General features: G+C 40.8%; 58 protein-coding genes and 3 rRNA genes (1 of these 61 running past the window's edge). 42 read left to right on the top strand and 19 right to left on the bottom strand.

Annotation, left to right across the window (positions count from 1 at the left end; genetic code table 11):
• The 11 genes from ATG70_RS00005 to ATG70_RS00055 all read left to right on the top strand — a co-directional run.
• A partial coding sequence (locus ATG70_RS00005) for a potassium transporter TrkG (protein WP_142329522.1) occupies positions 1-474 on the top strand: 474 nt, incomplete at its 5' end.
• 301 nt (positions 475-775) lie between these two features.
• Positions 776-2322 (top strand): 16S ribosomal RNA (locus ATG70_RS00010).
• Positions 2323-2623: 301 nt separating this feature from the next.
• Positions 2624-5552, top strand: a 23S ribosomal RNA gene (locus ATG70_RS00015).
• A 92-nt stretch (positions 5553-5644) separates the two neighbouring features.
• Positions 5645-5761 (top strand): 5S ribosomal RNA (gene rrf, locus ATG70_RS00020).
• Together the 16S, 23S and 5S rRNA genes form the textbook arrangement of a ribosomal RNA operon.
• 319 nt (positions 5762-6080) lie before the next feature.
• The gene (locus ATG70_RS00025) at positions 6081-7493 is read left to right on the top strand and encodes a cryptochrome/photolyase family protein (protein ID WP_098442351.1); all 1413 of its coding nucleotides are present in this window, start codon (positions 6081-6083) and stop codon (positions 7491-7493) included.
• 104 nt (positions 7494-7597) lie between these two features.
• The gene (locus ATG70_RS00030) at positions 7598-9088 is read left to right on the top strand and encodes a spore germination protein (RefSeq protein ID WP_098442352.1); all 1491 of its coding nucleotides are present in this window, start codon (positions 7598-7600) and stop codon (positions 9086-9088) included.
• Positions 9089-9100: 12 nt separating this feature from the next.
• Positions 9101-10189 (top strand): GerAB/ArcD/ProY family transporter, encoded by a 1089-nt coding sequence (locus ATG70_RS00035; protein ID WP_098442353.1) that lies wholly within the window; start codon positions 9101-9103, stop codon positions 10187-10189.
• Positions 10186-11250, top strand: a complete 1065-nt coding sequence (locus ATG70_RS00040; protein WP_098442354.1) for a Ger(x)C family spore germination protein — start codon at positions 10186-10188, stop codon at positions 11248-11250. Before ATG70_RS00035 ends, ATG70_RS00040 begins: the two co-directional genes overlap by 4 nt.
• A gap of 137 nt (positions 11251-11387) precedes the next feature.
• On the top strand, positions 11388-12899 hold the full coding sequence (hutH, locus tag ATG70_RS00045; RefSeq protein ID WP_098442355.1) for a histidine ammonia-lyase: 1512 nt from the start codon (positions 11388-11390) through the stop codon (positions 12897-12899).
• Positions 12900-12971: 72 nt separating this feature from the next.
• Complete coding sequence (locus tag ATG70_RS00050) at positions 12972-13466, top strand: Lrp/AsnC family transcriptional regulator (RefSeq protein WP_098442356.1); 495 nt, start codon at positions 12972-12974, stop codon at positions 13464-13466.
• Positions 13463-14641 carry an aminotransferase gene (locus tag ATG70_RS00055; RefSeq protein ID WP_098442357.1) on the top strand — a complete coding sequence of 393 codons (1179 nt, stop codon included), beginning with the start codon at positions 13463-13465 and terminating at the stop codon, positions 14639-14641. Before ATG70_RS00050 ends, ATG70_RS00055 begins: the two co-directional genes overlap by 4 nt.
• 38 nt (positions 14642-14679) lie before the next feature.
• On the opposite strand, the gene ATG70_RS00060 is transcribed toward ATG70_RS00055, so the two are convergent.
• Positions 14680-14916, bottom strand: coding sequence for a hypothetical protein (locus ATG70_RS00060; RefSeq protein ID WP_098442358.1), 237 nt, complete (start codon positions 14914-14916; stop codon positions 14680-14682).
• 251 nt (positions 14917-15167) lie between these two features.
• On the opposite strand from ATG70_RS00060, the gene queD reads away from it, so the two are divergent.
• Genes queD through queC form a run of 3 tightly spaced genes read left to right on the top strand, consistent with a single transcriptional unit; the run spans position 15168 to position 17041 of the window.
• Complete coding sequence (queD, locus tag ATG70_RS00065; RefSeq protein WP_098442359.1) at positions 15168-15644, top strand: 6-carboxytetrahydropterin synthase QueD; 477 nt, start codon at positions 15168-15170, stop codon at positions 15642-15644.
• Positions 15637-16365 carry a 7-carboxy-7-deazaguanine synthase QueE gene (locus ATG70_RS00070; RefSeq protein ID WP_098442360.1) on the top strand — a complete coding sequence of 243 codons (729 nt, stop codon included), beginning with the start codon at positions 15637-15639 and terminating at the stop codon, positions 16363-16365. Before queD ends, ATG70_RS00070 begins: the two co-directional genes overlap by 8 nt.
• Before the next feature lies 1 nt (position 16366).
• Complete coding sequence (gene queC / locus ATG70_RS00075; protein ID WP_098442361.1) at positions 16367-17041, top strand: 7-cyano-7-deazaguanine synthase QueC; 675 nt, start codon at positions 16367-16369, stop codon at positions 17039-17041.
• Between the two features lie 135 nt (positions 17042-17176).
• On the opposite strand, the gene ATG70_RS00080 is transcribed toward queC, so the two are convergent.
• Positions 17177-18262 (bottom strand): citrate synthase/methylcitrate synthase, encoded by a 1086-nt coding sequence (locus ATG70_RS00080; RefSeq protein WP_098442362.1) that lies wholly within the window; start codon positions 18260-18262, stop codon positions 17177-17179.
• Positions 18263-18378: 116 nt separating this feature from the next.
• Here ATG70_RS00080 and ATG70_RS00085 point away from each other — a divergent pair, with 116 nt between their 5' ends.
• Positions 18379-19257, top strand: coding sequence for a LysR family transcriptional regulator (locus tag ATG70_RS00085; protein WP_098442363.1), 879 nt, complete (start codon positions 18379-18381; stop codon positions 19255-19257).
• A 145-nt stretch (positions 19258-19402) separates the two neighbouring features.
• Here ATG70_RS00085 and ATG70_RS00090 read toward each other — a convergent pair whose 3' ends face one another.
• The gene (locus ATG70_RS00090; RefSeq protein ID WP_098442364.1) at positions 19403-19807 is read right to left on the bottom strand and encodes a hypothetical protein; all 405 of its coding nucleotides are present in this window, start codon (positions 19805-19807) and stop codon (positions 19403-19405) included.
• Positions 19808-19918: 111 nt separating this feature from the next.
• Between ATG70_RS00090 and ATG70_RS00095 the strand changes: the two genes are divergently transcribed.
• Entirely contained in the window at positions 19919-20755 is an 837-nt protein-coding gene (locus tag ATG70_RS00095) for an SPL family radical SAM protein (protein ID WP_098442365.1), read from the top strand.
• A gap of 79 nt (positions 20756-20834) precedes the next feature.
• Here the strand turns inward: ATG70_RS00095 and ATG70_RS00100 are convergent, their stop codons facing one another.
• Entirely contained in the window at positions 20835-21998 is a 1164-nt protein-coding gene (locus ATG70_RS00100; RefSeq protein WP_098442366.1) for a S1C family serine protease, read from the bottom strand.
• Positions 21999-22021: 23 nt separating this feature from the next.
• Positions 22022-23179, bottom strand: a complete 1158-nt coding sequence (locus ATG70_RS22215) for a zinc ribbon domain-containing protein (RefSeq protein WP_098442367.1) — start codon at positions 23177-23179, stop codon at positions 22022-22024.
• Positions 23180-23841: 662 nt separating this feature from the next.
• Between ATG70_RS22215 and ATG70_RS00110 the strand changes: the two genes are divergently transcribed.
• From ATG70_RS00110 to ATG70_RS00140, 7 genes are all read left to right on the top strand, one after another.
• Positions 23842-24426, top strand: a complete 585-nt coding sequence (locus tag ATG70_RS00110; RefSeq protein WP_098442368.1) for a TetR/AcrR family transcriptional regulator — start codon at positions 23842-23844, stop codon at positions 24424-24426.
• 1 nt (position 24427) lies between these two features.
• Positions 24428-24751, top strand: coding sequence for a DMT family transporter (locus ATG70_RS00115; RefSeq protein ID WP_098442369.1), 324 nt, complete (start codon positions 24428-24430; stop codon positions 24749-24751).
• Positions 24752-24763: 12 nt separating this feature from the next.
• Positions 24764-25081, top strand: a complete 318-nt coding sequence (locus ATG70_RS00120) for a DMT family transporter (RefSeq protein WP_098442370.1) — start codon at positions 24764-24766, stop codon at positions 25079-25081.
• A 56-nt stretch (positions 25082-25137) separates the two neighbouring features.
• Positions 25138-25266 carry an RAxF-45 family protein gene (locus ATG70_RS22680; RefSeq protein ID WP_257147564.1) on the top strand — a complete coding sequence of 43 codons (129 nt, stop codon included), beginning with the start codon at positions 25138-25140 and terminating at the stop codon, positions 25264-25266.
• Positions 25267-25451: 185 nt separating this feature from the next.
• Positions 25452-27305: a ribosomal protection-like ABC-F family protein gene (gene abc-f / locus ATG70_RS00130; protein ID WP_098442372.1), complete on the top strand. Its 1854-nt coding sequence runs from the start codon at positions 25452-25454 to the stop codon at positions 27303-27305.
• Entirely contained in the window at positions 27302-28105 is an 804-nt protein-coding gene (locus ATG70_RS00135) for an aminoglycoside N(3)-acetyltransferase (RefSeq protein ID WP_098442373.1), read from the top strand. Before abc-f (ATG70_RS00130) ends, ATG70_RS00135 begins: the two co-directional genes overlap by 4 nt.
• Positions 28106-28368: 263 nt before the next feature.
• On the top strand, positions 28369-30216 hold the full coding sequence (locus tag ATG70_RS00140; RefSeq protein WP_098442374.1) for a PAS domain-containing sensor histidine kinase: 1848 nt from the start codon (positions 28369-28371) through the stop codon (positions 30214-30216).
• 111 nt (positions 30217-30327) lie between these two features.
• Here ATG70_RS00140 and ATG70_RS00145 read toward each other — a convergent pair whose 3' ends face one another.
• Positions 30328-30825, bottom strand: a complete 498-nt coding sequence (locus tag ATG70_RS00145) for a GGDEF domain-containing protein (protein ID WP_098442375.1) — start codon at positions 30823-30825, stop codon at positions 30328-30330.
• Between the two features lie 99 nt (positions 30826-30924).
• Here ATG70_RS00145 and ATG70_RS00150 point away from each other — a divergent pair, with 99 nt between their 5' ends.
• On the top strand, positions 30925-31425 hold the full coding sequence (locus ATG70_RS00150; protein ID WP_098442376.1) for a carboxymuconolactone decarboxylase family protein: 501 nt from the start codon (positions 30925-30927) through the stop codon (positions 31423-31425).
• Between the two features lie 259 nt (positions 31426-31684).
• On the opposite strand, the gene ATG70_RS00155 is transcribed toward ATG70_RS00150, so the two are convergent.
• A complete protein-coding gene (locus ATG70_RS00155) occupies positions 31685-33436 on the bottom strand; it encodes an N-acetylmuramoyl-L-alanine amidase (RefSeq protein ID WP_098442377.1) in 1752 nt (583 codons plus the stop codon).
• A 532-nt stretch (positions 33437-33968) separates the two neighbouring features.
• Between ATG70_RS00155 and abc-f (ATG70_RS00160) the strand changes: the two genes are divergently transcribed.
• Complete coding sequence (gene abc-f, locus ATG70_RS00160) at positions 33969-35639, top strand: ribosomal protection-like ABC-F family protein (protein ID WP_098442378.1); 1671 nt, start codon at positions 33969-33971, stop codon at positions 35637-35639.
• On the opposite strand, the gene ATG70_RS00165 is transcribed toward abc-f (ATG70_RS00160), so the two are convergent.
• Complete coding sequence (locus ATG70_RS00165; RefSeq protein ID WP_098442379.1) at positions 35636-35818, bottom strand: hypothetical protein; 183 nt, start codon at positions 35816-35818, stop codon at positions 35636-35638. The two genes, abc-f (ATG70_RS00160) and ATG70_RS00165, sit on opposite strands and share 4 nt — an antisense overlap.
• A 122-nt stretch (positions 35819-35940) precedes the next feature.
• Here ATG70_RS00165 and ATG70_RS00170 point away from each other — a divergent pair, with 122 nt between their 5' ends.
• Together ATG70_RS00170 and ATG70_RS00175 are read left to right on the top strand one after the other, a co-directional pair.
• Positions 35941-36681, top strand: a complete 741-nt coding sequence (locus tag ATG70_RS00170) for an MOSC domain-containing protein (RefSeq protein WP_306472668.1) — start codon at positions 35941-35943, stop codon at positions 36679-36681.
• 272 nt (positions 36682-36953) lie between these two features.
• Complete coding sequence (locus ATG70_RS00175) at positions 36954-38648, top strand: M3 family oligoendopeptidase (RefSeq protein WP_098442380.1); 1695 nt, start codon at positions 36954-36956, stop codon at positions 38646-38648.
• A 78-nt stretch (positions 38649-38726) separates the two neighbouring features.
• Here ATG70_RS00175 and ATG70_RS00180 read toward each other — a convergent pair whose 3' ends face one another.
• Positions 38727-39008: a hypothetical protein gene (locus ATG70_RS00180; RefSeq protein WP_098442381.1), complete on the bottom strand. Its 282-nt coding sequence runs from the start codon at positions 39006-39008 to the stop codon at positions 38727-38729.
• Between the two features lie 159 nt (positions 39009-39167).
• Here ATG70_RS00180 and ATG70_RS00185 point away from each other — a divergent pair, with 159 nt between their 5' ends.
• The 3 genes from ATG70_RS00185 (at position 39168) to ATG70_RS00195 (ending at position 40958) form a co-directional block, all read left to right on the top strand.
• Positions 39168-39830, top strand: a complete 663-nt coding sequence (locus ATG70_RS00185) for a hypothetical protein (RefSeq protein ID WP_098442382.1) — start codon at positions 39168-39170, stop codon at positions 39828-39830.
• A gap of 222 nt (positions 39831-40052) precedes the next feature.
• Positions 40053-40541, top strand: coding sequence for an NUDIX domain-containing protein (locus ATG70_RS00190; RefSeq protein WP_098442383.1), 489 nt, complete (start codon positions 40053-40055; stop codon positions 40539-40541).
• A gap of 12 nt (positions 40542-40553) precedes the next feature.
• The gene (locus ATG70_RS00195; protein WP_098442384.1) at positions 40554-40958 is read left to right on the top strand and encodes a GNAT family N-acetyltransferase; all 405 of its coding nucleotides are present in this window, start codon (positions 40554-40556) and stop codon (positions 40956-40958) included.
• A 26-nt stretch (positions 40959-40984) separates the two neighbouring features.
• Here the strand turns inward: ATG70_RS00195 and ATG70_RS00200 are convergent, their stop codons facing one another.
• Complete coding sequence (locus ATG70_RS00200) at positions 40985-41575, bottom strand: DedA family protein (RefSeq protein ID WP_098442385.1); 591 nt, start codon at positions 41573-41575, stop codon at positions 40985-40987.
• A 208-nt stretch (positions 41576-41783) separates the two neighbouring features.
• On the opposite strand from ATG70_RS00200, the gene ATG70_RS00205 reads away from it, so the two are divergent.
• The 3 genes from ATG70_RS00205 (at position 41784) to ATG70_RS22220 (ending at position 43352) form a co-directional block, all read left to right on the top strand.
• Positions 41784-42560 carry a hypothetical protein gene (locus tag ATG70_RS00205; RefSeq protein WP_142329524.1) on the top strand — a complete coding sequence of 259 codons (777 nt, stop codon included), beginning with the start codon at positions 41784-41786 and terminating at the stop codon, positions 42558-42560.
• A gap of 88 nt (positions 42561-42648) precedes the next feature.
• The gene (locus ATG70_RS00210; RefSeq protein WP_098442387.1) at positions 42649-43155 is read left to right on the top strand and encodes a GNAT family N-acetyltransferase; all 507 of its coding nucleotides are present in this window, start codon (positions 42649-42651) and stop codon (positions 43153-43155) included.
• A 41-nt stretch (positions 43156-43196) separates the two neighbouring features.
• A complete protein-coding gene (locus ATG70_RS22220; RefSeq protein ID WP_179886118.1) occupies positions 43197-43352 on the top strand; it encodes a hypothetical protein in 156 nt (51 codons plus the stop codon).
• A gap of 29 nt (positions 43353-43381) precedes the next feature.
• On the opposite strand, the gene ATG70_RS00215 is transcribed toward ATG70_RS22220, so the two are convergent.
• Positions 43382-44017, bottom strand: coding sequence for an FMN-dependent NADH-azoreductase (locus ATG70_RS00215; RefSeq protein WP_098442388.1), 636 nt, complete (start codon positions 44015-44017; stop codon positions 43382-43384).
• Positions 44018-44110: 93 nt separating this feature from the next.
• On the opposite strand from ATG70_RS00215, the gene ATG70_RS00220 reads away from it, so the two are divergent.
• On the top strand, positions 44111-44695 hold the full coding sequence (locus ATG70_RS00220; RefSeq protein WP_098442389.1) for a DNA-3-methyladenine glycosylase I: 585 nt from the start codon (positions 44111-44113) through the stop codon (positions 44693-44695).
• 137 nt (positions 44696-44832) lie between these two features.
• Complete coding sequence (locus tag ATG70_RS00225; RefSeq protein WP_098442390.1) at positions 44833-45438, top strand: SGNH/GDSL hydrolase family protein; 606 nt, start codon at positions 44833-44835, stop codon at positions 45436-45438.
• An 80-nt stretch (positions 45439-45518) separates the two neighbouring features.
• Here ATG70_RS00225 and ATG70_RS00230 read toward each other — a convergent pair whose 3' ends face one another.
• Positions 45519-46136, bottom strand: coding sequence for an NUDIX hydrolase (locus ATG70_RS00230; RefSeq protein WP_098442391.1), 618 nt, complete (start codon positions 46134-46136; stop codon positions 45519-45521).
• A 73-nt stretch (positions 46137-46209) separates the two neighbouring features.
• A complete protein-coding gene (locus ATG70_RS00235; protein ID WP_098442392.1) occupies positions 46210-46587 on the bottom strand; it encodes a thiol-disulfide oxidoreductase DCC family protein in 378 nt (125 codons plus the stop codon).
• Between the two features lie 145 nt (positions 46588-46732).
• Between ATG70_RS00235 and fabG the strand changes: the two genes are divergently transcribed.
• From fabG to ATG70_RS00250, 3 genes are all read left to right on the top strand, one after another.
• Positions 46733-47497: a 3-oxoacyl-ACP reductase FabG gene (gene fabG, locus ATG70_RS00240; protein WP_098442393.1), complete on the top strand. Its 765-nt coding sequence runs from the start codon at positions 46733-46735 to the stop codon at positions 47495-47497.
• A gap of 95 nt (positions 47498-47592) precedes the next feature.
• On the top strand, positions 47593-49314 hold the full coding sequence (locus ATG70_RS00245; RefSeq protein ID WP_098442394.1) for a pyruvate oxidase: 1722 nt from the start codon (positions 47593-47595) through the stop codon (positions 49312-49314).
• A gap of 64 nt (positions 49315-49378) precedes the next feature.
• Positions 49379-49765 (top strand): gamma-glutamylcyclotransferase family protein, encoded by a 387-nt coding sequence (locus tag ATG70_RS00250; RefSeq protein ID WP_098442395.1) that lies wholly within the window; start codon positions 49379-49381, stop codon positions 49763-49765.
• Between the two features lie 56 nt (positions 49766-49821).
• Here ATG70_RS00250 and ATG70_RS00255 read toward each other — a convergent pair whose 3' ends face one another.
• A complete protein-coding gene (locus ATG70_RS00255) occupies positions 49822-50421 on the bottom strand; it encodes a hypothetical protein (RefSeq protein ID WP_098442396.1) in 600 nt (199 codons plus the stop codon).
• Positions 50422-50653: 232 nt separating this feature from the next.
• Positions 50654-51541 (bottom strand): DMT family transporter, encoded by an 888-nt coding sequence (locus tag ATG70_RS00260; protein WP_098442397.1) that lies wholly within the window; start codon positions 51539-51541, stop codon positions 50654-50656.
• A 237-nt stretch (positions 51542-51778) separates the two neighbouring features.
• Here ATG70_RS00260 and ATG70_RS00265 point away from each other — a divergent pair, with 237 nt between their 5' ends.
• Entirely contained in the window at positions 51779-52603 is an 825-nt protein-coding gene (locus ATG70_RS00265; protein ID WP_098442398.1) for a DUF368 domain-containing protein, read from the top strand.
• 39 nt (positions 52604-52642) lie between these two features.
• Here ATG70_RS00265 and ATG70_RS00270 read toward each other — a convergent pair whose 3' ends face one another.
• Genes ATG70_RS00270 through ATG70_RS00280 form a run of 3 tightly spaced genes read right to left on the bottom strand, consistent with a single transcriptional unit; the run spans position 52643 to position 55442 of the window.
• On the bottom strand, positions 52643-53098 hold the full coding sequence (locus ATG70_RS00270) for a GtrA family protein (protein WP_098442399.1): 456 nt from the start codon (positions 53096-53098) through the stop codon (positions 52643-52645).
• Positions 53099-53119: 21 nt separating this feature from the next.
• Positions 53120-54262: a glycosyltransferase family 4 protein gene (locus ATG70_RS00275; RefSeq protein WP_098442400.1), complete on the bottom strand. Its 1143-nt coding sequence runs from the start codon at positions 54260-54262 to the stop codon at positions 53120-53122.
• Between the two features lie 31 nt (positions 54263-54293).
• Positions 54294-55442 (bottom strand): NAD-dependent epimerase/dehydratase family protein, encoded by a 1149-nt coding sequence (locus tag ATG70_RS00280; RefSeq protein WP_098442401.1) that lies wholly within the window; start codon positions 55440-55442, stop codon positions 54294-54296.
• Positions 55443-55881: 439 nt separating this feature from the next.
• On the opposite strand from ATG70_RS00280, the gene ATG70_RS00285 reads away from it, so the two are divergent.
• Complete coding sequence (locus tag ATG70_RS00285; protein WP_098442402.1) at positions 55882-57060, top strand: MFS transporter; 1179 nt, start codon at positions 55882-55884, stop codon at positions 57058-57060.
• 48 nt (positions 57061-57108) lie between these two features.
• On the opposite strand, the gene ATG70_RS00290 is transcribed toward ATG70_RS00285, so the two are convergent.
• Entirely contained in the window at positions 57109-57306 is a 198-nt protein-coding gene (locus tag ATG70_RS00290) for a hypothetical protein (RefSeq protein WP_098442403.1), read from the bottom strand.
• Between the two features lie 133 nt (positions 57307-57439).
• On the opposite strand from ATG70_RS00290, the gene ATG70_RS00295 reads away from it, so the two are divergent.
• Together ATG70_RS00295 and ATG70_RS00300 are read left to right on the top strand one after the other, a co-directional pair.
• Positions 57440-57643 (top strand): helix-turn-helix transcriptional regulator, encoded by a 204-nt coding sequence (locus ATG70_RS00295; RefSeq protein WP_098442404.1) that lies wholly within the window; start codon positions 57440-57442, stop codon positions 57641-57643.
• Between the two features lie 2 nt (positions 57644-57645).
• A protein-coding gene (locus ATG70_RS00300; RefSeq protein WP_098442405.1) for a permease crosses the window boundary here: on the top strand, positions 57646-57671 show its 5' end (the start). 349 nt of this gene lie beyond the right edge of the window; only the first 26 of its 375 coding nucleotides appear in the window; it begins with the start codon at positions 57646-57648; its stop codon lies beyond the right edge, outside the window.

The raw sequence follows: 57671 nt of genomic DNA on the forward strand, positions 1-57671 counted from the left end.
CTGACGACGTTTATCGCTATGCTTCTTTCTGTTAACACTTTCTTAAAAGGAAAGAATGAAGTAACGATCTTTCATAAGACGCTAGCCTTTTCGGTCATTATCAAAGCACTTGCTATTACGGTTATCTCGACAGGGGTTGTTCTAGTAGGGGTTTTCATTCTTGAACTTACGCAAGACTCCCCTTTTCTAGCGAATTTGTTTGAAGTTGTATCGGCGTTTGGTACCGTAGGACTATCAATGGGGATAACGGGTAATCTAGATGGCATTGGGAAGCTCACGATTATTGTGATCATGATGGTAGGGAAACTAGGACCCCTCACACTAGCCTTTATCTTTGCTTCTAAGAAAACACCAAAAATCAGATATCCTGAAGAAAGAAGTACTGACAGGTTAAAATGGTTTCTGATTAACTTTTTTATGAATGGGCATCAGATGGTAAAGATAATAGAGATAGCAAAAAGACCGGTTACGTAAATAGGTAAACCGGTCTTTTAAAAAGATAGGAAAATAATTCTCGAAAACTATTGACGACATTATATCACCATGGTAAGATGGTTCTTGTCACTTCGAAACATTAGCAACAACTTACATACGAAAATGTTTTTAAAAAAGACATTGACTAAATGAGAGATTGCTGGTAAGATAGAAGTTGTCACTCGGGAGAAACGAACCGAGATTAATAGAATTAAATCGATCTTTGAAAACTGAACGAAACGCCATGTAAGTAGTTGTTTCTACGGAAACAAAAATTGTTTTAAAAGCTAGATTAAGCTTTCTATCGGAGAGTTTGATCCTGGCTCAGGACGAACGCTGGCGGCGTGCCTAATACATGCAAGTCGAGCGAAGAGATGGGAGCTTGCTCCCTGATCTTAGCGGCGGACGGGTGAGTAACACGTGGGCAACCTGCCCTGCAGACTGGGATAACTCCGGGAAACCGGAGCTAATACCGGGTAATACATCGCACCGCATGGTGCAATGTTGAAAGTTGGCTTTCTGAGCTAACACTGCAGGATGGGCCGCGGCGCATTAGCTAGTTGGTAAGGTAATGGCTTACCAAGGCGACGATGCGTAGCCGACCTGAGAGGGTGATCGGCCACACTGGGACTGAGACACGGCCCAGACTCCTACGGGAGGCAGCAGTAGGGAATCTTCCGCAATGGACGAAAGTCTGACGGAGCAACGCCGCGTGAGTGACGAAGGCCTTCGGGTCGTAAAGCTCTGTTGTTAGGGAAGAACAAGTACCGTTCGAATAGGGCGGTACCTTGACGGTACCTAACCAGAAAGCCACGGCTAACTACGTGCCAGCAGCCGCGGTAATACGTAGGTGGCAAGCGTTGTCCGGAATTATTGGGCGTAAAGCGCGCGCAGGCGGTCTTTTAAGTCTGATGTGAAAGCCCACGGCTCAACCGTGGAGGGTCATTGGAAACTGGAGGACTTGAGTGCAGAAGAGGAGAGTGGAATTCCACGTGTAGCGGTGAAATGCGTAGATATGTGGAGGAACACCAGTGGCGAAGGCGGCTCTCTGGTCTGTAACTGACGCTGAGGCGCGAAAGCGTGGGGAGCAAACAGGATTAGATACCCTGGTAGTCCACGCCGTAAACGATGAGTGCTAGGTGTTGGGGGTTCCACCCTCAGTGCTGAAGTTAACACATTAAGCACTCCGCCTGGGGAGTACGACCGCAAGGTTGAAACTCAAAGGAATTGACGGGGGCCCGCACAAGCAGTGGAGCATGTGTTTAATTCGAAGCAACGCGAAGAACCTTACCAGGTCTTGACATCCTCTGAAAATCCTGGAGACAGGACGTTCCCCTTCGGGGGACAGAGTGACAGGTGGTGCATGGTTGTCGTCAGCTCGTGTCGTGAGATGTTGGGTTAAGTCCCGCAACGAGCGCAACCCTTGATCTTAGTTGCCAGCATTTAGTTGGCACTCTAAGGTGACTGCCGGTGACAAACCGGAGGAAGGTGGGGATGACGTCAAATCATCATGCCCTTATGACCTGGGCTACACACGTGCTACAATGGACGGTACAAAGGGCAGCAACACCGCGAGGTGAAGCAAATCCCATAAAGCCGTTCTCAGTTCGGATTGCAGGCTGCAACTCGCCTGCATGAAGCCGGAATTGCTAGTAATCGCGGATCAGCATGCCGCGGTGAATACGTTCCCGGGCCTTGTACACACCGCCCGTCACACCACGAGAGTTTGTAACACCCGAAGTCGGTGGGTAACCTTTATGGAGCCAGCCGCCGAAGGTGGGACAAATGATTGGGGTGAAGTCGTAACAAGGTAGCCGTATCGGAAGGTGCGGCTGGATCACCTCCTTTCTATGGAGAATTACGAAGGTAACTTACGTTACCAACCTTACATGAGCGTTTCGTTTAGTTTTGAAAGAATGATTACTTCTTTCAAAACGTGGCTTATATGATGAAACAGATGTGCACCTGCGTCTTCGAGTAACGCTAACGATGTTGGCTTCCTCGGTGCAAGGCAGCATAGAAGTGGATTCAAGTAGTAGCCTTGTTCCTTGAAAACTAGATAGCATAAACAACGACATCCAATAATTATTTTTATGCAAGAACTTAGTAATAACTGATGCGTTATGGCAGCAATGCCTAACAAATCGAAGGTTAAGCTACTAAGGGCGCACGGTGGATGCCTTGGCACTAGAAGCCTAAGAAGGACGGGACGAACACCGATATGCTTCGGGGAGCTGTAAGTACGCTTTGATCCGGAGATTTCCGAATGGGGGAACCCACCATCTTTAATAGGATGGTATCCATTTCTGAATACATAGGGAATGGAAGGCAGACCCGGGGAACTGAAACATCTCATTACCCGGAGGAAGAGAAAGCAAATGCGATTTCCTGAGTAGCGGCGAGCGAAACGGAATCAGCCCAAACCAGAGGGCTTGCCCTCTGGGGTTGTAGGACGTCTCTTTGGAGTTACAAAGGCACGGATAGACGAAGCGACCTGGAAAGGTCCATCAGAGAAGGTAACAATCCTGTAGTCAAAATCCGCTGCCCTCCGAGACGGATCCTGAGTACGGCGGGACACGTGAAACCCCGTCGGAATCTGGGAGGACCATCTCCAAGGCTAAATACTCTCTAGTGACCGATAGTGAACCAGTACCGTGAGGGAAAGGTGAAAAGCACCCCGGAAGGGGAGTGAAAGAGAACCTGAAACCGTGTGCCTACAACTAGTTGGAGCCCGTTAATGGGTGACAGCGTGCCTTTTGTAGAATGAACCGGCGAGTTACGATCCCGTGCAAGGTTAAGCTGATAAGGCGGAGCCGCAGCGAAAGCGAGTCTGAATAGGGCGAAATAGTACGTGGTCGTAGACCCGAAACCAGGTGATCTACCCATGTCCAGGGTGAAGTTCAGGTAACACTGAATGGAGGCCCGAACCCACGCATGTTGAAAAATGCGGGGATGAGGTGTGGGTAGCGGTGAAATGCCAATCGAACCTGGAGATAGCTGGTTCTCTCCGAAATAGCTTTAGGGCTAGCCTCGCGGCAAGAATCTTGGAGGTAGAGCACTGATTGGACTAGGGGTCCTTACCGGATTACCGAATCCAGTCAAACTCCGAATGCCAACGATTTATCCGCGGGAGTCAGACTGCGAGTGATAAGATCCGTAGTCGAGAGGGAAACAGCCCAGACCACCAGCTAAGGTCCCAAAGTATACGTTAAGTGGAAAAGGATGTGGCGTTGCTTAGACAACCAGGATGTTGGCTTAGAAGCAGCCATCATTTAAAGAGTGCGTAATAGCTCACTGGTCGAGTGACGCTGCGCCGAAAATGTACCGGGGCTAAACGTATCACCGAAGCTGTGGATTGTCTTACGACAATGGTAGGAGAGCGTTCTAAGGGCTGTGAAGTCAGACCGAAAGGACTGGTGGAGCGCTTAGAAGTGAGAATGCCGGTATGAGTAGCGAAAGACAAGTGAGAATCTTGTCCGTCGAAAGCCCAAGGTTTCCTGAGGAAGGCTCGTCCGCTCAGGGTTAGTCGGGACCTAAGCCGAGGCCGAAAGGCGTAGGCGATGGATAACAGGTTGATATTCCTGTACCACCTCCTTTCCGTTTGAACGACGGGGGGACGCAGAAAGATAGGGAGAGCGCGCCGCTGGAAATGCGCGTCCAAGCGATTAGGCTGGTGAATAGGTAAATCCGTTCACCGTGAAGGCTGAGTCGTGATGGCGAGGGAAATTTAGTACCGAAGTCCTTGATTCTACGCTGCCAAGAAAAGCCTCTAGTGAGGAAAGAGGTGCCCGTACCGCAAACCGACACAGGTAGGCGAGGAGAGAATCCTAAGACGATCGGGAGAACTCTCGTTAAGGAACTCGGCAAAATGACCCCGTAACTTCGGGAGAAGGGGTGCTTCCTCGGGTTAATAGCCCAGGGGAGCCGCAGTGAAAAGATCCAAGCGACTGTTTAGCAAAAACACAGGTCTCTGCAAAGCCGTAAGGCGAAGTATAGGGGCTGACACCTGCCCGGTGCTGGAAGGTTAAGAGGAGGGGTTATCCCTTACGGGAGAAGCTCTGAATCGAAGCCCCAGTAAACGGCGGCCGTAACTATAACGGTCCTAAGGTAGCGAAATTCCTTGTCGGGTAAGTTCCGACCCGCACGAAAGGTGCAACGACTTGGATACTGTCTCAACGAGAGACCCGGTGAAATTATAGTACCTGTGAAGATGCAGGTTACCCGCGACAGGACGGAAAGACCCCATGGAGCTTTACTGTAGCCTGATATTGGATTTTGGTACAGCTTGTACAGGATAGGTAGGAGCCATAGAAGTCGGACCGCCAGGTTCGATGGAGGCGTCGGTGGGATACTACCCTGGCTGTACTGACATTCTAACCCAGCACCGTGATCCGGTGCGGAGACAGTGTCAGGTGGGCAGTTTGACTGGGGCGGTCGCCTCCTAAAGTGTAACGGAGGCGCCCAAAGGTTCCCTCAGAATGGTTGGAAATCATTCGCAGAGTGTAAAGGCACAAGGGAGCTTGACTGCGAGACCTACAAGTCGAGCAGGGACGAAAGTCGGGCTTAGTGATCCGGTGGTTCCGCATGGAAGGGCCATCGCTCAACGGATAAAAGCTACCCTGGGGATAACAGGCTTATCTCCCCCAAGAGTCCACATCGACGGGGAGGTTTGGCACCTCGATGTCGGCTCATCGCATCCTGGGGCTGAAGTAGGTCCCAAGGGTTGGGCTGTTCGCCCATTAAAGCGGTACGCGAGCTGGGTTCAGAACGTCGTGAGACAGTTCGGTCCCTATCCGTCGCGGGCGCAGGAAATTTGAGAGGAGCTGTCCTTAGTACGAGAGGACCGGGATGGACACACCGCTGGTGTACCAGTTGTTCCGCCAGGAGCATAGCTGGGTAGCTACGTGTGGAAGGGATAAGTGCTGAAAGCATCTAAGCATGAAGCCCCCCTCGAGATGAGATTTCCCACAGCATTAAGCTGGTAAGATCCCTTAGAGATGATGAGGTAGATAGGTTCGGGGTGGAAGCGTGGCAACACGTGGAGCTGACGAATACTAATCGATCGAGGGCTTAACCTAAAACGAAAGTGATGTGAGCTTGTCTCACTAAACTTGATATTATTGGAATACGTTGTGCGTGCTATCTAGTTTTCAGGGAATACCCTGTAAAGTCTAGTGACGATGGCGAAGAGGTCACACCCGTTCCCATGCCGAACACGGAAGTTAAGCTCTTCAGCGCCGATGGTAGTTGGGGGATCTCCCCCTGCAAGAGTAGGACGTCGCTGGGCAAAGAAGAAAGGCGAGAGACCAAATGGTTTCTCGCTTTTTTTTGTATGGTTTTTAGATGAGTTTTCACTAGCTCCAAGCCCTCATTCATGACGTTCGCGGAATTAATCTCAAATTCGCGGAAATATCATATAAAATCGCGGAATAAATTCAACTATCGCCGAATTATCTGGAATATCGCGGGATTATTAACTACTTTCCACTTATTGCCCTCATATATCATGCTCAAAGAATTAACCTTAAACCTAATCATTCTTCTAACACATTAAAACTATCAACAACTCTTCACTCGACTTAAAATAAGAGAAGAGGTGAAGGAATATGAGTAAAACCGTTATTGTCTGGTTTCGTCGGGATTTTCGTTTAAACGATCATACTGCTCTTGAAAAGGCAATTTCCTATTGCGAAGAAAACGATGCAAAATGGATGGGGATTTTTCAATTAGATCCACATTTCACGGAAAACATTGATCTTCATCATGATTATTTTTTTCAAACGGTAGCACAGTTTCAAAATAGGTGCCAAAAGGAAAATATCCCTTTCAAAATTGTTTATGGTCATCCGATTGATGTATTTGAAAAAGTAACAGACACCTTAGATGTGAAAGCCGTCTTCTTTAATGAAGACAAAGCAGGTTACGGTGCGCGTCGTGATGAAGAAGTTTGTGATTGGTTAAAGGAAAAAGAGATCGAATTTCATTTTTATCATGATTATTATTTACACGACACACCAGATGTAAGGAAACAAGATACTACGATGTACAAAGTCTTTACACCGTACTATAAGCAGTGGCGCACATTGAAGAAACCACAAGTGCTCCAGATTGATTTAAAGAAAGTTAAGAATTATGCTCTCGAGATCAGTAATTCTCTTAATTCTGATAAAGAATTTAACAACATATTAGAACAGTGTGAGCGTGAATGGAAAGCGATTGGAGAAAAGAGTGCCCATCAGCGTGCAAGGCGTTTTGTGAAAGAAAGATTAAAGGATTATGATCATCATCGTGATATTCCTTCACTCGTTGGGACAAGCAAATTATCTCCATACTTAAAAACGGGCACACTTTCTGTTCGAACACTTTTTCATATGGTAGCAGAAAATGATAATAAAGGGGCAGAAACGTTTATCCAGGAACTTGCCTGGCGGGATTTTTATGGAATGGTTCATGAGGAATTTCCTGAATTTCGAGAGCGTGAGTTTCAATCAAAATACCAAGGGATTCCATGGAATGACGATAATGATAAATTAAACAATTGGAAAAAGGGAGAAACTGGTTTTCCAATTGTTGATGCTGGGATGAGACAATTAAATCAAGAGGGATGGATGCATAATCGACTCAGAATGATCACTGCCTCCTTTCTTACTAAAGACTACCTTATTGATTGGAGAAGTGGTGAACGTTATTTCGAAGAAAAGCTGATTGATTATGATGAGTCTTCTAACACTGGAGGCTGGCAGTGGGCTTCTTCCACTGGTACAGATGCCGTTCCTTATTTTCGGATTTTTAACCCTACCACGCAAGCAGAGCGTTTTGATCCGGATGGGACTTACATTCGAAAGTACGTTCCAGAATTAAAGAACGTCCCGAGAAAATATATCCATCAACCATCGAAAATGAGCGATCAAGAGCAAAAGGAAAGTAGTTGTGTCATTGGACAAGATTATCCTCACCCAACCGTCGATCATAAAGAACAGCGTCAAAAGGTACTTAGTGTTTATAAAGAAAGAACATGATGAGATCAGGTGCTTCTTAGCATCTGATCTTTTTTTGTGGGATAAGGGGATGAGAACTGTGCATCCTAAGTGGAAGAGACTGTAACGTACGGAGATGATTACTTTTGAAATGGTTTAAGAGAGGTGCATCTGAAAAACCGAGTACATTAGAAGAAATGGTAAAGGATCTGAAGCAATCAATCGATTTTGTTGCTTATGAGAACAAAGAAAGTGATCAGCCTTATCGTTTAATCTACTTTGCCTCTCTTATTGATCCTGAACAGTTACATCGGGATATTTTACCTGTAATAAAGGAGTGCGAATCGAAATCGCTTGAAGGTCTAAAAGGCATTCTTCCAATTGAGAATATTGAAATCTCATCAAAACTGTCACTCATCCAAGAACGTTTATTGGAAGGGCATGTCGCTGTTCAGCTTTCAAGGGGGCAAAAAGTACTGCTCGTTAACATTAGTCTACGTAAATCAAGGGATCTCTCTGCTCCAGAAATTGAATTTAGCGTAATGGGACCGAAAGAAGGTTTAGTTGAGGATCTTCATACAAATATGAATTTACTTAGGCGCAGAATTCCCCATCCTAGGTTAAGGATGAAGGAAATTACAGTAGGAACGGTCAGTAAAACAAAGGTTGTAGTCGCTTTTATAGAAGGTGTTGCAAGTGAGCAAAATATCAACACAGTTATGCAGCGTCTGGAAGATCTTGATTTTGATATTATTTCTGATTCTTCTTTTATTGGTCAGATGTTAGAAGATAACTCGTTCTCAGTTTTTCCACAAATGATTGATACTGAAAGAACCGATCGGATTACGGGGCATATGAATTTTGGTGCTTTTGCAATCTTAACAGAAGGGTCTTCTAATGCTTTAATTGGTCCGATAAACTTTGGCCAATTGTTAGTTTCGTTTGAAGATTATTATCTAGGTTGGAATATTGCTTCTTTTTTCCGTATTGTTCGAATGATTGCGATCTTGGCATCTATTATTGCAACCCCATTGTACGTTGCCGTATTAACGTATCATTATGAATTATTTCCATCTAAGCTATTAGCAACGTTAATTTCTTCAAGAAGTGACATTCCTTTTTCACCAGTTATTGAAGTGTTTTTTCTTGAAGTCACGATTGATTTATTACGGGAAGCTGGAGCAAGAATGCCGACAAAAGTTGGTCAAACACTTGGTATCGTTGGTGGTATTGTCATCGGAACGGCTGCAGTAGAAGCTTCCCTTACAAGTAATATCCTTCTAATATTAGTTGCGTTGTCAGCGCTAGCATCCTTTACAACGCCTGTTTACCGCATGACAAATACCATTCGGTTTTTGCGCTATCCTTTGATTGTGTTCGCTCAATTTCTAGGTTTGATCGGTGTCGCGCTATTTGGCTTATTTATTTTGACACATATGATTCGCTTAACGTCATTTGGAAATCCGTATCTGGCGCCATTATATCCGCCAAGAATAAAAGATTGGTCTGACTCTTTCTTCCGTTTGCCTTATGTGATGCAAAAAAACAGGTTTCAATTTTTTCGAGGAAACCAATCAACACGCTTTAAGGATAAGAAAAAAAAGTCAAAGCATTCGTTGGACTTTGATGAGCAGTAGAGGGTGAGTTGTATGGAGCAGAATCGCAAAGATCTTCTAATTTCACCATTCCTAATCATGTTTATTATTCATAGTAATCAAGTGGGAGTCGGGATATTAGGATTTCCGAGGTATATTGCGGCTTATACAGGGCATGATGCCTGGATTGTCGTGGTTATAACGGGGGTCATTTTTCATGTTTTTATATGGATGATGTACCGTGTTCTTAGTGATGGCTCGTTCGATATTATCGACCTTCATAATAAATGGTTTGGGAAATGGATTGGCTCCGTATTTAACATTGCTCTCATGATGTACTTACTATTAGGTACGATTGTCATACTACGCACGTTTATAGAAGTGATTCAGGCTTGGATGTTTCCTGAGTTAGCGACATGGATCCCAGTGGCGATGTATCTTTTGTTAACGTATTACGTCCTAGCAGGAGGGTTTCGTACTGTCGCAGGTATTTGTTTTTTTGGTGTGATTATTCCGATTTGGTTAGTATTTACGGTAACTGCTCCTATCAAATTTTCTACCTTTAGTAATTTACTGCCAATCATGGATCATTCCTTAAAGGAGTTTGCTCTTGGAACAAGGCAAATGACGCTCAGTTATGTAGGGGTTGATATTTTATTACTGGCCTACCCCTTTTTGAAAAATCCGAAAAGCTCGCGTATATGGGCACATATGGGCGTACTACTAACAACCTTGGTTTATACGATGGTGATGATCGTTTCATTAGCATTTTATAGCGAGGGGCAACTTCAACAGTCCATTTGGTCAACGTTAATCGCCTGGAAAGTAGTGGAGCTTCCTTTTGTGGAGCGATTTGAGTATATCGGTATTACTTTCTGGTGTTTTGTTGTTTTTCCAAACATTTGTCTTACCATGTGGGGAGCCAGTCGTGTTGGTAAAAAAGTGCTTCATATAAAGCAGAAGTACTTTATTTTTATTCTTATCACATTTGTATTTATCGCATGTGTAATGGTTGTCAATCGCGATCAAGTTGACTATCTAAATACGCTAACCTCTATAATAGGGACTTATGTGTACTACTTTTATATCCCATTTATTTTCCTATACAGTACGATTTGGAGAAGGGTGACAAGGCGAATATGAAATATGTGTGTAGCTTACTCCTATTTTGTTTTCTACTTACGGGGTGTGTGGCGGAAGAAATTATTGATGAAGTTCCCATTCTGTTTATTGTAGGATATGACCAGGGAGAAGATGGAAAGATAAAAGGAACGATCTCCCTACAAACATTTGATCCCAATCAAGAGGTAGAAACGAGAGCTTTTGAAGCGGAAGCTTATACGAGTAAAGGGCTTAGGAATCAATTAAGCGGACTTCCTAAGCCAATTTCGATTGGAAAAATGGCTGTTTTGCTATTTAGTGAAGATATGGCGGAAGAAGGAATTATTGATATTCTAGATAGTTTCTTGAGAGACCCTGCAGCAGGCCGATTGATTTATGTTGGGGTTGTAGAGGGAAGTGCAAGTGAATTAATTAAAAATGAATTTCAATATTTGCAAGGAATCGGTCCATTTTTACAGAATCTTATTAAGCAATCAGTTGAGTATGGGAATATGCCACAAAATAATATTCATTTATTCGATTACAAATATTATGGTGATGGAATGGATCCGGTTACTCCTATTCTGAGGATGGAAGAAACTGAGGTTAAAATTAAAGGTCTTGCTTTGTTTGATGATGATAAAATGGTAGGTAAGCTTAACCTAGATGAAATGTTTATATTTGCTTTGATTAATAAAAGTTTCAGCGCAGGGTTATATGAATTAGAGCTTCCTGATGGCGAGTACGCAAACTTACAAAAAATAAAATCAAAGGTAAAATATAAAGTAGAAAACGGGAATACAGATCCTTCACTAAACATATCAGTTAAGTTAAATGGCAATATAGTAGAATATACCGGTGAAAAGTTAACAAAGCAAAAGAAGACAGAAATCGCACAAACATTCGAAAAGAAAGTAGAAGCGCAGGGACTTGACATGATAGCTCAATTTCAAAAGTTAGGAATTGATCCTTTCTCCATAGGTGACCATGCCCGAAGTCAAACAAGAAACTTTGATTTTAAAAAATGGGATGAACGTTATCCGAATCTTCCTGTTACGATTGATGTAAAAGTGAACATTGGAGAATCAGGTATCATTGACTAAGGAAGGGTGTGGAAGGCCCATGAGCAATTACACCAATTCGAGTGATAGCAAAAACCGTTTTAAAAATCGATTCGATTTTTAAAACGGTTTTTTTCATGGACCTTTACTTAGATAATAAGGTAGAGGAGTGGGCGAATATGATTCTTCTAGATGGCAATCGTTTATCACTTGCGCAATTAAGAGAACTTTTATATAACGGTGAACGAGCTGATTGTTCATATAAAAGCTTACAGAGGGTAGATGAGAGTAGAGAAGCAGTGGAAACAATAGTGGCGAACGGCAAAACGGTGTATGGTATTACGACTGGATTTGGTAAGTTAAGCGATGTTCATATCCCTTCTTCAGATGTTGATCAGCTACAGTTAAATCTTATTTATTCGCATGCGTGCGGAGTAGGAGACCCGTTTCCACCGATTGTCTCAAAAGCGATGCTATTGCTTCGTGCAAATGCTTTGCTAAAAGGCTTTTCAGGTATTAGACGTGAAGTCATTGAACGCCTGATTTTGTACGCGAATGAGGATATTCTTCCCGTCGTACCTCAACAGGGTTCCCTTGGGGCTAGTGGTGATCTTGCTCCGTTAGCTCATCTCGCCTTGCCGTTACTAGGAGAAGGAGAAGTGGTTTACCGGGGAAAACGCGAAAAAGCAAACGTTCCGTTAAAGGTGAAAGGAATTCAACCAATACAGTTAACAGCAAAAGAAGGTCTTGCCTTAATTAATGGTACTCAAGCGATGACGGCTATGGGAGCTGTTACTTATCTAGAAGCCGAGAAACTTGCCTATGAAGCCGATGGTATTTCAGCGCTAACATTAGAAGGATTACGAGCGATTACAGATGCTTTTGATGAAAGAATCCACTTGGCAAGAGGATATCCTGAGCAAATGGATGTAGCAAGAAGGTTAAGAAAACTTTTAAAAGGCAGTCGACTAACGACTAAACAGGGTGAAGTTAGGGTGCAAGACGCTTACTCTATTCGCTGTATCCCTCAAGTTCACGGTGCGTCCTGGCAGGCGCTGGGTTATGTGAAAGAAAAGCTCGAAATCGAGATGAATGCGGCAACAGATAACCCACTTATTTTTGATGGAGGGGCGAAAGTTCTATCTGGTGGGAATTTTCATGGTCAGCCAATCGCACTGGCGATGGACTTTCTTTCCATTGCCATGGCTGAGTTTGGTAGTATCTCAGAACGACGCATTGAGCGGCTTGTTAATCCGCAATTAAATGATTTACCTGCATTTCTAAGCCCAGAGCCGGGGCTCCAATCAGGTGCTATGATCATGCAATATGCGGCTGCTTCCCTTGTCTCCGAGAATAAAACGTTAGCACATCCTGCTTCAGTTGATTCGATCCCCTCTTCAGCTAATCAAGAGGATCATGTTAGTATGGGAACGATTGGAGCTCGTCATGCGTCGCAAATTACGACAAACGTTAGAAGGATTCTCGCCATTGAAGCCATTTGTGCCATGCAGGGGATTGCATACCGAGGTGAAGACCAACTCTCTCCTGAAACGAAACGAATTTACCAGGCGGGTAGACAGATTGTTAAAATAATTGATTGTGATCGTATTTTTTCATATGATATTGAGCGTTTCACAGAGTGGTTGAAAAACGAGAATGAGATTACGAATATTGTGCTAGGATTAAAGTAGATTTGAGTGAAATGAAATAAAGCAATAAGAATGATATAGTAGATGAAATAGATACAATCAGGGGGCCTTTCCATGAATGAAAAAGAAATCGAAATTCTTGAGATTTTAGAAGAAAATGCGCGTATTCCAATGGATGTGCTAGCCGATATGGTTGAAATGTCGGTTGAAGAAGTAGAGAAAACAATCAAGAGACTTGAAGAGCAAAACATTATTTTGAATTATTCGTCTGTCATCAACTGGGATAAGACATCTGGAGTAGATGGAGTTGCAGCCATGATTGATGTGAAAGTAACACCAAAACGAGACGTTGGCTTTGATGAAATCGCTGAACGAATTTATCGTTTTCCAGAAGTGAAAGCTGTTTACCTGATGTCAGGTGCGTTCGATTTATCTGTACAGATCGAAGGTAAAACAATGAAAGAAGTGGCCTTTTTTGTCTCAAATAAGCTATCGACGCTCGATTCAGTTCTTTCGACAACAACGCATTTTCTGCTAAAGAAATATAAACATGACGGTGTCATCTTTGAACCCGAAAAGAAAGATAAGCGGATTGTGGTGTCGCCATGAAGCATGTTCAACAGCACTATGTGTCTAAAACCGCTTCACAATTAAAACCATCAGGCATTCGAAAGTTCTTTGACCTTGCCTCACAAATGGATAACGTTATTTCACTTGGTGTTGGTGAGCCTGATTTTGTGACACCGTGGAATGTATGTGAAGCTGGCTACGCTTCACTTGAAAGCGGTTATACGGCTTATACGGCAAATGCAGGGTTACTTGAGTTAAGAGAAGAAATTTCTTCGTATCTGTCAGAGCAATTTTCACTCAATTATTCAGCTGAATCTCAAATCATTTTAACGGTAGGAGCAAGTCAGGCGATTGATTTGGCTTTTCGAGCGGTGATAGATCCAGGCGACGAAGTTATCATTGTCGAACCTGGTTTTGTCGCCTATGCTCCAGCCGTCACGCTCGCAGGGGGTACGCCTGTTTCCTTAGAGACAAAGGCAGAAGATGAGTTTAAAATCACTCGTGAATCGCTTGAAAAAGTGATAACGAAGCGGACAAAAGCCATTCTTCTTTGTTTTCCGAGCAATCCAACAGGTGCAACGATGTCTGAAGCAGAACTTAAGAGTGTAACGGATGTAATTGAAGAACATGATCTTCTCGTATTATCGGATGAGATTTATGCGGAATTAACATACGATGAAACGCACTACAGCATTGCACGTGTCAATGGAATGAGAGAGCGTACGATTCTAATTTCTGGTTTCTCAAAAGCATTTGCGATGACTGGGTGGAGACTAGGTTATGTGACCGGTCCTGAAGAGATCATTTCGGCCATGTTGAAGATTCATCAATACACGATGATGTGTGCGCCCACAATTGCACAGCATGGGGCACTTGAAGCGTTGAAAAGTGGGAGAGAAGATCTCGAGCGAATGAAGAAGAGCTACCGTCAGCGAAGGAATTTCCTCGTGAAATCATTTAATAATATCGGTCTTTCTTGTCACATGCCAGGTGGTGCATTCTATGCGTTCCCATCCATACAGGCAACTGGAATGACGTCTGATGAATTCGCTGAAAAGCTATTAGAAGAAGAGCGGGTTGCCGTTGTTCCAGGGCACGTCTTTGGTGCCGGTGGCGAAGGGTATGTTCGCTGTTCATACGCAACATCCATTGATTCCTTGCAAGAAGCGGTTAAGCGAATTGAACGTTTCGTGAAACGTCGTCAACAAGCATAATGGAGAACGCCGTCCATCACTTTGGACGGCGTTATGTATTAATAGGACGTTGGATCATCTTTACTCATTGTGATACCAGAAGATGATTGTTTTGCCACCAGCTGACGCAGCAATTCATTTTGCTCCTGATCTGATGCGTTCTTTCGCTTCATAAAGCTCATGGTCTTAAAAATAAAGACAATCGTTAAAACAATGATAAATAAAAGAATGGCGACATAAAGAAAACCAAAAAGACCAAAAAGCACACCAAAACCTTCCATTCCACTTTCAGACATACTCTCTCACCTCCATTTTATTTGTATATTTTACCACTTCCTCAACCAAATGAAACCTCATCAAAAGGGGAGGCATACCAATCGCCTTTTCTTAACAGACGTGGTGTGATATTATTATCTAGTTGGAGAGTTCGTAATTCCCTCCTCTCGTAAAACAAAACTAGGGACCGTGAAAATGATAGCCCAGATCTCTGAATGGAGTTGGGGTTTTTCATGCGTCTCCCTTACTGAATAATGAAGGGGGCTTTTTTATGTCTTTTATGATTCCAAAGAAGGTTGAAGTACTTGGAGAAGATATTCAGAAAAGCGAATTAAAATATCATCATAAACGGGTAGCCGTTACGAAGGAATTTACATTTGATGCCGCTCATCACCTGCATTGCTATGATGGCAAGTGCAAAAGCATGCATGGGCATACGTATAAATTAGTGATCACGATCAGTGGATATGTTAATGACATTGGTATATCAGTTGATTTTGGTGAGATTAAAACATTATTTAAAGAAGTGATTGATTCGAAGTTAGATCACCGTTATTTGAATGACGTCCTTCCAAACATGAACACAACAGCTGAAAATATGATTGTCTGGATGTGGGAACAGTTGGATCAGGCCCTTACAGAACGCAAGATGAAAGATCTTGGTCAGCGCATCGAGGAACTGGTTCTTTACGAGACACCAACAAGCTACGCAACGCTGAAGCGGGAATGGATGGAAGAAAATGAGTAAATGGGATCTACCAGAACAATCCGAATATATGCAGTGGGAATTACCGATGGTTGAGGTGTTTGAGACAGTAGAAGGAGAGGGAACGCGAGCGGGTTTTCCAACCGTTTTTGTACGCGTCTTTCACTGTAACTTACGCTGTAGCTGGTGTGATACGCCGTATAGCTATGCTCCGGATAAAGCAGAATACACAGGATCTATTGCCTCGATTATTGATCAAATTAAGCAATATAAGAGCCGTCATATTTGTTTTACAGGTGGAGAACCACTGATCCATCGTGAAAAATCAATGGCGCTCCTTCAAGCGATGGTGGATCTACCGCATATTGAAGACATTCACATTGAAACGAACGGAGCGATTGATCTCACTCCGTATGAAGCCGTTAGAAGAGACGATAAAGTATGGCAAGAAAAAGTTCGATTTGTGATGGACTATAAGCTTCCTGATTCTGGTGAGCAGCATCGTATGCTTCATGAGAACTTTACACTGCTTGATACGCAGGATGAAATCAAATTTGTGATTGGGTCTGATGAAGATTTCACTGTCGCTAGTGAGGTTGTTGCAGAAAATCATCAAAAAGGCCAGATCCTTTATAGCCCAGTGTGGGAAACGATGCCGCCACATAAGCTCGTTGATAAAATTCTAGAAGCCGGATTGAGTCAAGTGAAGCTAAGTATGCAGCTTCATAAGATTATTTGGGATCCGAACCGAAGAGGTGTGTAACATGAGTAAAAAAGCAGTGATCGTTTTAAGCGGTGGCTTAGATAGCACGACATGTATGGGAATGGCGAAGGAAAAAGGGTATGAGCTTTACCCGATTACGTTTCACTATGGTCAAAAGCATAACCGCGAAGTCGAGCAGGCCAAAAAAGTAGCGGACTATTACAATGCACCTGATCACCGCATTGTGAACATTAGCTTTCTCAATCAAATCGGGGGCAGTGCTCTTACAGATGACTCAATAGATGTACCGACAGATATGGATGAAGATGAGATCCCCGTAACTTACGTACCCGCACGTAATATGATCTTTCTTTCCCTTGCATCTGCTTACGCAGAAGTAATTGGTGCAGAAGCGATCTATATCGGCGTATCGGCCGTTGACTACAGTGGTTATCCCGATTGTCGACCTGAGTTCATAGATAGCATGAATGAAACCGTTAATTTAGCTACAAAAGCAGGCGCAACAGGTAGTGAGATGAAGATTGAGACACCTCTAATTAACTTGACGAAAGCTGATACGGTTAGCGAAGGGCTAAGGTTGAATGTCCCTTATGAACTAACAACATCATGCTACAATGGTGAAGAAGAAGCGTGCGGCGAGTGTGATAGCTGCCGTTTACGTTTGAAAGGTTTTGAAGAAGCTGGAGCGGTTGATCCGATTCCATATAAAGCTTAATTCATAGTAGAAAAGCTGCCTGCCGGGTGATCCCGACAGGCAGCTTTTTGGGGTTTGGCTAATATACACATAATTTAGCCAATAAGCTTCTTTTCGGAGGCTTGGTTCGACAAATAGCGCGAGTGACAGGCACCACTACTCCGGCATATTCCCGCTATAAACAGAGGATGGTCGAATAATTCGGTTATTTTCATTTTGCTCATAGACGTGAGCGATCCAACCAGCAGTTCTTGCTGCTGTAAATGTCGGCGTAAATAGTTCTGTAGGAAGTTCAATGGCTCTTAAGATCGCTGCGGCATAGTATTCAACATTCGCATAAAGTTTTCGATCAGGTTTGTACTCATGTAAAAGGCGTACAGCAGTTTCTTCTACTTCGTGTGCTAATTGAAACTCTTCATCATCATAAAAGTCTGATGTGATTTCGCTTAAAGCGGTAGCACGGGGGTCTCGGGTTTTATAGACGCGATGTCCAAAGCCCATAAGCTTCTCACGATTTTCAAGCTTATGCCGTAATACTTTCTCAACGTCTCCATCTCGCTTTATTTCGTCTAACAAATCTATTACACCAGTTGGAGCGCCACCGTGAAGTGGCCCTTTCATAGCACCAATCGCTCCTGTAATAGCCGATGCCAGGTCACTTTCAGTTGAAGCAATCACGCGTGCTGTAAATGTAGACGCATTTAGACCATGCTCCATTGTTAAAATAAAATACGCTGTTAATGCTTTCACATGATTGTCCTGAGGTTGTTTACCAGTGAGCATGTATAAATAATTCCCTACATGCGAGAGTGATAAGTCTGGTTCGATGATCGGTAATCCTTTTTGGGTTCGATAGCGATAAGCAATGATTGTCGGAACAATACTCAGAAGTTGAATGCCTTGTTCCTGGGTAGCTGGAAACTGAAATGATTGATTTCCTAAGGAAGATAGAACAGTTCGCACAACGCTCATCATTTCCATAGTTTCTGGCAAGCGGTTGATAATTTCTTTATGACTCGTCGATAAAACTCTTGCTTCACCAAGTGATGAAGTAAAAGCATTTAGTTGCTTAGCATCAGGAAACACGCCATTCCATAGAAAATAGGCGGCCTCTTCAAATGACTTTTCTTTTGCGATGCGTTTGGCCCATTCTCCTCGATAGACGAGCCATCCATTCTCTCCATCCACAAGGCTGATTTTGGAATCAGCTGCAACGACTCCTTCTAAACCTGCATGAATCATATGCTCAACTCCATTCTGTTCGTCTTGTTTTTAGTCTATCGTTTCGTTATGATTATGACTAATAAATTATTAACTTATAATTAATAGCGATTCGTAATCAATAGGAGTGCAATAAGATGAACATCAATTGGCTTAAAACGTTTGTTGCGGCAGCAAGTTATGAAAATTTTAGAGAGACCGCTGAGAAACTATATCTTGCGCAACCAACTGTAACGGTTCATATTCAACAGCTCGAGAAACAGATTGGTAGTAAGTTGTTTATGAAAAGTGGACGTCGGGTTGTTCTTTCTGAAGCAGGAAGGCAGTTTTTACCTCATGCAAAGGAAATGATGGAGCAATATGAGCAAAGCTTACGTCATATGAATGGCTGGCGACAGGGGTACCATCACAAATTAACGCTCGCTGTATCTCCATTGATTGCAGCAACCGTTCTTCCAAGTGTGCTACAGCAATTTATGAAAGCTTATCCATCGATAGAAGTTGTTGTAAAAGTGAGTGAGTCGAATGAGATTGGAGGGATGGTGGCTAGAAATGTTGCAGATTTCGGGTTATCTCGTATGCAATCGGTAGAGACCCATCTAAAGTGCGAGCAAATTGGAGCTGATCCGATTGTGCTTGTCGTTCCACATGATGGTGGTGATGCTGAAACTAGTCTACCGCTTTCACTAAATGATTTTTGTACACAGTTAACGCTATTAACGCACAATCATCCGGATTATTGGGATGATTTATTACTTGAGTTAAGGTCGAAGTATGAGGGCATAAGGACGATGGTTGTCTCACAAGTTCATATTACAAAAAGGTTTATTGAAGAAGGATTGGGGTATTCTTTTCTACCACGTTCCTCTGTTCAGCGAGAGCTATTTGAAGGAAGGATGCTACAAGTAGAGACGACTGAAATCAGACTCCCTGAGGTTCATACGTATCTGGTATATCATCATCTATCGAACGAAGCTTTAAAATTTAAGGAATTCATCGAACGAAATCTCCAATAAAAAACCCAATCAGCGTCCTGATCGGGTTTACCACTTATTTTCCGAGTGTGAAATAAGTGGTGTGGGATAGGTGCGTGAGTGTAGATCCTACAGGCTAGCTTACACGCTTTTCTAGTATGTGTTAAATAAAAGAGAGTATGCATAATTAATAAGAAGTAAGCCCCCATATTTTCCAGTCTTTGTCTACTTTTGTAGCAAAAAGATGCATTCGTACAGGAAGTTGTGCAGAGTTTTTGGTGACAAGGACGTCGATTATATACGTGTGATCTGCCACTTTTTTCTTACAAGTTTTTAATGCTGGTTTGTAATAGTGAGACGTTTTCTTTAAAGGAGAAATGCTTACAATCTGCCACGTTTTCGTGTCCTGCTTTGTAGCCATAAGTCCTGATAGGAGTGTGTTCGCTTTAGAAGGAAGTCCTTGCTTGGAATTTACCTCACTTAAATTGGGGGTTGGACACTTTCCTTGAAGAAGCTGTACTGGACTAGCTGCGTTTGCAGTCATTGGTAAGAGAAAGAAAATAACAAGTGTTGCGCTAATGTATCGTTTCAAGATGCATTCCACCTTTCTCTGCTTACAGTGTCCAGAATGAATAAATGTATGCACTTTAATCGAATGTATGTTCGGTTTGTGCTATACTTAATGTGAAGGGAGGGAGCAGAATTGAAACCTTCAATTGAAACGAAAACAGCTCGATCGATCTTAACCAAAGGTACTGGGTTTCTTCATGGGTATAGTCATACACTTAATCCTTACGCTGGATGTGCGTTTGGGTGTTCGTATTGCTACGTTAGAAGAATGCCGATATCCCTTTTTAGAGAAGAAGATTGGGGAGCCTGGGTAGATATAAAAGAAAATGCAACTGATCTTGTGAAGAAAGAAATTCCGAAAGCACGTAAAAAGGGTCGGGTATCGATATTTATGTCTTCTTCCACAGACCCGTATCAACCAGTGGAACATAAAACGTACTTAACGAGAGGGTTGTTAGAGGCGATGATTGAAGAAAGTCCTGACTTTTTGTTTCTTCAAACCCGGTCTCCACTCGTTACAAGAGATATCGACCTTCTAAAGCAATTTAAAAATAAAATTCTTGTCAGTATGACAGTAGAAACAGATCTTGAGTCAGTTCGCAAAATCTTTGCTCCGTCAGCACCACCGATTCATGCAAGGTTAAAAGCGATTCAACAGTTACGGTCTGAAGGCATACCAGTGCAAGCTGCTGTCGCACCACTATTACCATGCTCAGAGCAATTTCCACTTAAGTTAGCTGAAGTAACGGATCGCCTTACACTAGATGACTTTTTTATGGGAGATGGAAGTGGGGGCAAACGAACGGAGCAGCTTGGGATTCGAAAATTATTTGAGGAAAATGGTTTGCTTGATTGGTATGATCAGCAGGCATATTTGAAAATAAAACGTCGACTGCAAGAGGTTTTCGCTGAAAATGCGATTTATATTTCTCAAGAAGGTTTTTATCCCCCAAAAGGAAGTGATTGTTAAATCGCTTTGAACATAAATTAACACAAAAAGGTTAGAAGTGATTCTTCTAACCTTTTGTGTGGTGACGCTATTTTAATCTTTATTTTAATTTCTGAGCATTTCCATTTAGAATTTTTAACTGGTCATTTTCATAACCGACTTGATAAGTAACATTATAGAGTGAGGTCGTCGTTTTTTTATCCTCAGTTCGTTCATTTGCTTTAATTGTTGCCGTTACTTTTACTTGATCATTGGTTTGATTTAAACTACCGGTCATATTCGAAACTTCAACATTGTGAGTATGGATGTAACCCCTCCGAAAATCTTCATAAACCATCTCGCTTTGCCAGCGGCTTCCAAGCAGTGAGTAGGCTGTTACATAGTCTTGAGTGGAAAGACTTTCATAAAAGTAACCAATGAGGTAAGTAGCATTATTTTTAAAATCTTCTCCCGTTAGTCCTTGAGGTGTAGCTACTTCTTCTTTACTTTCATCATCGACTGTTAGTTTAATCGGTTCATCAGACCAGCCTTTGATTTGGTCGATGACGTTTGGAAGCGGAATGCTAAAACCAATGGCGCCTGAATCTGTACCTGCAGAATTGATCGCAATGGCTTCACCTGTAGTAGCATCGATAAGAGGGCCACCACTGTTTCCTTTTGTAATGGGGGCGGATATTTGGTAAATATGTTCATAGCGATAAGGCTCTAAAATAAACTCTCGATCTAAACCGCTAACAATCCCGGTTGTTACAGTGTTTTGTAGCCCAAGAGGACTTCCAAGAGCGATGATGTTATCGCCAACTTCTGCCATGCGCTCCTCAGCAACTGAAAGCGGGGAATTCTCTTTTAGCCCAGGTACGCGTATGACTGCTACATCAGTTGTATCTCCCATACCAATAATTTGGGCCTCGAATTGTTTAGCGTCGGACGTTTTAACTGTAATCTTTTGTGCTCCTTCAACTACATGAGCATTCGTAATGACGTCACCTTTCGAATTGTAGAGGAAGCCAGAGCCTGAAGATGACCCGTCTTTTAAATTCACCTCAATTTGGACGACGCTTTTTTGTGTTTCATGAATCACAGATTTTAAATTTGGTTCTTCTGCTGTCTTTTCTGATGTATCTGTTTTCTTACCGAGAGAAGAAGTTGCTTTAACGGCCGTACTAGAGTAGGAATCGTGTAAAAAATAAAAACCTATGCCTCCGATAACTAGAATGAAGAGAGAACTAGTCAGGGATAATAGTAAAGCTAATTTCTTAGACATCCGTTGTTACATACTCCTTTCAGTTAATCCAAATACCATGTAAAGTGATCAATTTGTACGGTGAACTCATCAAGATTCTCCACCTCATCACCAACATCATAGATCATAAAATCAAATTTTCCTGTATCGTCAGGATAAAGTTTGTCGGGATTAATATACACTTCACCTTGATCAAATTCGTTTCCATCTCCGTCGATTACCTTAAAGGAGGCTCCAATCGAGTTTACTGGAACGGTAGCTTTGCTTGTCACTTGACCAGTTACTTTTAATTCGTCGTAATCGGTTATTTCCGTTTTTAAATCGGTTAGTTCGATTGCACTTGTTCGGTTCATTTCTTCTTCTTTTGCAGCGACCACCATCGCATGTTCAATGCGCTTCTGTTGTTCTTCTTCAAAAGAATTTCGTCTTTTTTCAATGACGGTCTTCAGATTTGATAATTTTTCATGGTCTTTATTGATCTGTAAACCTTCGTCAACGGCGTTGAGTGCTTCTGTAAAGTGATTTTCTTCTAAAAATTGATTCGCTTCATTAATTGTGAAGTCTATTAGCTGACTGCGAATTTGACTAGCAATTTCCTGTGCCTCATCAACCTGTAACGTTTCTGCTCTCGTCAAAACTGGTTTCAATTCATCAATCGATTTTTTTCCTTTCATATCATACTTTAACTCAGCAACCATGACAGTTGTTCGAGAGGAGGCGATCTCACTTTGTAAATGCGAGGCAACCTCTCCTTTATAAGTAGCTGTTAAATCCTCAGCTTGTCGAATCAGTTCGAGTGCTTCTGCATGATGGTCCTGCTGTCTTTCTTTTTCCGCCTGATTAAGCGTATCTTTGACGGTAATTGCAGTGACAACTATATTTCTATTCACTTCCGCTGCAGGGAAATGACTTCTGTTTTTTTTCGCTTCTATAAATTGTTCTTGAGCTGCTTCAAAATCGCCTTTCTTCGCCAACTCTTCTCCTTTTTCAAATGAGCGAATCGCTGATTTCGTTACCGATTCTTCATAAAAATAATAGCCTGAAAGGGAGATAGCGAGGATAAGGAATATCATTAATGGTAACCAATGCCACATAATGGAAAGGCTTCGGTTGGAGTTTTTCTGCGGAATCAATTCTTTTCCGCAGGAGAAGCAAAATTGTTCATTTTGGCCTCTCTTTTTTCCACAATGTGGACAATACATTCTTATTCCACCTGCTTTCAATCTCAATCACTAGTTATATTTTGACACATTTTATTGAAGAGGGAAATATCTTTCAAAGGGTTGTTGGTGAAATGAAATATAAAGCAATTTTCACGCAAATTCTGATCTTAATCCTTTAACAAAGCACTTTGTTTCGCCAATTAATACTTAAGACATGATTTTATCGATCGTGAATAAAAATGAGTGAATAGTCGCGGGTCTAAGATCCTGATATCTTTTGAAAGTAGTCGTTTCATACGTTCGTCCCGTGTTTTAGGGTCCTGTTCACACCATATATCCTTTGATAAGATGATCTCAAGACCCCCTTTCAAATATTCCGTTACCAGGAAGACCGGCATTTGCCGGTCCTTTTTTTTTGGTGGTTCCCGAAACAAACAAGCGCAGGGTCTTATGTAGGTAAGAGAAACAACTTTTATTTAAGGAAAGTTATTCTTTTTTGAAACCTCATTCCATGCAGTATCGTCTAATAGTTGAAAACCCTTATTCCCTTAGATGTAGCTACCGAGATCTCATTCTGGTAGCTGCTTTTTTTTAGGTTTATTGCAAAAATGAGAAGGAATTGGTATAATAACTAACGAACGGTAGGTAGCGTCCTACTTTTTAATTTTTCTTGTAAACTAACGATCGGTAGGTAATGTGAAATGAAAAAAGATTCAACTCAAGATCGCATTAAAGAGGTTGCACTCATTTTATTTGCTCGTAATGGGTTTGAAGGAACTTCCCTATCAGAAATCGCTTCAGGTGTGGGAATAAAGAAGCCTTCTCTTTATGCACATTATAAGAGTAAGGAAGATCTCTTTTTAGCTGTCATCCATAAAGTATCCGTTGATTACAATGCGTTTTTTATAAAGACTGCAGAAGAATTAAGCGATCAGATCCCAGAAGATCAGCTTTATTATCTGCTTCACAAAAACACAAGTTATTTAAGAAATGATGAGTTGGGTCTGATCTTTAAACGAATGATGCTGTTTCCACCAGAATCGCTAAGATCAGACATATACGCTATGTTTGAAAAAACAGAAGATGTGATGAGACAGGTGATTCAATCAATCCTTGTACAGATGGTCGACGAAGAGGAGTGGGAACAGGTTTTTGATGCTTATTTATGTCTACTTGATGGGGTGTTTGAACAGGTTTTCTATTATTCAGCTGAAGAGCATAAAAAACGTCTGGAAAATTCGTGGTCGGCTTTTATTAAAGGTGTTTATAGTAGGGAGGAGAAGTAGCATGGCATGGATTTATCTTGTAATAGGTGGTCTGATGGAAGTTTTATGGGCAATTGGTTTAAAATATTCCGATGGATTTACGAATCCAATGATTAGTTTGTTAACGATTGTAGGAATTGTAACGAGTTTTTACTTTTTTGCGAGAGCGTTAAAGTATTTACCTGTGGGTACGGCCTATGCCATTTTTACTGGACTTGGAGCCGCAGGAACAGCGGTCATTGGCATGATGTTTTTAAATGAATCAATTAGTTTAATGAAAATCTTTTTTATCATATTGCTCATTTCTTCCATTATTGGCTTAAAGCTAAATGCGAAGGAAGCATAGGAGGAGTTTACAATGGCATGGATTGCATTATTAATCGCTGGGCTTGGTGAAGTTGGCGGTGTGATTAGTTTAAAGTTGTCTGAAGGGTTTACTAAATTAAAACCGTCTATTTTTACGATCTTATTCGGATCGATGAGCTTTTTTATGTTGTCCTTATCTTTAAAGGCATTGCCAGTAGGTACGGCTTATGCCATTTGGACGGGAATCGGTTCAGCGGGAAGTGTTTTAATTGGGATGTACTGGTTTAAGGAACCAAGGAACCGGATGCAATTAGTGTTAATATCCTGTGTCGTCATATCAGTTGTAGGGCTTCGCGTAGCAGAGGGTTGATTTTGTCAGATCATTCAGATAGAATAGAGTTATTAATTAGAGGAGGTGAGGAAGAGATGTCTAACGCTTTTGTTCGTACGGAATTTATGGAATATGTATCGATTTGCCGTGCGATTTTTCATGAAGTTGCTATTGAAGGGACAAGTGTGTCCAAATTCAGCAACTTCATAAGAAAAAAAGCGTAAGGCTCTCTTACCCTGCTTCAGGCGGAATGGATAAATTAACAGATAAGGGAGCGGCAATTTGCCGTTCTCTTTTTTCTTTAAGTACAAGGCTTCATATTGGCTTAAAGATAATAAATTCCAGATTAAACCACAGGTAAGGTGCAACCTTATTTGTGGTTTTTTTGTTTGTAGAAAGGATGATAAACATGATATGTACTGCGCAAGGAATTAGTAAAATGCTTGGTGGAAATTGCTTATTTGAGGATCTTTCATTTGAAGTGATGGAGAATGACAGAGTTGGAATCGTAGGTAGGAACGGAAGTGGAAAAACGACTCTTTTAAAACTTATAGCGGGAATTGAATCAATCGATCATGGGGTGATTCATTATAAGAAGGGAACAAAAGTTGGTTATTTAGCGCAAATTGCGAGTGATTCTGAATTAACAGTTAAGGAAGTTCTTAGAAAAGCTTTCACTAACCTTATTACAATGCAAGAGCGAATGAGCGAACTCGAATCGGAAATGGGGAGAGGGGATGAGAATGATCGCACGTTAAAGGAATATGGACAACTGCTTGAGGTTTTTACAAGAAAAGGGGGATATGAAATTGATTCGTCTATACATTATGTCGCAAATGGACTTGGGATCAAGGGCCTTCTTTCTACATCTTTTGATCGACTGAGCGGTGGGGAGAAGACGAAAGTAAGTCTTGGTATGTTACTGCTTCAAGAACCTGAATTATTGTTATTAGATGAGCCAACCAATCATTTGGACGTGGAAGCAGTGGAATGGCTGGAGACGTTTATGCAGCAATATAAGGGTACGATTGTCATTGTTTCGCATGATCGCTATTTTCTTGATGAAGTTGTAACGAAAATAATGGACCTGGAAGATGGTGAATTACATGTTTATCAGGGGAACTACAGTGGTTTTGTAGAAAAGAAAGAAAAATTGTTGCTAGCTGAATTTGCTGCTTATCAAGAGCAACAAAAGAAAATGAAGAAAATGAGAGAAGCCATTAAACGATTAAAAGAATGGGCAAATCAAGCGAATCCACCGAATGCCGCGCTTCACAAACGGGCGAGGAATATGGAAAGAGCGCTTGAACGCATAGATAAAATCAAGCGCCCTCTTCTAGAACGAAGAAAAATGGGATTGGAATTCGATTTAAATGAGAGAAGCGGAAAAGATGTCGTTCGTTTTGAAGATGTTTCAATTGGTTATCAAGGACGATCATTAGTAAAGAGTAGTAACTTGCACATTCGTTACGGGGAACGTGTGGCGATAGTAGGGAAAAATGGAAGTGGGAAAACAACGCTTTTGAAAGCGCTACTTGGCTCAATTCCGCCTCAGTATGGAAAGGTTAGCATAAGTGGAAGCGTAAAAGTCGGTTATCTGTCTCAACATGTTCTGAAAGAAAGTGGAGAGAAGAGAGTTATTGATGTGTATCGGGATACTGCAAAGGTTTCTGAATCAGATGCAAGGCATGAGTTAGCCAGCTTTCTCTTCTATGGTTACAGCGTTTTTTCGAAAGTATCATCATTAAGCGGTGGGGAGAAAATGCGACTGCGATTGGCCCAGTTAATGAGTCAGAAACTGAACTTATTAGTACTTGATGAGCCAACAAATCATCTCGATATTGACTCGAGAGAAATAGTAGAAGATGCACTCGACAAATTTACAGGAACCATTATTTGTGTCTCTCATGATCGCTATTTTTTAAATAAATGTTTTCCGGTAACGTACTGGATAGAAAATAATCATCTCCACCACTATATTTATCCTTACAGTGATGCGAAACAGAAGCACCTTCAAACCTTGGAGCAGGGAAAAGAATCTACGGTTAAAAAGAAGAAGACTAAAACGGATCCGGTGGAAGCGGAGGTAGTACTTGATGCAGAAGCAGAAGTCGAAAAACTCGAGGCACGTCTCTTTGAAATTGATCAGCAAATGAGCGTGACGAATTGCAGAAGAGAATATCAGGATTTATCTGTGGAGAAAGAAAAGCTAAGTTTAAAACGAGAACAATTATATGAAATGTTAATGGGGGAAGAGAGATGACAGAGAAAAAAGCGATTCATACGGTTTGTATGCCACACACAGTCAGTAGTCTTGTCGTGGACTTTCGGGAGTTAGGGATAAAGGAAGGGATGACTTTAATTGTGCATGCCTCACTTAGTTCACTTGGATGGGTGTGCGGAGGAGCAGAAGCCGTTATTCAAGCGCTTATGGAAGCGGTTGGAGAAGAGGGGACGCTTGTCATGCCTGCTCAATCGGCCGGTAATTCGGATCCGGCAGAATGGATGGCACCCCCCGTTCCCGAGTCATGGTGGCCAGTTATTCGTGAGAATATGCCGGCCTTCTCACGCGAAACAACAGCAACAAGAGGTATGGGGGCAATTGCTGAGCTTTTCAGACGATTTCCAGGGGTCGTAAGAAGTAATCATCCAATGTACTCTTTTACAGCTTGGGGGAAGAATAGAGAGTACGTGACGGAGCATCAACCGCTACAAGCAGGATTTGGAGAAACATCTCCGCTAGCTAAAATTTACGAGCTAGATGGAAAAATTCTTTTCATAGGTGTTGGTCATGAAAGCAATACCTCTCTTCATTTATCTGAGCATGCGAAAACAGATCAAGTATATGTTACAAAATCAGCTGCGCTGTTGGAGAATAGTGAGAGAGTTTGGAAAACCTACAACGAAATCGACTACGATTCAGAGTGTTTTGAAAAGGTTGGATATGAATTTGAGAGAATTGAAAACTATCAAACAATGAAAATCGGTGGTGCTCTCTGCAAATTATTTGATCAGAGGAAGGTGGTCGACTTTGGACGGAAATGGTATGCAGAACGTTGTTAATAGCCGTTTTAATATGATAACTGTTTAGCCAAAGGATTTTTCTTTATTCGTACAATTGTCTCATTAGGTAAATAGTACTTTAGGAGCTAAAATGATACAGGAGCTTTAACCGATTTAACGAAAAGAACTTCTTTCGAGAGGTTCTTTTTTATTATCAGGCAATTATGCAGGAAAATACGCCCTCTTACAAGAAGATATGATTGAAACATTTTTCTCCCTCCAAAGACCTATTTATTTTACTATCATTTTTAGAAGGAGTAGCTATGACTTATAACAAAGAGAATATTACCTATAAAAGTTCGAGCCCTCCTACTGACAATGTATTACAAGAAGAGAGGGGTAAGGTAACGAATTTAGTGAAGTATTATGAAGACTCTACAACAGCTCTTGTCGTTCAAAAAAATGAGAAATGGCTTTATTTAAACGCTGCAGCTGTTCATCTTCTTGGCTATAACGATTTTAGTGAATTAGAAGGAAAGTCGATTTGGGAGACGATTCATGCATCAGAGAGACAAACTGTTTTAAAGCGAATAGAGGCTTCGATCAACGGAGTGAATCCTGGCGCTTTCGTTCAACGGTGGCTAAGGAAAGATGGATTCACCGTTTCTGTAGAGGTTTTGGCGATTCCAGTGGAGAATTTTCTTGGTCAAACGTCAGCGATTATAAAAGAGGTTGATCATGAGACCAAAAAAATACAAGAAATGTACGCAAACTATGAGCTCATTACTGAGAACATGAATGAGATTATTAGTTTACTTGATGCTAACGGAAGACTACTTTATGTCTCCCCTTCCTATCGAGATTATGCTCGAGCAAACATAGACGAGGAAATTGGGCGCAGTTCGATTCGATATATTCATAAGGAAGACAGGGAGCATGTGAGAACAGAGTTTTATAAGCTGGTTAAATTCCGCAAGCCTTTAATGATTAAGTATCGTATGCAGCGAAAAGATGGGGTTTTTCGTTATTTTGAATCCCAGGGGACGTGCATCTTAAATGAAGAAGAATGTTCTTATGTTGTCGTTTCAAGAGATGTGACCGAAAAACACGAGGCTGAGATGAAACTGCAATTAAATGAGAAAAAGCATCGCATGATCCTTGAACACAGCAATGACTTAATTTGTATGATGAATCATGAAGGGATTACTGTCTACGCCTCACCTTCCTATAAGGAAGTATTAGGTTATGAGCAAAGCGAAGTCATCGGAAAGGATATCCTAACTTTTATCCATCCTGAAGATTATGAGAAATGTCAGAAAGCCATTCAAACCTTAACGGAAACGAAACAATCAATTACAACCGTTTATCGAAAACGGCATGCTTCTGGGCATAGCGTTATTCTCGAAGCGAAAGGGATGGCTGTTAGCGAGGGGGATGAGCAAGTAAATCATTTTGTATTTATAGCTAGAGATATCACTGAAAAAATGCAGCTAGAGCAATATCGTGAAAATATTGAAAAGTTAGCAATCATTGGTGACGTGGCGGCTGGTTTTGCACATGAAATACGAAATCCGCTTACGTCAATCAAGGGCTTCTTAAAGCTTTTAGCGAAGAATGAAGCAGAACATGATAGGATGTATCATCAAATTATTGAAAGAGAGCTTGCCAAAATAGAAGAGGTGATAAATGGCTTTATTTCCCTTGCAAAACCGGAGGCGGGTGAAGTTGCTGAGGTAAGCTTATTAAAACTAATCAAAAATGCAATTAACGTATTAACACCGCAGGCTGCTTCTAAAAACATTAGAATTAATATTAGCAGTCAGTTAAAAACAATCGTCATTTGTTGTCAAAAAAATCAGATGAAGCAGGTGTTTATTAATATTCTAAAAAATGCAGTTGAAGCGATTGAGGAAAATGGCAAAATCGATGTCATTCTTGAAGAAAATCAAAACAACGTTTCCATTGAGATCCATGACAATGGCGTTGGAATTGAAGAAGAAAGGCTTGAGCGAATCGGTGTGCCGTTTTATACAAATAAAGAAAAAGGCATAGGGCTTGGTATGACTGTTAGTAATAAAATCATTACCGAGCATAAAGGTAGTCTTCGAGTTGAGAGTGAACCTGGAGAAGGGACGCGGGTTTATATTCAGCTTCCAAGGAATGGGGGTTGAACTCTTCTTCAAAATTGGTTCTACTATCCAATCCATTAGTTAGACAGAATTTTAATACTATGAGGGATTATTTGGTATCAAAAAAAGGGGCAGATGGCCCCTTTTTTAATATTAATAAACTTTTACAGTTTGTTCATTCGAATAGATGCGATTTCGTCCACTTCGTTTGGCTTGATAAAGGGCTTCATCGGCTTCTCGATAAAGTTGGGAGGGGGATGGAACCGTTTCTGGAAAGGTACTAGCCCCGATTGAAGCAGTGATATGAATGCTTATATCCTTAGTAATCATAAACGAATTTTCCTCGATTATCGCTCGGACACGTTCTCCAATCTCTAATGCCTCTCTATTGAAACAATCACCTAGTAAAATGGTGAATTCTTCTCCACCATTTCGAGATACAACATCGTTTAATCTAGCAGCACTTCTTAGCGTCTTACCAAACTGTTTTAATACGATATCTCCAGCTGCGTGGCCATATGTATCATTCACTTTTTTAAAATGATCGATATCAATGACTAGAAGTGACAATGGCTTGTTATCGTCCGTAGCTGCTTCTTGTATCGCGCGATTTAACGCTTCATCAAAGCTTCTAACGTTATTTAATCGCATATATTTCAGTATAGAACCCTTCCATTTTGAAGAATGAATAAGAGTGAAAGAACATGTTGATATGATATGGTTAGGTAAAGTAAAGAAAGGATGATCGAAATGCCGTGGATTAAACCTGCCAAACAATCAGATATAAAGGAGCTTGACATCTACAAAGATCTGGAACACCCCGTTCCTGTATTTAATCGACTGATTGCGAAAAGCCCTGATATTTTTTCAACGTTTATGCCTTTAGCAGCAGCGGTTAAAGCTGGAGTTTTAAATGAATTTGAAACAGAAGCAGTTGTGGTTTTTGTTTCTCAATTAAATGGGTGTGAATTTTGTTATACCGGGCATGGAAACTTGTTAAAAGAAATTAGTGGAGATGAGTCTATTCTTGAGGAGCTTAATAACTATAAAAGCTCCAATGCCTTTGAGAGTCATTTGAAAAGTATTCTGAACTATGCAGAGAAAATTGTTACGAATCCAAAGAGCCTTGAGAAAGCGGATCTAGAGAAACTAAAAGAACATGGCTATAGTGAAAAAGAAATCGTTGAGATTAATCAATTGATTGCATATACATCGTATACAAATCAAACGTCGATTGGTCTCGGGTTATAAATGATAGTTCACTGACGGATAACACCAGGTGTGATTTTAAAAGGCTCTTTTCGTAGATATTGTTGCTTTTAGATAAGTAGTTAATTTCCGCTCCTACCCGCTTTCCGCGGGGCGGGCGGTGAGCCTCCTTCCGCTACAATTAGCGAAGTGTGGTTTTTTATTCAATAATTGATTCAAAAGCAACACTCTATTAGAAAAGAGCTTTTAAAAAAAACGAAAAAGGACCTTCCAAAATAATTGGAGGGTCCTTTTTAAATTTTTACTTCGTTTTATAGTAATCTAATACACCTTGATAAATGCCTTCAGCAAGCTCTTCTCTATACTCTTGTGTAAGAAGAAGCTTGTATTCTTCATTATTCGTTAAGAAACCAACTTCGACAAGAACACTTGCCATCTTCGATTCTCGAATAACTGAGAAGCTCTGGTTCTTTACTCCACGGTTATTTGCTTCTGTTACTTCAATTAATCGTTTTTGAATACTTTCTGCAAGAGCTTTACTTTCCGCTGAGCTATATTTATCGTACCAATACGTTTCAATTCCATGAGCTGCTTCACTCGCTGCATTTGTATGCACGCTAATAAACGCATCGGCATTTAAGTTATTGGCGATAGTTGAACGCTCTCTTAGCTCTAAGAACGTATCATCTCTTCTCGTCATGACAACGTTCGCTCCAGCTGACTTAAGTTTTTTCTCGAGATAAAGCGAAACATCAAGGTTGATGTCTTTTTCCAATAGGTTGCCATTGCTTGCACCAGGATCATGATCTCCATGACCAGCATCGACAACAATGGTTAAGTTGTTTAATGAGTCACTACTTTGAAGGAGTAGGTAACCACTGTGAATGTAAGCTACTTGACCTTGGTATTTTATTTTTGCCCAATCTCCTGCATAACCGTAAATTGCGACTTCAGCATTACGAGGCAACGCGCCTATTTTTGTACCACTCATTTCAGGACTTGTACGCACATTTAGGCTCGAAGCTGTTACAATACCTGTTTCTAAAACAACTTCTTCTACTTGTTCTTTCATTTTGTACGAATTGACAATACTAGAAGAAAGAGCACCTTCACCACCTAATACCATTAATGAAGACGCATGTTGATGAAGATATGTTTGAACATCTGAAATAGGTTTCACATCATGTGCTAAAACAACAGGTGCATCTAATTTTTTCGCTAATGAGGCTGCTGCTACAGCATCAGGGTAATCTTCCTGATCGGCTAGTACGGAAGTTCCTCTTGCTAGAATGTAAGATGAGCTAGAGGCGAAGAACGCTTCATTAACTGCGATGTTTGTTTGAAAGCGATCTTTTCCTGAAAGACGGACAACTTTCTTGCCTAGTTGCTCTAATTGACTACGTACATCTTCAGAGACTACAGAAGACCCACCAATTAAATAGACTGTTTTTATGCTTGAAGGAAGCTTAGGTGCCTTTGAAACAGTCGATAAATAAATAGGATAATGTTTAATAGCTGCTACGCTTGATGCTGAAAGAGAGTCAGCTACTTGCATGCCATTAACGATAATAGCTGTCGAAGTTTGATCAAGCCCAGCAGCTTGATTGATTGCGTTGGCCGTTTCAAAACGATCTGACCCTTTCAATCGCGACACGGTGTATTTTTGTTTTAATTGATTCTCAACATCTTGACTGATTGCTCCCGTACCACCTAGAATATAAATTTTTCTGGCTCCAAGTCGTTCAAGCTCATTTGCAACGTTAGAATCAAGTTTTGTTGATCCAGTTAATAGGATAGGAGCTTGTTTAACACCGGCTAAACCAGAACTTGCTAGTGCATCGAAAGGCATATCAGCACGAGTTAGGATAACGGCTTTTTCAGTCGTTGTTAGCTTTCCTGGTGAAACTTTCTTAGAAATTTCAATAGCTGTTTCAATTCGATTTGCTCCACTAATACGTTCAACATCATTACTAGCTGATGTTTTTTCTGGAAAACTTATTCCTGTAAAAAGTAAAATAACGGCCATAATCAACGTAAAAAGCTTTTTCCGCACGATGTGTATTCCCCCATATTTTGTTTGTCTGTTTTTCTTATGTACTTAGTGGCCTCCCTTCAACAGCCTCCCTTCAAAATTAGTATCAAATGGAAAGTATTTCTTAACTATTTTTAATATCGGCCTCGAATACGAGAGATTATAGGGTCCTTTTGTACTAAAAACAGATAAAAATCGACGGGATTTGATAAAAATTCTCTTACAAATTCGAATTGTTGGAATTTAACAGCATCCCTATAAATATTGACATTATTTTGAGTTTTCTTTAAACTAATGACAACGAAAGACGAAGGGAATGGTTAAGGAGCGATGGAAAACTAATCTTATTTTTTCAGATCAACTTTCAATAAATGAAATTGAGATTCTGGAGAATAGGATTAGTCTGTCTTTTTAACCTTCCATGCTTGCTGAAATGTGCTTCTTTAAGATGCGTTCTTTTAGCGTGCGTAGGTATATGGATTGACAGACCTCTCCAGAAAATGGGGAGGTTTTTTACTCCCCAAAAAAATGAAATGGAGAATGGGGAGATTCGATGAACGTTATGTCGATCAAAGGATTGAAGAAAACTTTTAATGAAAATCGGCTATTTCAGCATGTAAATATCGATATCCATCAAGGCGAGCGGATTGGTATTGTTGGGCCTAACGGTGCTGGCAAAACAACTCTGGCAAGGATGATCGTAAAAGAGATTGATCCAGATGAAGGGACAATTTCATGTAAAGGAAAAATTGGTTACTTAAAGCAATCGATTGATCAGGAGGGGATGATTGAGAACCATAGAGTGGATGGGGATTCTTTCGATTTCAAAAGAGAAAAGGAATTAGGGATTCGTTCACTTAATGTAGAGGCGGAAAATTTAAGCGGTGGCGAAAAGTTAAAACTTGCGCTCACAAAAGTTTGGTCTACGAATCCGGATTTATTGATTCTCGATGAACCGACAAATCATTTAGATGAAAAAGGTGTTAATTGGTTGATTCGAGAGCTTCATTCTTTTCAAGGAGCGGTTCTTGTTATTTCTCACGATCGTTATTTTCTCGACCAAACCATTAATCGAATCCTTGAAGTTGAAGCGGGTAAGATAAATGAATATCAAGGAAACTATTCCGCGTATCGAATTGAAAAGCAAAATAGATATGAAGAACAGCTTCATCACTATTCCGTACAACAAAAAGAAGTAAAGCGAATAGAAGAGCAGCTCGCTGGATTAACGAACTGGTCAGACAAAGCACATCGGGGATCAACCAAACAAGATGGGTATAAGGAATATTACCGGATGAAGGCGAAGAAAATGGATCGCCAGGTAAAGTCAAAGCAAAAACGACTTGAGAAGGAGCTACAGAAAAATAAATTAGAACAACCTGATCAGGAGAAAGCGATTCGATTTCAATTTCAGGAAAACAATTCCCGTGGGAAACGATTGTTAGAAGCGATGAATGCGGGCAAATGCTATGAGGAACGATGGTTATTTCGAAGAAGTTCTTTCTATATGAAGTATGGGGAACGAATTGGGATTGTTGGGGAAAATGGATGTGGGAAAACAACATTGCTACGTACGTTGCTTGGATTGGAACACCCGAGCGAAGGAGAAGTGTGGAAAAGTCCATCACTTAAGATTGGCTATCTTTCGCAAGATGTCCATGATCTTCCGGAAGACAAGACTCCTCTTGACGTTTTAAATGTAGTAACCAAGGAAGAAATCTTTCAGACAAAATCGATTTTGGCTTCGATGGGAATGGAAAGAGTGAACGCCACAATTAACCAACTTAGTCTTGGAGAACGGACAAAACTTAAGCTAACGCGTATGCTGATGAACAAATATGATCTATTAATCCTTGATGAGCCGACAAATCATTTGGATTTGCCTTCACGAGAACAGTTGGAGTCTACCCTTCAATCCTTTACAGGCAGTTTACTTATTGTGTCACATGATGTGTATTTTTTGGAAAAGATGTGTGATCGGTTGTTCGTGTTTGAAGATCAAAGAGTGAAAAGGGTTGAAATGAACTTATCTGACTTTCGGAGTCGAACGAAAGAAAAAAGCTCTTTTGTTTCTTCAAAAAAAGATGAAGAACAAAAGATGCTTTTAGATAACGAAATTTCTGCGCTAATAAGTGAGATTAGTTTACTACTTCCTGGTGATGAGAAATTAGCTGAGCTCGATAGTAGACTTAAGATGTTAGTTGAGAAAAAGAGATTACTTTAGACGTCTTCTACTGCAAAGAAGCGTTCAACTGAATACAAATCTGCTTTTGGATGATTACGAAGTAAGACATAGCCTTCACGCTGTGCTTCTTCAAAATTATCGTACTCATCTTCTGAATGAAAGATTGCTCTCCGTCTTTCGTTATAGAGGGTAATGGAGTAGTATTCTTTAATTTCCATTTATCTCTCTCCTTTTTCCTTTGTTTCTACTAGTTCTATGCAAATCTCTTATTGTTTATACTAGACTTATAGAAAAAATGCGTTTTATTCTCTTTGGTTATACTAAGGAGAGATAGGAGCTGATGACAATTCAAATTGGCACACTAAGTGAAATCATGCGTCACCCTGTGAAATCAATGACAGGTGAAGCCGTTACAGAGACCATGGTCATGAACTACGGACTTTATGGTGATCGAAGTCATGTCATTTTAGATGAGAAGCAATCGTTTTTAACAATTACACAGTTTCCATCACTAGTGCGCTATCAAGCATCGTTCAGTGCACATGAATCACTAGACGGTTATCCTGAACCTGTTATTGTGACACCAGAGGGTGAAACATTTAAATGGTCGGACTCAACCTGGCTAACAGAACTAGAAGCAAAAACGTCGAAACAGCTAACAAAAAAGGTTTACCATCCTAAACACGTTCCGATCGGACCGATTGAGGAAGAACATCTACTGATTCTAACTGACGCTTCTCTTCAGGCATTAGAGGAGTCATGGGGAAAACAAACGGATCAACGGCGATTTCGACCAAACTTGAAACTTAACTTATTTGAGAAAACGCCATTTGTCGAACAAGCGTGGGAAGGGAAATATTTGAGAATTGGGGAAGAGGTACTCATTCAATTCGTAAAGCCCTGTGAACGGTGTATGATTATCACAGTTGACCCTAAAACAGGAGAAAAACAGCCTGAATTATTGAAGAAAATTGCGCAAGAACACGAGAATTTTTTTGGAATGTATGCTCGAGTCATTCAAGCTGGAAATATTAGCACGAATGACAAATTGTTGCTCCTAGATAAAACAGAAAAGAGATAAGGAAAATATTCCCGAAAACAGTTTTTGGTTTTTACGTTAGAGATAATGCTGAGCAGGGTACAATCAAGGATGGAGCCCCGTCTTTGGATGGGATGCTTCGATTTCCACACAGGAGGGGTCCCATCCACGGGGTGGGGTCCCATTTTTTGTGTTTTGATTTTATACTTATCAAAAAGCGGTCGTCCTTTGTGAATGATCTAGAGGCATGGGCTGTCTGAAAATTCTGTGGTAAACTATGGAATGGTACATAATGCATCTTAAGGGGGAAGCTGATGAGTACGTTTTACGTTGAAAAGTATGATTTCACAAATCCATCTAAACTTGACGAGGAGTTTAAATCTCTTCTCGATCAGCCACTTCATTCTGCTGATGAATTAGAAAAATGGGTCTTGCGTTTATCTGAATTAATGGATGGCATAGCAGAAGGGCTTGCTGGGCATTATATTGATTTCCAGTGCCATAGTAACAGTGAAGAAGCAAAAAAAGCGATTGAGCACGATCAAGAATACATTGAACCGATGGTAAAGCGATATGAAGGTGAATTTGATAAGAAGTTTCAGAGCTCGCCCCACAGACTGGAGCTAAACCAGAACTATTACAAGCAATTTCTGCTTCGAAAAGAAAATGCGATGGCGCTTTTCAATGAAGAAAATATTGATTTAGAAGTTGAAGAAGATCGAATCGTCAATCGTTATTTTGAACATACAGGTTCTCTTTCGTTTAACTGGAACGGTGAAGAGAAAACGCTGAGCGAAATGTTTCTTATGATGCAAGACGCAGATCGCTCCATTCGAAAAAGCGCAATGGAAGAAATCTTTCAAACGTTATTAACGAAAAAGGAAGATTTACAAGGAATTATGGATGAGCTAATTCAGCTTCGCCAGAAAAAAGCAGAAAATGTAAATCTCGATAATTACCGAGATTATATGTTTAAGAAATACGAGCGTTTTGATTATACACCAGAAGATTGTAAGGCTCTTGCAGAAGCTGTACGAAAGCATGTTGTGCCTTTAAAGGAAAAGTTGCAGAAAAAGCACCAGCAAGAGCTTAGTATTGAGACATATAAACCGTGGGATACGAGAGCTGTTCCAAAAGATAAGCTGCCGCTTCGTCCTTTTAATAAAATCGACGAGCTCATTAAAGGAACATCTACTATTTTTGATCAGCTATCTCCACGCTTCTCTTATCTTTTAAACGAGATGAATGAGAAGGGAGCTCTTGATCTTGAAAGCCGTAAAGGAAAGGCTCAAGGCGGTTTTTGTGAGTATTTACCAGTGTCGGAGCTTTCGTTTATTTTTATGAACAGTACAAAATCACAGGATGACTTCATAACGCTTCTTCATGAGATGGGTCACTGCATTCATAATGATTTTAAACGAAATCAAATGCTATCCGCTTATCAAGATACGCCGATGGAGTCTGCAGAACTTGCAAGTATGACGATGGAACTTCTTACAATGGACTATTGGAATCTTATGTATACGGATGAAAAAGAACTGCTTCGAGCTAAAAAAGACCAGCTGGAAGGCTTGATTCTCTTTCTACCAAATGGAATCGTGGTGGATCAGTTCCAACATTGGATGTATGAGAATCCGAATCATACGAGCAAAGAACGAAGTGAAAAATACATGGAGCTCTCACGCACGTATGATTCTTCCTATGTCGATTGGACAGGGCAAGAAGAATGGATTCAAAATAATTGGCAGTTAATCCTTCATATCTTTGAAGTGCCTTTCTATTATATTGAATATGTGATCGCACAACTTGGCGCCATTCAAATGTATCGTCAGTATCGTGAAAATCCTGAGCAGACACTTGAGAATTATAACCGTGCCCTATCACTTGGAAGCTCTGTTTCATTAACTGAAGTATATGCAGCAGCTGGCATCCACTTTGACTTCTCTGAAACAATGATCAAAGGGTTAATGGACTTTATTTCGATTGAGCTCGATTCATTAACTGAATAAAACAGGAAAGCCTCTCTCTTAAATTAATAGGAGAGAGGCTTTTTGATAGTTATACTAGGTTGAAATGACGCTTTCTAACTAATTGTCATTAATTGTCCATACCTTACAGCTAGGGCACTGAATAATTTCAAATCGATCTTTTTTAAGTTCATCCATCCACTCTTCCCATGAGTCATGCTCTGGTGAAATTTCTAGCGTTTTAACGGTCTGCAACTCATCTCCATCGCTATTTGTACAGGTACATTCTACAATTGCGAGGTTTGAATCTTGATAGTCATGTTCTTTTGTATTTTCAACGGACCAGTTAATTAATCTCTGGTCGGTTGGCTGGCGTTCTTTATAATGGGTACGGGTTAACATTAAATCACTCCTCCTTGTGTAAGGTCAGGTTCTTTACCTCATTAGCGAAATAGCCTATGATGGAAGTAACATTTTTCACTATTCTGCATGTTCGAAATTGACATGGAGCATCCTTTTCCTAGTCCGTTAAAATTGATATCCACTTAAGGAGGGATACACTTGTCAGAAAAAGAGCTTTACAATGCAGTTGTTCTCTTAGAGAATCTGTATTTTAGTAACACTTTTCAAAAGGTACTTGAGCAACACAACATTGTTCAAGAAGATCGTACTAGACTGACAGATTATACGTACAAGAGCACGTTTCGAAAAGATGAATTGACCCTTACAGCTTACTATTTTGCTAATCATGAAGTCATGTTTGTTCAGGCAAGTGAACTCTATTCCTTATTTGTTATTGCAGTGGATTCTGTGATTGAAGGCATCACTGGAATGGAGATTTATTTGGAAGAATTCAACCAAGACAGCAGTCTCCTCCGAATGGAAAACCGGATCGTAAATGAAAAAGGAAAATGTGAAACGTTCCCCTATATGCAACTCTATGGACAGGAACTGTGGCATTCTCCCGCGTTTTTGTTAGCGAATCGAGAAGGATTGCTTCAGCTTCGCGAAGCGATTGATGTCGCTCTGCAAAACGGTGAGTATCGACACGTGACAAGTTCTTCAGAAGGTGATGGATATGATCTCTTGATTAAAAGAATCGAAGAAGATGTCGAATGGTCTCGTGTGGAAACACCATATACGGGTCTTTCTAATAAAGAAGAAGGCACGATAAAACCTTCCGATCTATTTAGTCAGTATCGAACCATTCTTGAAGAAGAATAATTGTTTCTAACGCAGAGCATTCTTGCCCCGGGTGCTGCTGCGCTTTTTTGTTCAGTTCATTTTGCGCTCTTCCTCCTTTACTAACTACACATACTCAATCCTTCTCTTAATGATGTTACCCGCTTTTGCAAAAAAAATTCCTCAAAGGATCATAGGCTCGTATAAGAGAATGGTATATACTGTCATCATAGAACAAACTTAACCTTCATGGAGGGGGATAAAATGACAACAATCAATGCAACATTACTATCCATGGTTATTTTGCATAATGAAGAAACGGACGAGGTTCTTTTGTTAGATCGTCCTCCTGAAGCTGGGTTTCCAGGTTATATTGGACCTGGTGGTAAAATCGAGCTTACAGAAAGTTTTACTGAAGGCGCTGTGAGAGAGCTTTATGAAGAAACAGGTTTCATTGTTCATCCAAACGATCTTATTTTTAAAGGGATTGATGAATTTATCATTCCAGAAGAGAACTACCGCTATATTGTTTTCAATTATGTCGCCCATTCGTTCTCTGGCGCTCCTCATGAAAGTCCTCCTGAAGGGAAATTGCACTGGGTAAAGAAAAGCGCTGCTACCGAACTTCCAATGCAAAATTGGTTTCAGGAAAGATTTCCGAAGTTCTTTGAAGAGGGGACTTTTGAAGTTTCGATAGAATATGAGAAACATAGCGTAATACCAGTAAAGCTAACGAGAAGAACGCTTGGATAAGGAGGAGCACAATTGATTCAAAGAAATGATAAAGCACGAGAGTTCATTCAAAATAAAGTGATTGAATATAACGGAGAAAGGCTTTCTGAAAGTGTGAAATCTCCTCTTGAAAAAGTAGCCTATATAATAGAAGAGTGTGAAGTAATTGGCGGAATCTCTGGTACACTGTTCTGGCAACACCTTCATATCGACTTCTTATGGGTGGAAGAAAAAATGAGAGGATTTGGCCACGGTAGGAAACTACTTCAACAAATTGAGAGCCTAGCAGAAGAAAAGGGCTGCAGACTGATTTTACTTGATTCTTTTAGTTTTCAGGCACCAGGTTTTTATTTAAAAGCAGGATACGAAATTTGCGGGAAAGTTGAAAATCACCCTGAAGGACATACCCAGTACTTTTTACAAAAAAGACTTCGTTGAGTACAGACGAATTAAGAAGTGAACGCTTAGCGGTGCCTTTTCAAAAGGAGAAGGCAGCAATAGCTTACGAGAAAGAATCCTGCACCAATGCTGACAGGAAGCGTATAGGTTCTTGCAACTGAATGGATATGTATCCAATTTTCACCGAGTTGCAAGCCCATATAGATAAAAAGAACGGACCAGGGAATCATGGCTAAAATCGTATAAACCGAGAATCGCAGTAGTGACATTTTGGCAATACCTGCAGGAATCGAGATCGCATGGCGAACCACGGGAATAAATCGGGCTGCAAAAATGACGCCGACGCCATTCCGTTCAAACCAGGTTTCAGCGAGCGTAAGGTGTTTTTGAGAAATAAATAGAAACTTACCGTAGCGCTCTAAGAATGACCTCCCACCATAGCGCCCGATCCAGTACAAAAATAGTTGTGCGATTGTACCACCAATCGTTCCTGCTATAACGGCACCGATGAAGTGAATGGTTCCTTCAGAAACCATGTACCCACCATACGCAAGCACAAGCTCACTCGGAATAATTTCGATCATAAGTGCTAGCGCTATTCCAAGATAACCAAGCTGGAGTAGCCAGTCTAAACATTGATAAATAAACGCTGCCATAGCCAAAAACTCCTTTCACGGACAAACTGTTCACCTTAAGCTTATTTTTTATTATGAGAAGTTAGACCTGAAAACCAGTTACCGTCGTATAATAAAGGTTGGTTCCGAATAAATATAGAACCCGGAATGTAAGCACTCCGGGTAAAGTTCGTTCTTATGAAAGAATGACAATCGATTAGAGAGGTGAAAGGTAAGGATGTTAACATCCATGAAGAAATTTCTAGCGACATTAGATCAGCCAATGCAAGCGAAAACGGGGAAAGAAAAAGCTTTAACCGTCCTTTCCATTATTGGATTTATCTTATTATTATATCTTGTAGCTTTCTCTCCGTTTATGTTCAGACTATTCATCACATGTCTTAGCGTTGGCGTATCGTTATATGTGATTAAAAAAATTCATGATTTTGATCGAGTCCTAAAAGGTGAAAAAGCAGAACAGCCTGCTCCTTCATCTAACGAGGCTAATCAGCTTTCGTTTTCCCTTGAACAGCCAGAGGTGGAGGCAGAATCCATCGAGGAAGCAGAAAAGGAACGTGAGCTTGAACAGATCAATAGTGATAAAACGATGCTTTTTGAAGAACTTTTGTCAAAAGCAGACCTCGATGAGATCGAGAAAGAATCGTACCGAAATCGCATGCAGCAAAAGGAATCAGAAAGTAACCGCATTGTACAAGAGGTTTTGCTTTTCAAAGATAAAATCCAAAAAGCTGTTATTGATAAAAAGGGGCTTTTCATTAAAGAGACGCCTGATATGAAAATGGTCGCTGAATTAATCGGTGTGGATTCAGTGGAATCAAGTACTTTAGTTGAATTAAATGAAGAGCTTCGTCTCATTTATAATGAGATTCCAGAAGCGAAGCGAACCATTCTAATCGAATATGAAATGGTTAACGAGGACTTCGAGTTAACGAGATTAGGGTATAAAGAGCTTATGAAAGAAGTAAGAAAGCTGGAAAAGAAAACAAGGCAAGTTGTTGAGCAATAAACAAAAACGTGTATGAGTGCTCATACACGTTTTTCTTATGATAAGCTTTAGAAGATGAATGGATTTTACAAGAAATGAGGAAATGCATATGTACATTAGACAAATAAGTCCTGATGATGCGGCAGCGTTTGTAGAGCTGTTGCGAGAAGTTGAACAGGATGCGTCGTTTATGCTTTTTGAAAGTGGCGAAAGAAAGACGACGGTCGAGGAACAGCGAGAGCGCATTGAAAGAATGGAGCGAGACCGTCATTCGAGAATTTTGGTAGCGGAACGTTCTGGTGAATTAATTGGTTACTTAATTGCGATTGGTGGACAGGCGAAGCGAAACAATCATTCAGTTTACCTCGTAATTGGAATCCGAAAAGAGGATCAGGGGCAGGGCGTTGGTTCCGCTTTATTTACTGAGCTAGAAAAATGGGCCAATGATCATCGCATTCATCGTCTCGAGCTCAATGTGGTGACGCGAAATGAAGCCGGCTTAGCTCTTTATCGAAAAGCTGGATTTGAAGTAGAGGGATTGAAGCGTCATTCATTGGTCATTGATGATGAGTTTGTTGATGAATATTATATGTCAAAGCTATTAGCTCATAATTAAATCGTTCTTCATCCATACTACAAATGGAAGGAGGCGATGATATGTTTGATCATACAAAGCATATTCCGCTTGAAGGTGTTCCGGGGGAATTTACGACGAGCGATGAATCTCAAGAAAATGAAGAAGTGGCTGAGATGAGTTTTCCCTTTGATTACAGTTTGATGATTCCGCTCGATCATACGATAAGAAAAGACTAAAAAAAGCGCATGTGCGCTTTTTTTGTTGATTAAAAATGTTCAGCAGCATGTTTTGCTTCATCCATTGCTTTTTGCTTAATTTCTTCCGCTTTCTCAGGCATTTGCGCCATACCTTCTGCAATCACGGATTCAACAGACGGAATGCCAAGGAATCCAAGGACGGCATGTAAATACCGATCTCCAAATTCCATCTCTTTTGCTGGACCTTCTGAATAAATGCCGCCACGAGCCTGAATGTGCAGGGCTTTCTTGTCCGTTAATAAGCCGACTGGGCCTTCATCCGTATACTTGAATGTCTTTCCAGCAATGGCTACGGTATCAATATAGGCTTTTAATTTAGGCGGAAAGCTAAAATTCCAGAATGGTGTCACAAAGACATATTTATCTGCTGCGATAAATTGATCCGTAAGGTCGTTAATTTTACTCACTTTTAACTGCTCGTCGCCCGATAGGTGATCGAAACCATTTCCTTTCTGGAGCTTCCCCCAACCGTTAAATACGTCCGTATCAATGTAAGGGAGATCAATGTTATAGAGATCTAGCTTGAGAACCTCATCATTCGGATGTTTTTCCTGGTAGGCTTCAAGGAATACTTCCCCTATACTTAAACTGAAGGATTCTTTTACTGGTTTGGGGTTTACGGTAATATAGAGTACTTTGGCCACAGCGCTCATCTCCTTTGTTTTCGCCACTTAGTATGGCTTTCGAAGGAAAAAATATACAAGACGAAGAATGTCATTAAATTTGGAGGTGGAATGATGGTAAACCGGTGCGCATGGGTTAGTGAAGAAGAGATTTACAAAGCGTATCATGATCAGGAATGGGGTGTGCCTGTTCGTGATGATCAGAAACTGTTTGAAATGTTAATTCTTGAAGGTGCGCAGGCAGGATTAAGTTGGATTACGATTTTGAAAAGAAGAGAGAATTATCGCGAAGCATTTGATCATTTTAATGTTCAAAAAGTAGCGGCTTATGGTGAGGATAAAATCCAAGAACTGCTCATGAATGAAGGGATCATACGTAACAAACTGAAAGTGCGTGGAACGGTAAAGAATGCGAAAGCGTTTCTCAGAATACAAGAGGAGTTTGGTAGCTTTTCAACGTACATATGGGCGTTTACAGAAAACACTCCAATCCTTAATCAGTGGAAAAGCATCGAAGAGGTACCTGCAGAAACCGAACTTAGTAAGAAAATCAGTAAAGACTTAAAAAAACGTGGTTTTACGTTTGTAGGTCCCGTTATTCTGTATAGTTTCATGCAAGCGGTTGGGATGGTGAATGATCATACGATAGACTGCTTCAGGCATCCCACGAGGCAAAAGGCTGAACACGTTGTTGATTAAAAAAGTGGTCTGTCATGTGAAGGAAGAGATGAGAGAAACGTTTTCGTCTGGACAAGCCGGCATGGATTGTGTGATTATAAAGGATTTGTAGCTCAAATGGACGATGACGACTGATAATCTGGAGGAGGGCTCTTAGAATGAAACAAAAGTGGTTATTCGTAGGAGATAGCATCACAGATTCAGGTAGAAACCAGGACTCAGAAGGAATTGGTAATGGGTATGTGAGAATGATTCGAGATGGGATGATAAAAAAATACGATGTTGAAATTATAAATAAAGGGGTGAGCGGTGATCGCATTACAGATCTTGAAGAAAGATGGAATCAAGATGTTCTCGAGCTTCAACCTGACGTTGTGTCGATTTCAATTGGCATCAATGATGTATGGAGACAGCTTGATCACCCTGAAATGGATCAGGTGACGCCAGAAGATTTTAAAAAAATTTATGATGAGTTAGTAGAGAAAGTTAACTCATTAGGAGCAAAATGTATTTTTATGGAGCCAACAATTATAGAAGAAAGAATTGATTCGATCGGCAATCAGAAGCTTTTCCCATATGTAAAGATTGTTCGTCAGTTAGCTGAAAAATACGATGCGCTATTGGTGCCAACTCATACTGCTTTTTTAGAAGAACTCCAAAAAGGGAAGAAGACATTAACGACAGATGGCGTGCATATGACTGAGGCGGGCAATCAGCTAATGGCGAAAACCTGGCTAGATACGTGTGTAGATAGGTTGCTTTAACAGCTAACAATTAGAATTTCAGGAATTTTAAAAGGCTCTGTTCAAAATGAACAGAGCCTTTTTGAGAAAACATCGTAAAGTTAATCAAAAACAGGACCGAGCGCTGGATCGTTATGTAACGAAAAAAGCATTTCGATTTGTGATTCTGTGATTCTCCCTGTTGATAAAGGAGGAAGTTCATTTTGAGCAAAAAAGCCGCAGTCACTAGTTTCAATGCTTTCAGCTGCGTTTCCACCGATTAGCTCACATTCAATCATCACCTTATATATATGGTAAGGCGATGGCGGGTGGGGATGTTTTTGGTGATCCAGCATAGCAAGAAGCCGTCTAGCTTTTACTACATAGCCTGACTCTTCCTGAACTTCTTTCACCGCTACTTCTCCTGGTGTGAATCCGACGTCACCCCATCCGCCGGGAAGAGACCACTTGCCATCTGCTTTTTCCTTTACAAACAGCAGTTTTCTTTCATGAAAAACGACGGCTCTCACGTCTACTTTAGGCGTCTGATAGCCCGTTTCATTTGCGAAGAGTTGCTGAATGGTTTTCATATCGTAGTCGGTATAAGTTTCCATCATTTCAGTACTAAGCTGTCGAAGTTCAATATAGCGTTCGTAATCATAGTTATCCTGTGTATAGGTTAATCCTGCTTGAGCAATCGATTGAATTTGTTTTGCCCACGTAAGCCATTTTTCCTCCATCTGCCATGCATCCTTTCAAAAAACGTAGCCTCTTTTCATTCTATCAAATAGAATAACCTTGCTGTTAGCAAGGTTATTCAAAACGAGGCTCTGAATAACGACCAAACCAGTCATAGCGATTTTTTGAAAACCAAATATAGAGTGGTGAACCTAGCTTATCAACGAAAGGCAAGTATAGAAATAGTGAGAGTGGCACGGTTACAGGAAGGGCCATTAACAATCGTCTCACAGTATAAAAGCCAGCGTGAAGGTTGCCGGAAGTTGTGAGCATATGAATTTCATCATACATGCGTTTGTGACGAAACTGCATATACGGATAGTCTTCAGGATGTTTTTCAATTTCCTGAACCGGTATCCATTCAATTTTGTTAAACCAGTCAAGTTTGCGAAGTGATTTCTTTACATAAAAACAAAATGGGCATTCAGCATCATAAAATACAAGATGTTTCATCTCGATAGCCTCCAATATTAATTTCATTCTTTATACCCTTTCACTTATTCGCATTGTTTTAAACAGAATGACAATAGTTGACAGAAAATTGTAATATTATTATAGTCTAATTAGATTAAAAAGAAAACGCTTACGGGAGTGGTGATTGGTGAAAAGACTTGAAGGTAGAGTGGCTTACATAACTGGTGGAAGTAGGGGGATTGGGGCAAGTATTGCAGAAACATTTGCAAGTGAAGGGGCAAAGGTTTACCTTGCCGATGTAAATGAAGAAGCGCTGTCCATAACGGGTAAGGATTTAGAAGAGAAAGGTTATTCAGTCATGACAGGCACTGTGGACGTTACGGAGCGGGACCAGGTAGAATCCAGCATGAAAGAAGCGGCTGAAGCTTATGGCTCAATTGATATTCTTATAAATAACGCTGGAGTTATTCGCGATAATTTATTATTTAAAATGACCGATGAAGACTGGATGACGGTCATGCAGGTGCACCTTACTGGAAGCTTCTATGCATCCAGGGCTGCCCAAAAATATATGGTCGATCAAGGATATGGGCGGATTATTAGTCTTTCCTCAACGTCGGCGCTCGGAAATCGTGGTCAAACAAATTATGCAGCCGCTAAGGCAGGTATTCAGGGGTTAACTAAAACGCTATCAATCGAGCTCGGTAAATATGGCATTACGGCTAATGCAATTGCACCAGGGTTTATTGAAAGTGATATGACAAAAGCAACGGCCGAGCGTCTCGGGGTTGAGTTTGACCAGTTTATTGAATACAACAAAAAGCAGATTCCGGTAGCTAGAACGGGAAGGCCTGAAGATATTGCGAATGCTGCCCTCTTTTTTGCAGATGAAAACTCGTCCTTTGTTAGTGGACAGGTTCTTTACGTAGCGGGTGGACCAAGAACATAAACTAGTCTATCGCTTTATTTTTCCTGCTGACGTTTCACCAATTCTATAGAGGGGTACTTTCCCATTATGGATAAGGAAACGAAGGAGGAGTCATGATGTTTGATAAAAATGCTGGTGAGATACTATTAAATACACTTTCTGAATGGGGAGTAGACCATGTGTATGGTTTGCCGGGAGATTCAATTAACCATTTTGTAGAGAATTTACGAAATGCTCAAGATCGTATGAAGTTCATTCAGGTGCGTCACGAAGAGGTAGGTGCACTTGCAGCAGCGTCGTATGCGAAAATAACCGGTAAAATTGGTGTCTGTCTTTCCATTGCAGGACCTGGAGCTGTTCATTTGATGAATGGTCTTTATGATGCAAAAGCTGACGGTGCTCCTGTGCTTGTGATTGCTGGACAGGTTGCAAGCGATCAGCTTGGAATGGATCAATTCCAGGAAATTAACCTTGAACGCATGTTTGATGATGTATCGGTGTTTAATAGACGGGTAGAAACAGCAGCATCACTACCTGACCTTACGCATCAAGCGATACGAACAGCAGTTGAGAAAAAAGGTGTCGCCATTCTTACAATCCCAGATGATCTTGCTGCAGAAAAGGTGAAACAAAAAGTAGAGAATACGTCTCTCATTCGTTCAAAAGCTGTCGTTCATCCTCATGACTCCAATTTAAATGAAGCTGTTGCTCTTTTAAATGAAGCAAAAAGACCGGTCATTTTAGCAGGGAAAGGTTCGAAGCATGCAAGAGAAGAACTGCTAGGTTTTGCCGAAAAAGAAGGGGCTCCTGTTATTTTAAGTTTGCCTGGTAAAGGTGCTATTCCTGATGTTCATCCTTATAACCTGGGGCAACTTGGCCAGATCGGTACGAAGCCTGCATATGAAGCGATGGAGGAAACCGATTTACTTATTATGGTTGGTACATCATTCCCTTACCGTGATTATCTACCAGATAAAGCGAAAGCCATTCAAATTGACATTGAACCAACTCAAATTGGGAAACGCTACCCTGTTACAGTCGGGTTAATTGGTGATGCGAAATGGACGTTATCCTATTTAACACAGCATACAAACTACCAGGAAGACCGTGATTTTATTGAGAAGTGCCAGGATAATATGAAAAATTGGTGGTCTCACCTTGAAAAGATTGAAGGCGAACAGTCTACACCGATTAAGCCACAACAAGTAATGCCTCAATTACAAAAAGTATTGGATGATGATGCGGTGCTTTCAGTAGATGTTGGGAACGTGACGGTTTGGGCATCAAGACATCTGCGTGTTACGAACCAGAAATTCATTATTTCCTCATGGATGGCAACGATGGGGTGCGGACTTCCAGGAGCAATTGCTGGTAAACTAGCTCACCCAGATCGTCAGGCCGTTGCGATTTGTGGAGATGGCGGATTTACGATGGTGATGCAAGATTTCTTAACCGCTGTAAAATACAAATTACCGATGATTGTCGTTGTTTTAAACAATGAGCGTCTAGGTATGATTAAATATGAGCAGCAGGAAATTGGTAATATCGATTATGAGACTGAATTAAAAGACTTTAACTTTGCCGCATTTGCCGAAACGGCTGGTGGTGAAGGGTATCGCGTTGAGAAGTATGAAGAATTATTACCTGCCTTTGAACGAGCTGCAAAATCGACAAAACCAGTTATTGTGGACGTGGTGATTGAAGAGCAGCCGCCACTTCCTGGTAAAATTACTTATGAACAAGCAGCAAGTTATTCAAAATACATGTTGAAAAAAGCATTCGAAGAACAGGAAATTGATATGCCGCCGTTGAAAAAGGCATTAAAGCGAATTTTTTAATAGAAAATACTAGAAAGCCCGCTGATTGGCGGGCTTTTTGTTATAGATAAAAGGAGTGAGAAAGATGTATCTCGTCTTTTGCTATGGAACCTTACGATCTGGCGAAAGCAATCATGCGGTTATAAAAGGGGCGACTTTAATAGAAAGTTTCAGTTGGACAAATGGACAACTGTATGACACAAGGGATGGTTATCCTGCTTTGATAAAGAACGAGGACGCTAACGTATATGGAGAAGTCTATGAAGTGGATGATCAGTTACTAGAGAAAATCAATCTACTTCAAGGTTATCAGGAAGGGCGAGATCACAATTTGTATGAGCAGGTGATGCAGATGATTGAAAGTGATCGCGGAAGTTATGAGGCGATTACGTATATCATGAGGAAGCCTGAGAAGCGATTTATAGAAATTCCAGGTGGGGACTGGGCAACGTATCGCAATAGTAAAAAGTGACGGATCGAAACCTAAAAAGCACACCTCCAAAACTGGAGTGTATGCTTTTGAAAGAGTTAATCGATCAATATCCTATATTCTTCAGGAATGTGAAGCGTTGTTTCATAATAAAACTGATCAGAATAACGGTCTGAAATGGGTTTTTCGATCATTTTGTAGGTAAGATAGGCCTTTTGAATTGGTTCTTTAACAATCGTTGATTCGACGATTGTTTGTTGTTTTTCACCTGCATCTGAAATTGTGTCTAGCTTTATCCAGATGGGATGTTGATCATCGCTTACATAGTGAGATTCAATGCCTTCTTTTTCCTCAGGTGCTTGCAACAGCTGCGAAAAGTCTTCTACCTTTTCGTTATGCTCATCTAGGGAATTAAGATAAGGAGAAAGCGTGTTTTCTTTCCAATGAGTTTCATCCACCGAAAAATTATAGCTGTTGATGGTGAAAGATAAGTAGCCTATGATGATCAAAATAAGGGCAAGTGAGGCTCCTTGATAGATAACATTTAAACGCGATAGTGATTTTCGATTTTGTATAAGATGAACCATGAATATTAATCCAACAATGATCCACAATACATCAGATATGATTGTGAGTGGTGCATCTGATAGTTTTTCGACTTCGTTGTATTTTTCAATGACTTTGTTGATCGTAGGCATGTTCCTTTTCCTCCAGAATATAGAATAGCTAATCGATGGGAGCACAGTGTCGCTGGAATGACGACTTGCTCATTGTAACAGTAATTTGGCGGTTTCATCCATATAAAATGGAAAATATCGTATAGTAGGAGGAGGCTTTGTGGTTTGCCAGTTCGTCGCAAGTGAATAGGTGAAGATACAAAAAAGAGCGCTAAACACATGGAGACGTTTAGCGCTCTTTTTAATGACTTCATTAATGAGATGTTTGCAGTTCTCTCTTTTTAAGCTTTTTTGCCTCATGATTGTTACGTAGAAACATATAAAATGAGGCTGAGAAAATAATGATATAGCCAATAATACTCCATGCATCGGGAATTTGTCCGAATAGGATGATGCTGATTAAAGCAGAGTAAACGACTGTCGAGTAGAAGAAAATCGAAATCTCGCGAGCTGGCGCAAACTTATAGGCAACGGTAAGGCCAAATTGGCCAAGCGTAGCGAACACGCCTGCTAGTAAAAGATAGATCAGCTGCTTCGTTTCCATTGGTTCATAGAACATAATCACGAAGGGTAACAAAACAACGGTTGAGAAGAATGAGAAATAGAAAACTACCGTATAGAATTTTTCGCGCTGTCCAAGCACCCTTAGAACTGTATAGGCGCCTGCAGCGAAAATAGCAGAAAGTAGTCCAGAAATATACGGGATCGTTTCCACCGAGAATTGCGGCTTGATAATTAATAGCGTACCGATGAAAGCAATGATGATGGCAACGATCTGAAAACGTCTTGCTTTTTCTTTTAAGAAAAGAGCAGAGAAGATAATTAATAAGAAAGGACTTAGCTTATTGAGCATGTCGGCATCAGATAGAACGAGATTATCGATCGCGTAAAAATAGAAGATGATTCCTAGCGTTCCAAGAGCGGAGCGAAGTAAAAGGAACTTCTGATTTTCTTTTTTACCGAATAGCCTTTCTTTGTAGTACATCACAAAACCAAATGAAATGACGGCAGAGACACCATTTCGAAACATCGTTTTTTGAATCGTTGGTACGTCACCTGAAAGCTTTACAAAAGCAGCCATCATAGCAAAACCAAAAGATGATATTAGTAATAGGATAATTCCTTTATTTCGATCACTCATCTAATTCCTCCAGTGTGTGTAAATCACTTCTATCACTTTACTGCAAACCAATCGTCTATTTCAACTGCCAGGCTTTAATTAGGAAATGTCACAAAATTGATTCATCCTTTTCGCAAGGAGATGTGGCATAGTAAATGATAGCGAACATTTTTACGAAACAGAAAAACGTTCGGTTAACAAAAGGCGAGATATGGGTAAAGTAGGTACTAGACAGATAGCAAAAGGAGAAACGTGAACATGTTTGTGTGGCGAAATATTTATCGAGGTTTATTAATGGGTGTTAGTGACCTGATCCCTGGTGTTAGTGGTGGAACGATCGCGATGGTGCTTGGCATTTATCGTAGATTAATTAGTGGGATCAATGGGTTAATGAGTAAGAATTGGAAAAAAGAACTTGGCTTTTTTATTCCCCTTTTACTTGGAGTAGGACTTGCGTTACTGCTCGTAAGCCAGCTTATGGAAAAGCTTCTTGAACATTATCCTCAGCCAACGTTCTTTTTCTTTATTGGTCTAATCATAGGGGTAGTGCCTTTTCTATTAAGAAAAGTGGATTACAAGAAAAATTTTGAGCCTTTCCATTATGGTTTGTTAATTGTGGCGGCAATTCTAATTGCTTCCACGCTGTTTCTAAAAGGCGATGGATCAGGAGAGATAATGAAATCATTAGACATGGCCGATTATATCATTCTGTTTTTCTCAGGATGGTTAGCTAGTACAGCAATGATTCTCCCTGGAGTAAGCGGCTCTTTTGTTCTTTTATTATTAGGATCGTATCAAACCGTTATAAACGGTCTTTCTACGTTCAATATTCCTCTTCTGTTAACAGTAGGCGCTGGAATCATTATTGGATTAAGCTTAACGGGGAAGGTAATTGCTCATTTACTCTCCAAATATACCGTCTCTACTTATGCGGTTATGATTGGATTAGTCATCGGATCCGTTGTCGTCTTATACCCAGGGTTTCAGTCTGATGTAGGACTTGCCATTGCAAGTATAGCAACGTTACTCCTTGGATTAGGGGCAGCTATTGCTCTTGGGAAAATTGAGCATAAAGAAGCATAGTAAAAACCGCAGGAGTTTCCTGCGGTTTTTTTGTGAATCTCATTGCTTCTCCTGCTTTGGCTTCGTACGCGGAAACACGAGATGTTTCATCATAAAGAAGCTTGAAGCAGAAGAGAGCAGCATAGCGAGTCCCTTTGAAATGTTGCGTTCAATGTAGCGAGGAAGTGAAATCCATTCAAAAATGAGAAGCGCCCCATAAAAGACGAGGTTACTAATCCCAAGAGCAATCACAGCCTGGGCGAGAAACAGAAGCACTTGTTTTCGATCATGAATTGCTTTGGAGGGAAACGTCAGCTTCGCATTCCAAAAATAGCTGTTGATGATCGCAAGCACATATGAAATTGTGTTATACATAATAAGTTGGATTCGATCATCTGTAGGAAAGAACAGCATGAGCAGGTTTAAAGCCCCAATGTCAACAAGTGCATTCATTACACCAATTGCACTAAAGCTCATTACCTGTTTTGAACCCCTTCCAATTCGCCACTGCTTCATAGACTCAACCTTCTATCATTTCTATTGGATCGCTTGTTGCTGCTTTTCTTGTTTCTGTTCAATAGCAGACTCATAGAAATCAAGTAGCTGCTGGGCAGGCCCGCGCCATCCATAATCTCTAGAATGCTCGTACGCTTCTTTCGACATTTTTTTTAGTAGTCCTGACTCTTGAAGGCGATTAATGACTTCAGTCAGATTACCGTTAGTACCTGAACGGTAGAGAAGACCAGTTGAACCATCTTCAACTTGTTCGTTCGTTGGACCTGATTCTGCGGCTATGACGGGAAGACCGCTTGCCATCGCTTCAAGAATAACGAGGCCTAATGTTTCCGTTGTTGAAGGAAACATAAAGGCGTCTGCAGAAGCATAGGCCCTGGCAAGCTCTTCTCCGTGTAGAAAACCAGTGAAGGTCACGTTCTTTAGATGAGCAAAATTCTTTTCAAGTTCACTGCGATAAGGACCATCCCCAACAATCGCAAGATGAGCATCTGGCTTTTGCTCAAGCATCGGTACAAGTGAATCGATTTCTTTTTCGAACGCTAATCTTCCGACAAAAAGAAGAAGGGTTTTATCTGGATGATCATTCGATAAGCGGCGTCGCATGTCGCTGTCACGCAGTTCAGGATTGAATCGCTCGGTATCTACGCCACGCTTCCATAAATGCATATTATAGAAATTTTGATCATTTAACTCTTCTAAGATGGCTTGTGATGTACAAAGGTTAATATCCGCTTTATTGTGCATTCTTCTGAAGTGCCACCAGAGGAGAGGTTCCGACCATGACATATTGTAGTAATCGGCGTATTTTGGCACGTGAGTATGGTAAGAGGCGATAAGGGGGACGCCAAGTTTCTTACCATACTTAATACCTGAATATCCCATAAAAGCAGGGTTAACGACGTGAACGAGATCAGGGTCAAACTCTTCTAGATAAGTTTTAATCGTACGAGTCGGCATGCCAAATTTCCGATGTTTATAGAGAAAGAATGTACGAGGCTGAACTCCATCAAAGCGAATATTCCGATAGCTACGCACTCCTAAATCTGGCGCGATGACCTGGATTTCGTGTCCTTGATCAATTAAATAATCGATCGATGCACGAAGTCTCGTCACGACACCATCTGTTGAAGGTAGGAATGTCTCGGTTACGATGGATATTTTCATAAGAACACCTCAATTAGTAATTTGCATCCCCTTACTTCCACGTAATATTCGGAAGAACGTTTTCTTTCAGGACGCGATCTTTGTATTTAAGTGCTGTATCAAGTGTTCTCGAAATGTGTTCATCTGTTAGAAGAGATGGCTCAAGCCCAAGATCAATTAAGCTCGTGTTCACTGCATGATAGTAGTGCTCTTCTTTCTCCACGCGAGGATTTTCAAGGTGATCAATGCTCACTTTAAGCCCTTTTGCTTCCGCAACACGCTGAACTTTCTCTGCAAGCTCGAGAACAGAAAATTCTTCTGTAAACTGATTGAAAACGCGGAACTCCCCTTTGTCAGCTGGATTTTCTGCTGCGATTTCAACACAGCGGATCGTATCTTTAATGTTTAAGAACGCACGTGTTTGCTTACCGGATCCATACACGGTTAAGTTATGACCAATCGCAGCCTGGATAATGAAGCGATTGAGTGCTGTACCAAATACACCGTCATAATCAAGGCGGTTGATTAGACCTTCATCATACTCATCTTCGTCCGTATGAAGTCCATAAACAATTCCTTGATTTAAGTCTGTAGCGCGAATGCCCCAAATTTTGCAGGCAAACTGAATGTTATGGCTATCATGAACTTTTGATAAATGGTAGAACGATCCCGGCTGTTTCGGGAATGGAAGGACATCTTCTCGTCCTTTATGTTCGATTTTTATGTATCCTTCTTCAATATCTATGTTAGGCTGGCCGTATTCACCCATTGTGCCCAATTTAATCAGGTGACAATCAGGTGTTACTTCTTTAATCGCATAGAGAACGTTTAAGTTACCAACAACGTTGTTGGTTTGTGTAAACACGGCATGTTCACGATCAATCATCGAATAGGGAGCTGAGCGTTGTTCAGCAAAATGGACAAAAGCTTCTGGCTGCACTTGTTTGAAGATCTCTTTTAAGAAATCATAGTGCATCAGATCACAATCATATACGGAGATATGCTTGCCTGTTTTTTCTTCCCATCGTTTCACACGCTCTTCTAGTGGTAAGATTGGTGTAAGTGAATTAGAACGTAGTTCGTCATCCCACTTTCGTCGAACCATGTTATCAACGATTGTTACATCATGGCCCTGTTTTGATAAGTAAAGTGCGGTTGGCCAACCACAGAAACCATCTCCGCCTGCTACAATAATTCTCATAGATTCTACCTCCATCACAATGGTCGATTTAGTTGTGAAATCCTTGCTTTATCAAGTATTTACGATAGCATTCATCAAGATTGCATTCAACTTAGGACATTCTAATTTACGAAAACTTTAAATGAATCTGTGAACGTACACCTCTTTCATTCCCTAAACAAAGTGCGGGTACACCTTTAAGTTTGCCTGAAACGCTTTATAAAAACAATTAATTAATTTAGAAAATTAAAAAGAATAAAATTGGAATATGTTAGAATAAAAAAAGAAATGTATCAATGGCGTATTAATCTCATCATAATCCCCATACAAATTGTGCTAGTACATACTGATTCCGGCTTGCTTTATTTTGTGAATAACTTGGAGAAATGGAGTGATTGTTCCAATGTAAACTGACTACCCTTACTTTGTGAAAGAACAAAACTAAAAAGGGGTAGTTATGATGAGATTTCGTTCATTTCGTTTTCTATGGGTTGGGCAGGCGTTTGCCAACATGGGGGACGTTCTCTATATTGTGGCGCTTATTGCTGTTCTTTACCAGGCAACGGGTTCTGCACTTTATCTTTCGCTGTTACCGTTCACAATTACAATTGCTCGTTTTGTGAGCGGAATGTGTGCACCGCTCGTATTAAACCGTGTGTCGTTAAAAGGATTGCTCGTCGGTTCACAATGTTTAAAGACGGTGCTGCTAGGATGGCTTGGTCTGTATTTATGGAGTTTCACTCCTTCCGTGCTGTTCATACTAATGATTGCTTTTCTAATTGCATTTTTGGATGGATGGGCGGCACCTGCTCGGAATGCCATGATTCCTCAACTCGTTTCGGAAAATGAACTTGCGAAAGCGAATAGTTTTGTAGCGGTTGTTGATCAATCGATTCAATTTGGAGGTTGGGCGATTGGCGGTATAATGGTTGCGGCTACGTCTGGCTTTATTGTGATTTGGATTACTTTTTTGATGTATGTCATTTCTACGCTCATGATGGGGTTCATCGTCGTAAAAGGTTATCAAGATCGGCAAACGAAAATTCAAATGATGAGCGGTTGGAAAATCATTTGGAAACATCCAGTTCTACGTGTTGTTCATATTATGATCGTTATTGAAGCTATTGCAAATGTCGTCTGGATTGCTGCGATTCTTTATATCTTTGTGGAAGAAGTGCTGATGAAATCAGAAGCATGGTGGGGATATTTAAATGCAAGCTTTTTCATCGGTTTAATTGCTGGTGGTATGGCAGTATCGAGATATACGCGTTGGTTTGAACGGTATATGAAGGAAACGCTACTCATGACGTGCTTTTCTATTAGTATTCTCACGTTTATCTTTGGCATAACAAGTGTCCCTGTTGTAGCTTTTCTGTTAACTGTACTTTCTGGAGTAGTTGAACAAATCAAATCCATAGCGATGGTGACAATGATTCAAAAAAAATGTCCGAATGATTCTCTTCCTGAGGTATTTAGTGCACAGAGTGCTCTAATCTCGATCACGTTTGGTCTTGGATCTTTGCTTTATGGGTTTCTTGCTGAGCTTGTTAATGTGTCATTTGTTTTTGGTTTGTCAGGAGTCTTATTGTTAGGATCAGCGCTTTATTTACGAAAGAACATTCACGTCTTTAATGAATAGTAAGAAACAGCCCTCATGCTAGCCTAGCAAGGGGGCTGTTTCTCGTGTTTATCGATTTTGATCTTTATTTCCTGTTACATCGATAGCGGGCGTATTGTTGCCGAGATAGCTAGTAGGATGAGTTGGTTCCTCGCCATAGAAATCTTCATTGATTTTTTCGTCAACATTTACAGGGGCTTTCCCTTTGTAAAAGGAATCGTTGATCTTTTTGTTGGCGCGCACGGCTTCGCTCGGATCTTGTTTCATTTTCCACCTCCTTATTTCGTCTGGACCTATTTAGCATGTGTAGTTTAGTGGGAGATCATGTTTTGTAAAGTTCACTTTACGTAAAGTGTGCTTTACGTTAAAATAATGGTGAAGAAGTTAGGAGGCCTTTTAATTGAAAAATGTGCTCCGTGAAAAAAGAAGAGAAAAAGGCTATTCACAAGATCGTCTGGCAGAAATACTGGGCGTATCAAGACAAACGATTATTTCAATAGAAAAAGGAAAATACAATCCTTCTTTACCGCTAGCACTTGAAATGGCGAAATTGTTTGGAACGATTGTGGAGGAGATTTTTTATTTAGATTCAGAGGGGGAGTAGGTGTGGCAATCAATAAAGCGTATCTTGT

This window comes from Bacillus sp. es.036 (assembly GCF_002563635.1).
Lineage (GTDB): Bacteria > Bacillota > Bacilli > Bacillales > Guptibacillaceae > Guptibacillus.

Coding starts and splice junctions, on each gene's coding strand:
- ATG70_RS00025 (WP_098442351.1), top strand. CDS start 6,081: ATGAGTAAAACCGTTATTGTCTGGTTTCGTCGGGATTTTCGTTTAAAC.
- ATG70_RS00035 (WP_098442353.1), top strand. CDS start 9,101: ATGGAGCAGAATCGCAAAGATCTTCTAATTTCACCATTCCTAATCATG.
- ATG70_RS00040 (WP_098442354.1), top strand. CDS start 10,186: ATGAAATATGTGTGTAGCTTACTCCTATTTTGTTTTCTACTTACGGGG.
- hutH (WP_098442355.1), top strand. CDS start 11,388: ATGATTCTTCTAGATGGCAATCGTTTATCACTTGCGCAATTAAGAGAA.
- ATG70_RS00050 (WP_098442356.1), top strand. CDS start 12,972: ATGAATGAAAAAGAAATCGAAATTCTTGAGATTTTAGAAGAAAATGCG.
- ATG70_RS00055 (WP_098442357.1), top strand. CDS start 13,463: ATGAAGCATGTTCAACAGCACTATGTGTCTAAAACCGCTTCACAATTA.
- ATG70_RS00060 (WP_098442358.1), bottom strand. CDS start 14,916: ATGTCTGAAAGTGGAATGGAAGGTTTTGGTGTGCTTTTTGGTCTTTTT.
- queD (WP_098442359.1), top strand. CDS start 15,168: ATGTCTTTTATGATTCCAAAGAAGGTTGAAGTACTTGGAGAAGATATT.
- ATG70_RS00070 (WP_098442360.1), top strand. CDS start 15,637: ATGAGTAAATGGGATCTACCAGAACAATCCGAATATATGCAGTGGGAA.
- queC (WP_098442361.1), top strand. CDS start 16,367: ATGAGTAAAAAAGCAGTGATCGTTTTAAGCGGTGGCTTAGATAGCACG.
- ATG70_RS00080 (WP_098442362.1), bottom strand. CDS start 18,262: ATGATTCATGCAGGTTTAGAAGGAGTCGTTGCAGCTGATTCCAAAATC.
- ATG70_RS00085 (WP_098442363.1), top strand. CDS start 18,379: ATGAACATCAATTGGCTTAAAACGTTTGTTGCGGCAGCAAGTTATGAA.
- ATG70_RS00100 (WP_098442366.1), bottom strand. CDS start 21,998: ATGTCTAAGAAATTAGCTTTACTATTATCCCTGACTAGTTCTCTCTTC.
- ATG70_RS22215 (WP_098442367.1), bottom strand. CDS start 23,179: ATGTATTGTCCACATTGTGGAAAAAAGAGAGGCCAAAATGAACAATTT.
- ATG70_RS00110 (WP_098442368.1), top strand. CDS start 23,842: ATGAAAAAAGATTCAACTCAAGATCGCATTAAAGAGGTTGCACTCATT.
- ATG70_RS00115 (WP_098442369.1), top strand. CDS start 24,428: ATGGCATGGATTTATCTTGTAATAGGTGGTCTGATGGAAGTTTTATGG.
- ATG70_RS00120 (WP_098442370.1), top strand. CDS start 24,764: ATGGCATGGATTGCATTATTAATCGCTGGGCTTGGTGAAGTTGGCGGT.
- ATG70_RS22680 (WP_257147564.1), top strand. CDS start 25,138: ATGTCTAACGCTTTTGTTCGTACGGAATTTATGGAATATGTATCGATT.
- abc-f (WP_098442372.1), top strand. CDS start 25,452: ATGATATGTACTGCGCAAGGAATTAGTAAAATGCTTGGTGGAAATTGC.
- ATG70_RS00135 (WP_098442373.1), top strand. CDS start 27,302: ATGACAGAGAAAAAAGCGATTCATACGGTTTGTATGCCACACACAGTC.
- ATG70_RS00140 (WP_098442374.1), top strand. CDS start 28,369: ATGACTTATAACAAAGAGAATATTACCTATAAAAGTTCGAGCCCTCCT.
- ATG70_RS00145 (WP_098442375.1), bottom strand. CDS start 30,825: ATGCGATTAAATAACGTTAGAAGCTTTGATGAAGCGTTAAATCGCGCG.
- ATG70_RS00150 (WP_098442376.1), top strand. CDS start 30,925: ATGCCGTGGATTAAACCTGCCAAACAATCAGATATAAAGGAGCTTGAC.
- abc-f (WP_098442378.1), top strand. CDS start 33,969: ATGAACGTTATGTCGATCAAAGGATTGAAGAAAACTTTTAATGAAAAT.
- ATG70_RS00165 (WP_098442379.1), bottom strand. CDS start 35,818: ATGGAAATTAAAGAATACTACTCCATTACCCTCTATAACGAAAGACGG.
- ATG70_RS00170 (WP_306472668.1), top strand. CDS start 35,941: ATGACAATTCAAATTGGCACACTAAGTGAAATCATGCGTCACCCTGTG.
- ATG70_RS00175 (WP_098442380.1), top strand. CDS start 36,954: ATGAGTACGTTTTACGTTGAAAAGTATGATTTCACAAATCCATCTAAA.
- ATG70_RS00180 (WP_098442381.1), bottom strand. CDS start 39,008: ATGTTAACCCGTACCCATTATAAAGAACGCCAGCCAACCGACCAGAGA.
- ATG70_RS00190 (WP_098442383.1), top strand. CDS start 40,053: ATGACAACAATCAATGCAACATTACTATCCATGGTTATTTTGCATAAT.
- ATG70_RS00200 (WP_098442385.1), bottom strand. CDS start 41,575: ATGGCAGCGTTTATTTATCAATGTTTAGACTGGCTACTCCAGCTTGGT.
- ATG70_RS00205 (WP_142329524.1), top strand. CDS start 41,784: ATGAAGAAATTTCTAGCGACATTAGATCAGCCAATGCAAGCGAAAACG.
- ATG70_RS00210 (WP_098442387.1), top strand. CDS start 42,649: ATGTACATTAGACAAATAAGTCCTGATGATGCGGCAGCGTTTGTAGAG.
- ATG70_RS22220 (WP_179886118.1), top strand. CDS start 43,197: ATGTTTGATCATACAAAGCATATTCCGCTTGAAGGTGTTCCGGGGGAA.
- ATG70_RS00220 (WP_098442389.1), top strand. CDS start 44,111: ATGGTAAACCGGTGCGCATGGGTTAGTGAAGAAGAGATTTACAAAGCG.
- ATG70_RS00225 (WP_098442390.1), top strand. CDS start 44,833: ATGAAACAAAAGTGGTTATTCGTAGGAGATAGCATCACAGATTCAGGT.
- ATG70_RS00230 (WP_098442391.1), bottom strand. CDS start 46,136: ATGGAGGAAAAATGGCTTACGTGGGCAAAACAAATTCAATCGATTGCT.
- ATG70_RS00235 (WP_098442392.1), bottom strand. CDS start 46,587: ATGAAACATCTTGTATTTTATGATGCTGAATGCCCATTTTGTTTTTAT.
- ATG70_RS00245 (WP_098442394.1), top strand. CDS start 47,593: ATGTTTGATAAAAATGCTGGTGAGATACTATTAAATACACTTTCTGAA.
- ATG70_RS00250 (WP_098442395.1), top strand. CDS start 49,379: ATGTATCTCGTCTTTTGCTATGGAACCTTACGATCTGGCGAAAGCAAT.
- ATG70_RS00255 (WP_098442396.1), bottom strand. CDS start 50,421: ATGCCTACGATCAACAAAGTCATTGAAAAATACAACGAAGTCGAAAAA.
- ATG70_RS00260 (WP_098442397.1), bottom strand. CDS start 51,541: ATGAGTGATCGAAATAAAGGAATTATCCTATTACTAATATCATCTTTT.
- ATG70_RS00265 (WP_098442398.1), top strand. CDS start 51,779: ATGTTTGTGTGGCGAAATATTTATCGAGGTTTATTAATGGGTGTTAGT.
- ATG70_RS00270 (WP_098442399.1), bottom strand. CDS start 53,098: ATGAAGCAGTGGCGAATTGGAAGGGGTTCAAAACAGGTAATGAGCTTT.
- ATG70_RS00275 (WP_098442400.1), bottom strand. CDS start 54,262: ATGAAAATATCCATCGTAACCGAGACATTCCTACCTTCAACAGATGGT.
- ATG70_RS00280 (WP_098442401.1), bottom strand. CDS start 55,442: ATGAGAATTATTGTAGCAGGCGGAGATGGTTTCTGTGGTTGGCCAACC.
- ATG70_RS00285 (WP_098442402.1), top strand. CDS start 55,882: ATGAGATTTCGTTCATTTCGTTTTCTATGGGTTGGGCAGGCGTTTGCC.
- ATG70_RS00290 (WP_098442403.1), bottom strand. CDS start 57,306: ATGAAACAAGATCCGAGCGAAGCCGTGCGCGCCAACAAAAAGATCAAC.